The following is a 57,671-nucleotide window of genomic DNA, read 5'->3' on the forward strand; positions in this document are numbered from 1 at the left end:
GCGTCGATCGCGTGCAGGCCGAAGCGGGTGGCGAGCCAGCGGTCGAAGGCGGAGGGGGTGCCGCCGCGCTGGACGTGGCCGAGGACGGTCGTACGGGCCTCCTTGCCGGTGCGCTGCTCGATCTCCTGCGCGAGCCGGTCGCCGATGCCGGACAGCCGCACGTGGCCGAACGAGTCGACCTCGTCGTTCTTCACCACCATGTCGCCCTCCTTCGGCATCGCGCCCTCGGCGACCACCACGACCGGCGCCGTCCCGGTCCTGAACCGGCTCTCGACCCACCCGCACACCTGGTCGATGTCGAAGCGCTGCTCCGGGATGAGGATGACGTTGGCGCCGCCGGCCAGGCCCGAGTGCAGCGCGATCCAGCCGGCGTGCCGGCCCATCACCTCGATGACCAGGACCCGCATGTGGGACTCGGCGGTGGTGTGCAGGCGGTCGATCGCCTCGGTGGCGATGTTGACCGCGGTGTCGAAACCGAAGGTGTAGTCGGTGGACCCCAGGTCGTTGTCGATGGTCTTGGGAACGCCCACGCAGGGGATGCCGTGGCTGGCCGACAGGGTGGCCGCCACCCCGAGGGTGTCCTCACCGCCGATCGCGATCAGCGCCTCGACCTCGAACTTCGCCAGATTCTCCTTGATGCGGCGCACACCGCTCTCGGCCTTGAGCGGGTTGGTGCGCGAGGACCCGAGAATGGTGCCGCCGCGCGACAGGATGCCGCGCACCGCCGGGACGTCCAGCTCCCTGGTGTCGCCCTCCAGCGGACCGCGCCAGCCGTCCCGGAAACCGATGAAGTCGTGGCCGTACTCCTGGACGCCCTTGCGCACCGCTGCCCGCAGAACCGCGTTCAGCCCCGGACAGTCGCCTCCGCCGGTCAGCATTCCCACGCGCATGATGAAGCCCCTTCTGTCATACTTTGTCGCCCCCGCCCTCACGGTATCCGCGATCGAACTCACCTGAAATCGCTCGAAATGCGGAATCCGCACAACGTCGGGATGAAATACCGCCGATGATCACCCGTTCGAGCGTCCGCCACGCGCCGAACCCCCGTCATCGCTCCACGCGGTCCAGCAGTACGCGGTCCCGGCGGTCCCGGTGGTCGCGGCGATCCGGCTTCCGGGGCTGTCGGAGCCGCCCGGGCCCCCGCCCCGCCTTCCCGCCTCCGCCGTAAAGCGGGCGACGTCCGCCGTTCCACCGGACACAATGCGGCCATGCCCGACCACCGCCAACGGCGCGCCCCGGCCCCCGACTGGCGCCGCAAGCCCACCCTGACCGGCGAACTGGTGCTGCTGCGGCCGGTGACCGTCGCCGACGTGCCCGCGCTGATGCCGGCGTTGCGGGACGCCGAGGTCGACCGGCTGACCGGCAGCCACGGCGACCTCCGCCCGGACGAGTCGGCGATCCGGACGTGGTACGCCACCCGCGGCGAGCAGGACGGCCGGCTGGACCTCGCGGTGGTCGAGCGGGCCACCGGACACGTCGTCGGCGAGGCGGTGCTCAACGGGTGGGAACCGGCCAACGAGAGCTGCTCCTTCCGCATCCTCCTCGTCCCCGGCACCCACGGCCGCGGCCTCGGCACCGACGCCGTCCGGCTCATCGTCGGCCACGCCTTCGACACCCTCGGCCTGCACCGCGTCTCGCTGGAGGTCTACGCCTTCAACCCGCGCGCCCGCCGCGTCTACGAGAAGGCCGGCTTCGTCGCCGAGGGCGTCCTGCGCGACGCGCTGCTGTACGCCGGTGAACGCGTCGACGCCACCGTGATGTCCGTCCTCGCCCCGGAGTGGTCCCGCCACCGCGGCCACCCGGAAACCGCCTGACCCGCCCGGCCCCTACGCCGTCAACTCCTGGTACGCGCACGCCAGCCGCAGGAGCCGCGCGTCGTCGTGGCGGCGGGCGACCAGCTGGAGTCCGACCGGTTCGCCGGCCGGGGTGAAACCGGCCGGCAGGCTCACCGCCGGATGCCCGGTGAGGTTGAACGCCCAGGTCAACGCCACGCTGATCCGTTCACCCGGACCGTCGTGCCCATGCGGCGGAAACGGCGTCGTGGGCGTCGCGAGCACGTCGGCGCCCCCGCAGCCCACACCGTCGAACAGCCGCCGCAGATGTTCCCCGTTGCCGTCCGGCACGAGGCCGCCGTTCCCCTTGCGGGCCGCCGTCCACGCGGGCGCCGGGTCCTGCAACGTCACGTCCGCCGCGACCTGCCGCAGCAGCCCGCCGCCCGCGCAGCGCCGGAACGCCGCCAGCGCGACCGCCGCCACCGCCGCATCGGTGCCGGCGAACCCGAGCGTCGCCGACCACACCGCCCGGCACGGCGAGCGGCCCGGCGGCCGGGGAACGACCACGCCGGTGACCGCGCTGAACCACGCGACCGCGTCCCCGGCCCAACGCACCAGCGCACCCGGCGTGTTGAGACCCGCACGGTCCCTGGCCGGCAGCAGTCCGTTGGTGGGCTTGAAGCCGGTGACCCCGCACCACGCCGCCGGCACGCGAACCGAACCGGCGCCGTCACTGCCCGTCGCCAGCGGAACCAGCCCGGCCGCCACAGCCGCCGCCGACCCCGCCGACGACCCACCCGGCGACCACCCGCGACCCAGCGGATTCGCCGTCAACCCCCGCCCGTTGTGCCCGAACGTCTGCCAGCCGCCGGCCCGGTCCGGCACGGCCGTCGCCCCCACCGGCACACACCCGGCCGCGACCAGCCGCCGGCTCTGGAACGACGCGAGCCCCTCACTCGCCTTCACCCCGATCGGCACCCCCGCCAACGGCAGGCCCCCACCGCCGTTCCCGCCGCCCGCACCACCCCCGGCCGTCAACGCGTCGATCTCACCGGCCCGTCGCAACGCCTCGTGCGCCCACGTCTCGCGGAACGCGCACAACTCACCGTCCACCGCCGCGACCCGCTCCAGCGCCGCGCCGGCCACCTCCCGCGCGGAGACCTCCCGCGCCCGCACCGCAGCCGCGATCCGCGTCGCCGGCCAGGACGACACGTCACCCGTCTGCGCCACCCGCCCCCACCCCGCTCCGCCGCCTCACTCGCTGCGGCGGTAACTGCCACCGTCCCGCGTGCGGGTGAGCCGACCCGACGTGACCAGATACCGCCGCAACGCCGAATGGTCGTCATGCACCGTGTTCAACGCCGCGTTGACCTCCGGTTCGGTGTACGACCGCCCCCGCTCGAACAACGTCTCCGCCAGATGCGCCAGCAACTGTTCCCGCCGCGCCTCCTTCCGCGGAATCACGGTCAACCGCCCGTGCGAGAACAGGTCATCGACGGAACGCGTACTGCTGGATTCGGCCATCGCCCAAGCCTGGTGCGCTGCGGCCCTGCCCGGCAAAGCATTTTTGCTCGTGCAGCGAGATTGGCTGTTTGCTCGTGCAGCGCGATCGGCTGTCCGGCCCTCCGGGGGCGGGGCTGGATTCACGGGGCGGCGTGTCGGGCCGGGAGGGCGTTGCCATTCGCTGAAACCGTTGACTGGTCGTTGACTCCGACAACGGTCCTGCGCCACCTAATCGTTGACACCAGCAACAACCAGTCAACGAATTCACCACCCGGCACCGCCGCCCCCGCCCGACACGCCGAGACATCAGCCTCCCGCCTCCGACGCTGCCGGCAACCCCCCTTGTCAGTGCCGGGTGCTAGAACTCGCTCATGCGCCAGAACCTCGCCTTCACCGAATGCCTCGCCCTGGTCGACGAACGGTCCGCCGCCCTGCGCGCCGCGGTGGCCGGTGCCGCCGACCTCGACGTTCGGGTCCCCACATGCCCCGACTGGTCGCTGCGCGATCTCGTGGCGCACGTCGGTGAGGTGCATCGCTTCTGGGCCGCCGCGGTCGCCGCCGGCCCCAGTGCCGAGCCGCCCGCCGATGAGCTGGTCGGGGACGTCGCCCCGCGGGGCGAACTCCTCGCGTGGTCGGCCGAATCGACCGCCCTGCTGCTCACCGCGTTGCGGACCGTCGGCCCCGAACGCGGCTGCTGGTCGTGGTGGGGCAAGTCCGACGCACCGCTCACCGCCGGCGCGGTCGCCCGCCATCAGGTGCAGGAGGCGGCGGTGCACGCCTACGACGCCCAGGAGGCCGCCGGCCGCCCCCAGCCGCTGCCCGCCGCGGTCGCCCTGGACGGCGTGCCGGAATTTTTCACCGTCTCCTACGGCACCGCCGGCCCCTGGCCGCACGAACCCGCCCGCGTCGCCTTCCACACCACCGAGGGCCCGCACTGGTCCCTCGACCTCACCGCCGACCAGGCCGGCACCCCAACCACCACCGTGCACGCCCCGGCGAGCGACCTCCTGCTGACCCTCCACCGCCGCGCCCCCCTCGACCGCCTCCGCATCGAGGGCGACCGCACCCTGATCGAACGCCTGCTGGCCTGGCCGTCACTGGACTGAGCGTCCGCAGGCGGTCGCGAGCGACGTCCGCGAGTGCCGGGGCGCACGGCTGTCTGTCCCAAGCCGCCTCGACCCGACCGCCACGAACCACGTCGACGAGCCCAAGGCCCGACCCGTGCGGCGGTGATGGGCCGTGCGTCGCCGAGCGCGCGTGGATGGCCATGGGTCGTTCGCCCGACGCCGCTCAGCCGCGCACTTCCTGCTGTGCACTGCCTGTGGTGCGCGGCCCTACCTCGGCCCGCGTGGCCAAACCCACCCCGGCCTGCCCCGCCCGGCTCGGGCCAGCAGCCCCGCCGATGGAACTGGTCTGCCGGGCCCCGGTCCGTCCGGCGGTGATCCGTCGTGCGCTGCCGAGCCCGCGCGAACAGTCCGACGGCGCACAGCACAGCCGTGCACCGGTCTGTCGCGCGCAGCCTCGCACGGCCTGCCCGGCCCCGACCCGTCCGGCGGCGATCATCGTGCACTGCTGAGCCCGCACGGTCGTCATGCGTCGATTCGCCCGACGCCGCTCAGTCGCGCACCCCCCTGCTGCGCTCAGCCCCGTCCCGCCTTGAACCGCGCTGCCCAGCGCCGGTCCATCCGCACGGAACCCGCCTGCGCTGGCCCGCCCGCACGGAACCCGCCAGTTCCGACCCACTCCGCCGAACCCGCTTGCGGCAATTCACCCTGCGGCGAGCCCGCCGGGCCGATTCGTCCTGCCGCCACTCCGCCCCGTGCCGAACCCGCTCGCACCAGCCCACCCTGTGCCGAGCCCACCTGCCTGATTCACCCTGCGCCAATTCACCCTCCGCCGGAACCTGCCTCCGCCGGAACCTGCCTGCACCGGTCTGCCTGCGCGGTCCGCCTGCGCCGGAACCTGTCTGCGCCGGTCCGACCGGGAGCGGTCCAGCTGCCGCCGGTCCGCCCTGCGTCGGCCCGATGGCGTTGAGCCCGCCGCGTCAACTCCCGCTGCGCGCAGGCCAGGCCGGACCCGCGGGCGGTTCATCCCCGGTGGCGGTGTCACGAGGGTCCCGCGTCGGTCCGGCGAACGCGTGGGCGCCGATCCAGATGCCGGTGACGGAACTGACGTACCGGGCGCCGCACGCGTCGCCGGGAACGACGAGTTGGCAGCCGCCGGATTCGAGCGAGCGCCCGTCCAACGTCGCGGCCAGCAGGATGGGGGCGTTGCCGAACTCGGGGTCGGTCTCCGCCCAGGCCACCACCGCCTGATGACAGTCGCGACCGGTGACGGCGACGAGCAGGCGCGACCGCTCCTTGCGCCGTGCGGTTCGGACGCCGGGGCAGAACGTGGTGAGCACGTCCCGCAGCAGCGGCCCGGTGAACACGTGGTGCTGCGCGCCGCTGGTCAGGCAGGAGAACGTCACCTCGGCCCGGTGGCTCGGCCATCGCGCGAGTTCGCCCACCCGGAGGGTGACCGTGCGCATCGCCTCTCCGTGGACGCGGAACTCGGCCGCCGGCGGCACGGAGGGTGTAGGCCGTGGCGCGGAAAGGGACGGCGGCGTTGATTCGGAGGACGCCGGTCGCGGCGCAGCGACCGGCAGCGGCGATGCAGCGGCTGCCGGCTGTGACGCTGCGCCCGACCGAGGTGGGACGGCGACCGATGGTGATGCGGTGGCTGGCGGCCGGGGCGTTGCGGTTGCCCAGGACGAGGCGGTTGCTGCCGGGGGCGGCGTGGCGGTTGCCGAGGATGACCCGAAGGGTGAACTGGTGGGGCTGGAGCGGTTCATCGGCGTGACCTTCCCGCAGTACGCATCCGGCTGAGGGTTGTCCTTCAGGGAGATTCCCCCGGTGCTGCGGCCCAACCGGTCCTGCGGAGCCCGAGCGCCGGATTTTGTCGCGTCTGCGTAGGCGGTGGTCGACCACGTTCCGCAGATGCGGTTCCGGCGCCGGAACCGGTCACGGGCAGGGGCGGGTGATCTTCGCGTGGTGTTCGCGTGTGCAGGGCGGGGTGGACTGAGGCGTCACCCCGGGTGCCGGGTCCGTGGCGGATCGCCGTTCATCCGGTGCTCCGGGCGTGGGGAATCGGCACGTCCCCCGGCTCCGCTGCTGCACGGCGCATCCGCTCGGGCGGCCTGACCCGTGCCGACCTGGCCGTCGAGGATGCCAACCTCCACGCCCGCGCCCGCGCGCTCCACGTACGTCTCGCCTACGCCTCCCACGCTCGCCGTCCCGACGCCCTGGGCGGGCGGGAGCGCTCGGGGGTCAGCTCGTTTCGCCGGGCCATACCTCGGGGCCGCCGCCGTGCCAGACGAACAGGTCGCCCGTCAGGTCGATGGCGTCGGGATCGAGGCCGGTGCGGCGGCAGAACTCCAGCACGTCGGCCGGTCCGTGCGCGAGGCCGAGGATCTCGCGGCCGACGCGTACGCGCCGGCCGCCGCCCGGAGTGGGCGGTTCTATCACCACGCGGAGTTGTTCGGCGGCGTCCATGTCCCCAGCCTGCCGTCCCGTGCGCCCGCGCGCCATGGGAGCCGGGGTGCCGGTGTGGATTCCCGGGCCGCACGGGGCGGGGGAGAGGTGTTTGTGGTGGGGAAACCGTTGACTGGTTGTTGACTTCGACAACGATGTGGTTCGGTGGAGAACGTTGACTCCAGCAACGACCAGTCAACGATTTGCTGGGGGGAGGTTGCGCTTCGGGGCGGTTCAGCCCGGTGCCTGGTCTTGATCCTGTTCCTCGTGCCAGGCGGTCGCCGAGGAACGGCCCGCGGGGTTTTGTGCCTCGTGGGCCCAGTTCAGTGATCGGCCGCTTCCGGCTTTCCGCAGCCGCCTCGTCCAGGTCAGGGGCGGCTCGACCGACCACTCTGCCCCCGATCAGCGGGAGTTGCCTTCAGGGGCAAGGCGGGCGGCTTGGTGCGTCGGTCTCCGATGGATCTGGTCCCGTACCGACGCCATGGCTTGGCCGTAAGTTCGCCGTGGTCGTGCGGGTGGAGACCGCCGGTCCGGGCCACGTCTGCGGCCGGGTGAAGCGGAACTCCGGACCGTGCTGGCACAGCCGACTGCTCTGGGGCATGGGGCCGTGGCGGCTTCGGTAACCACGTCACGCGGTCGGCGCGGATGAACCACCCGACCGTCAGATTCTGCGGGATCCAGGCCGGCCGGCTGACGTTGTATCCGGCATCGGTCGCGGCCATGACGTCCAGGCTCCGGGCTGCTCCTCACCCTCTGCGTTGAACGGCGGTGACGCGGAGGGGTCGTCTGCGGGGCCGAGGTGGTTGAGCCTGATCGGCGGGTACCTGATCGACGCGGTTCAGGGCCGTGTCGGCACGCTGCGACGACCGGAGCCACGCGGTAGGCCGTGGCCGAGCCGGACCTTGCTCAGCCTCGTTCGCTCTCCGTGAGAGCCTTACGCCTCCGCGCCGCGACCCCGCCGCGACCAGGATGCGACTGCTGGGCGCCGCCCACGCTGCCTGCCCGGCCGCCTCGCCCGCGCCGAGTCCGTCGAGTACGGGCGGACAGGGCGGCCGGGAGGGTCATCTATCTCTATGTCGATTCAAAGGGTGGAACCGACGAAGAGCTCCTGGCCGACCGCCTCGGCATGGTGGCCCACTCGTGCCCTTCGCCGCCGATTCGCTCCGAGGACCTGCCGGGCTACGCGCACTCATCTGCGACCACGTGCGCGACCACCCCCATGTCATGCCGCTCACCTGGGGAAACGCCTCGACCGCGAGCACGCCCCGACGAGGAGACCGCCGTTCACCGCCGTAGGGCCCACGCCCGCGACTCCGGTGCCGACCGCGTCAGCGATCCGCCGGGTGGCCGCCGTCGCCGCACCCCTGGAGGCAGTGGAGGCGAAGGCCTCGCCGGTGCGGGGGAGTTGAGCCTGGCGGGGTCAGCCTTGCGCCGTCGTGGCGTCCTCGGTGCCGAACGATCGCAGTACGCAGGCCACCAGTCGCCGGGACGCCTGGCGGGCCGCGCCGGGGTCGGCGGGGGTCAGGGTGATCACGCCCGCGTTGGCCTTGAGGAGTACGAGCAGGTCGGCGTAGTGGAAGTCGGTGCTCAACCCGCCGGTGTGGTGGGCCCGTTCGGTCAGGGTGGTGAACGCGCGCTCGAAGGAGCCGCGTTCGGCCGGGAAGCGGTCGCCGTCGAGGAACGTGGACAGCAGGGCCGGCGCCAGGCCCCGGTCGTCCGCCTGGCGTTCGCAGAGCCCTTCCACGGTGGTGCGGAACGCGTGCCCCGCGTCGGGGTCCTCCAGTGCCGCCGTCACCGCCGCGACGCAGGCGGTCACCCGTCCGGCGATCACCTCGGTGAGCAGGTCCTCGGGCGTCGCGAAGTGCCGGAAGGCGGTGGCCAGTCCGACGCCCGCCCGGCGCGCGATCTCCGCCATCGGCACGGCGGTGCCCTCCGCCGCGAAGACGGCCCGGGCGATTCCCACGATCCGCCCGCGGTTCACCGCCGCGTCGGCGCGCAACCGCCGTGGCGGCTCGACGGGAGGCGGGCCGTCGGCGGCGGAAGGCGTCAGGTGGTGCATGCGTCGAGGCTAACAAGCGGACCGGCCTCCACCGCTTGACGCCGCCGATCACCTTTGCGCAGGCGGGAGTTGGTGCCCGGTGGTAGGGGAAGGAGGACCGCGCCCACCCTGCCGACGACGGTCGCCGCCCGGACGGCGCCTCGGAAGGTCGGCTCCGGCGCCGCAGACCGACGTCGCCGGGGCCGTGCCGGGGCCGTGCCGGAGCCATGGCGGACGGTGCCGACCTCATGCGCCGGAGCCGGGCCGGGGCTTCCGGGCCGATGCCCGGAACCTCGACGTCGACGGGTCGATGATCACCGGGGTCGCGTACAGCGTGCCTGCGTGCCTGCGTGCCTGCGTGCCTGCGTGCCTGCGTGCCGGCGGACCGATCACCCGCGCGAGCGTGAGGTCGGTCACCAGGAAGCACCCGCTCACCGCCGCCACCGGCCGTGCGGCTGCCGGGGCGCCCGGGGCGGGGAGGGGCGAAAGCGTCTCATTCTCCGAACGTGCCGGTAAGGCGTCCGTGTGACCCGTAGGGTGGGGTCGTGACCGTGAACGCTGAAACCGTTGCCGGGGGAAACACCTGGCGTGACCTGCCCGCGGCGCAGCAGCCCGAGTGGCCCGACTCGCAGGCTCTGCGTGACGTCGTCGCGGAGCTGGAGTCGTATCCGCCGCTGGTGTTCGCCGGGGAGTGCGACCAGTTGCGGGCCAGGATGGCCTCGGTGGCGCGCGGTGAGGCATTCCTGCTCCAGGGCGGCGACTGCGCGGAGGCGTTCGACGCGGTCTCCGCCGACCAGATCCGCAACAAGCTGAAGACCCTGCTCCAGATGGGCGCGGTCCTCACGTACGCGGCGTCGGTGCCGGTGGTCAAGGTCGGCCGGATCGCCGGCCAGTACTCCAAGCCGCGCTCGAAGCCCACCGAGACCCGCGACGGTGTGACGCTGCCCACCTACCGGGGCGACAGCGTCAACGGTTTCGAGTTCACCCCCGAGGCCCGCCGCCCGGACCCGGAGCGGCTCAAGCGGATGTACCACGCGTCGTCCGCCACGCTGAACCTGGTGCGTGCCTTCACCACCGGCGGGTACGCCGACCTGCGGCAGGTGCACGCCTGGAACCAGGATTTCGTGAAGTCCTCGCCGTCCGGTCAGCGCTATGAGGCGCTGGCCCGCGAGATCGACAGCGCGCTGAACTTCATGGAGGCCTGCGGAACCGACCCGGCCGAGTTCCGCACGGTGGAGTTCTTCTCCTCCCACGAGGCGCTCGTGCTGGACTACGAGTCGTCGCTGACCCGGGTCGACTCGCGCACCGGGCAGCTGTACGACGTCTCCGGCCACATGGTGTGGATCGGCGAGCGCACCCGCCAACTGGACGGCGCGCACGTGGAGTTCGCGTCGCGTATCCGCAACCCCATCGGGGTCAAGCTCGGCCCGACGACCACCGCGGAGGACGCGCTCACGCTGATCGAGCGGCTGGACCCGGACCGTGAGGCCGGCCGTCTGACGTTCATCACGCGCATGGGCGCGGACCGGGTCCGCGACCACCTGCCCGAGCTGGTGGAGAAGGTCACCGCCTCCGGGGCCCAGGTGGCGTGGGTCTGCGACCCGATGCACGGCAACACCTTCGAGGCGGCCTCCGGCCACAAGACGCGGCGCTTCGACGACGTGCTGGACGAGGTCAAGGGCTTCTTCGAGGTCCACAAGGCCATCGGCACGCATCCCGGCGGCATCCACGTCGAGCTGACCGGTGACGACGTCACCGAGTGCGTCGGCGGCGGTGACGAGATCTTCGTCGACGACCTGCACCAGCGTTACGAGACCGCCTGCGACCCGCGGCTCAACCGCAGCCAGTCGCTGGACCTGGCGTTCCTGGTGGCGGAGATGTACCGGGAGCAGTAGGCGCACCCGTCGCACGGCCCGGCCCGGCTGCCCGGCCCAGTACGGCACCGCACAGCTGCGGCACAGCGCGGGAAGGGGCGGGGATCACATCGATCCCCGCCCCTTCCCGCTTTCGGTATTCCCGTTGGCGTGGGTAAGGTAAGGCAAGCCTCATGAAGGTAAGCCTTGCCAACCTGATCGGCCACCCGCCGAGGGGAGAACCCGCGTGTACGTCTGTTCCTGCTTCGGTATCACCGAGGCGCAGGTGATGCGGCACGCGGACGACGGCCGGCGCACGCCGCGGGCCATCGCCGGCGCCTGCCGGGCCGGCACGGACTGCGGCGGCTGCGTCAAGCGCATCCAGGCCCTGCTCGGCCGCGCCGCCACCCCCGTGCCCGCCACGGCGCCCGTGCCCGCCACGGCCCCCGTGTCTGCTGCGGCTCCCGTGCCCGCCACGGCCCTCGCGTCCGCAGCCACCCCGGTGCCCGTCACCGCCCCGGCCGCCGTCCCCTGCCCGGTGCACGCGGCACCCGCGGAGCCGGACGTCGCCCGCGCCGCCTGACCCGTCGCGCAGCTGTCGCGAACCCGCCGCGAACCCGTCGCGGGACCACCCCGCCGGCAGAGCGCCACCACGGCGCCACCGCGGCGTCACCACCGGCGTCAGCGGTCGTACCGGCGTCGTGCCGCCGCCGTGGCGTCGCAGGTCAGTCCTCGGTGCCGGGCTGTTCGATGATCTGGGCGATGTACAGCGGCTCACCCAGGCGCGCGACCAGGTCGAGCTGCGTCTCCAGGTAGTCGATGTGGTGCTCCTCGTCGGCGAGGATGGCCTCGAAGATGTTGGCCGACGTGACGTCGTTCTTCGCCCGCATCACGTCGATCCCGCGCCGCAGCCGGTCGATCGCCTCGACCTCCACCTGCTTGTCGGCCTCGAACATCTCTGTCACCGTCTGGCCGACCCGCACGTGGAAGAGCCGCTGGTAGTTCGGCAGGCCCTCCAGGAACAGGATGCGGTCGGTGATCAGCTCCGCGTGCCGCATCTCGTCGAAGGACTCGGAGCGGGTGTATTTCGCCAGCTTCGTCCAGCCGAAGTTCTCCTGCATCTTCGCGTGCAGGAAGTACTGGTTGATCGCGGTGAGTTCCGCCGTCAGCTGCTCGTTGAGGAACTCGATGACCTCGGGGTCGCCCTGCATGCGCCGCGTCCTTCCGTGGGGGCCGGGGCGGACCCGCGGGACCGGCGGCGGGCTTGCGACACCGGGATCCCACGGACACGCCCTTCTCGCTGGGCGCGTCCTCGCACCCACGGTGAGGCCTATCCAGTAAGTACGCGTTCACGCCATGTGCCCCGCGTTGTTCCATCGGGCGGCGGGCCCGCGCGGAACCATCCGGACCGGTCTGTCACCATAGGGGCATGGGTGAGCCGGAACGCCGCGACGGTGGGTTGCCGCCCGGGCAGCGCACCCAGCGCGGCTGGCCGGTCCTGCACTACGGACCCGTACCCCGCTTCAAACCCGACCGGTGGGAGTTCCAGGTCTTCGGCGCCACGGCCGACGGCGCGAAGCACGCGTGGAACCACGAGGAGTTCTCCGCGCTGCCGCTCAGCACGGTCACCGCGGACCTGCACTGCGTGACGAAGTTCTCCATGCGGGACGTGGAGTGGACGGGCGTGTCGGCCGCGACGCTGCTCGACCTCGTACCGCCGGCCCGGGGCGTCACGCACGTCATGGTGTGGGCCGAGTACGGCTACAGCGCCAACCTCCGGCTCGCCGACTTCGCCCGCGCCGACTCGCTGCTGGCCACCCACCGCGGCGGCGAGCCCCTCACCGCCGAGCACGGCTTCCCGGTCCGGCTCGTCGTCCCGGGGCTGTACGCGTGGAAGGGGCCCAAGTGGATGCGCGGGGTGGAGTACATGCTCGCCGACCGCCGCGGCTTCTGGGAGGAACGCGGCTACCACAACCTCGGCGACCCCTGGCGCGAACAGCGCTACTCCTACCAGGAGGAACCGGGCGACGGCCCCGAACTGTGACGGCCGGTGGACGGTACGGCACGAGGGCCCGCGGCGAGGCGTTCGCACGGTACGCAGCCCCACGGCGCGTAATCGACGGTATGCGGCCCCGCGAGCGCGCGACCTTCTGGCGTGCACCGCGTGACGTCAACCGTCTGACGCGGACCGCGTGACGTCAACCGTCTGACGCGGACCGCGTGACGTCGACCGCCTGACGCGCGTCTCCTGCCCCGGAACGCCCGAACCGGTCCGCCCCGAGCGCCCTCAGGCCCGCAGCGCCGTCAGACCCGGGTGCCCCGAGACCCGAGCACCCGCAGGCCCGCAGTGCCTTCAGGCCCGCAGCACCCGCAGGCTCGCAGCACCCTCGGGCCCGCAGGCCCGCAGCACCCTCGGGCCCACAGCGACTTCAGACCCGTAGCGACTTCAGCCGGGCGATGTCCGCGGCGTGCTGCTGCTTCGGGCCCGGTGTCTCGATGATCAGCGGTACGCCCTCGGTCGCCGGGTGGGTGAACAGCGCGGCGAAGCCGCCGGTGCCGATGTGGCCGGCGCCCACGTTCTCGTGCCGGTCCTTGTGGGCGCCGACGACGTCCTTGGAGTCGTTGGCGTGGATGAGGCGCAGCCGGCCCTCGCCGCAGGTCTTGACGAGTTCGTCCAGGGTCGCCCCGGTGCCGCCGTCCGCCGCGAGGTCGTGGCCGGCCGCGAACGCGTGGCAGGTGTCGAGGCAGACGCCGAGGCGCGGGTGGTGGTCCAGCGCGTCGAAGTACGGGCCGAGGTCCGCCACCAGGGAGCAGAGCGACGAGCCCTGCCCGGCGGTCGGCTCCAGCAGCAGCCACGGGTCGTCGTCACGGGTCAGGCCGGCCAGCAGCGGCAGCAGCCGGTCGCGGACCTGCGCCAGCGCGACCGCGCGCTCGCGTCCGCCGGTCGCGGAACCGGTGTGCACCACCACCCCGGCCGCGCCGATCTCCCGCCCGCGCCGCAGCGAGTGGGCCAGCGACTCCACCGAGCGGTCGACGGTCCCGGGGGTGTGCGAGCCGAAGTTGATCAGGTAGGGCGCGTGCACGTACGCCGGGATGCCGGCGCCCTCCGCGCAGCCGGCGCGGAACGCCTCGTCGCGCGCCGGGTCGCCGGCCGGGGTCGCCCAGCCGCGCGGATTGGCGGTGAAGACCTGCACGGCCTCCGCGCCGATCTCCCGCGCGTAGGCCAGTCCGGTGGCGGCCAGCCCCCCGGCCACCGGGACGTGGCCGCCGACGGGATTGCGCGAGGCGGCGCGGTCCGCGCCGGCGGGGGAGGTCATGCCTGCCAGCATGCCACGGGCCGCGAGGGCCGCCGGCCGCCGGTGCGTTCGCGTGGGGCGGCCGGCCGCCGGTCCGTCTCCGTGGCGCCGGCCGCGTCGCCCGTAGCGCCGGCCGCCTCCGTAGCGCCGGCCGCCTCCTTAGCGCCGCCCGCCCACCCGCGACCCGGAGCGAAGAGCCGCGAGGCCGGAGCCGAGAGCCGTGACCCGGAGCGAAGAGCCGAGCCCCGGAGCCGAAAGCAGCGCCCCGGAGCCGCGAGGCCGGGACGAGCGCCGCGTCAACGGGCCCTCAGCGGCCCGTCAGCCGGCCGTCAGGGGGCCCTCAGCGGGCCCACAGGGTGATCGTGGTGTTCTTCGGCTGCATCGAACCCCCGCCGGGCGACTCGTTGAAGACCGTGCCGGTGAAGAACAGGTTGATGACGCTGACCTGGAAGCCGGCCTTCTTCAGCGCGCTCTTCGCGTCGTCGGTGCTCTCGCCGGTGACGTCGGGGACCTTGAACAGCTGCTGGCCCTTGGAGACCGACAACCGCACGGTGTCGCCCTTGGCCAGCTTGCCGCCGGCGCCGGGGGACTCCTGGGCGACCGAGTCCTTCGGCACGTTGTCGGAGTAGACCGGGGTGCCGGAGACGTCGGCCTTCAACCCGGCCGCCTGAAGGGCCTGTTCGGCGTCGGAGACGGTGGAGCCGACCACGTCGGGCACCGGTACGGCCGCGCCGCGGCTGACGGTGAGCGCGATCGCGTCGCCGGTCCGGCGCGGGGTGCCGGCCGCCGGGGTGGTGGAGACGACCGATCCGGCCGGCACGTTGGCGTCGAAGACCTTCGAGACCGTGCCGGGGGTCAGCCCGGCCGCGGTGACGCGCTGCCGGGCCTTCGCCAGCGGCAGGCCCGCCAGGCGCGGCACGTCGATCCGCTGCGGGCCGCGCGAGACGACGAGGTCGACCACGCCGTTGCCCCGGATGCGGCCGCCGGGGCCCGGGTCGGTGGAGATGACGGTGCCCTTGGCCGCGGTCTCGCTGTACGCCTGCGACACGTGCGCCCCCAGGCCGGCCGACCGCAGCCGCTGCTCGGCGCGGGCCTGGCTGATGGCCAGCACGGCGGGCACGTTGGTGAACTGGCCGGCGCTGACGTACCACACGACCGCGCCGCCGCCGAGCAGGACGACCAGCGCCACCAGCAGCGCGACCGGGCCGCGCCGTGAGCGGGCGGGCGCGGCACGGTGGCCGCCGGCCGCGGCGGCCGGGCCGTCGTCGGCGCCGTCGTCCGCGCGGATCAGGTCCGGCGGCAGTTGCATGCGGGTGGTGTGGTTCAGCCGCCGCCCGGCCTCGTCCGGCAGGGCGCCGGGCGTGCGCGGCAGCACGGTGGTGCCCTCGGCGTCGGCCGGGGCGCCCGCCGGGAACGCGGTGGCCGGAACGGCGTCCAGCTGCTCGTCCGACAGCGCCGCCCGTACGTCCTGGACGACCGCCAGCATCTCCACCGCGTCCGCCGGGCGCCGCCCCGGGTCGCGGGAGGCCGCCATCGCCACCAGGGTGTCCAGCGCCGGCGCCAGGCCCGGGACCAGCCCGGACGGCGGCGGCACGTCCTCGTGCAGGTGCTGGTAGAGAACGGCCGCCGGGGTGCCGCCGCTGTGCGGTTTGGCGCCGGTCAGCATCTCGTACAGCAGGATCGCGCACGCGTACACGTCCGACCGCTGGTCGGCGACGCCGTCCTGGATCTGCTCCGGCGCGAGGTAGGAGACGGTGCCCAGGACCGAACCGGTGCTGCTGGTGGTGTCGGTGCCCACCGCGCGTACCAGGCCGAAGTCGGCGACCTTCACCCGGCCGTCGTCCCCGATCAGGACGTTCTCCGGCTTCATGTCGCGGTGCACCAGACCGGCGCGGTGCGCGGCGCCCAGCGCGGCCAGCACCGGTTCGGCGATGTCGAGCGCGGCGCGCGGCTGGAGCGCGCCGCGCTCGCGCAGCACGTCGCGCAACGTGCAGCCGGCCACGTACTCCATGGCGAGGTAGACGTGCGTGCCGTCGTTGCCCTGGTCGAAGACGTTGACCACGTTGGGGTGGTCGAGGCGGGCGACGGACTTCGCCTCGCGGATGAACCGGTCGACGAACGCGCTGTCGGCGGCCAGCGCGGGGTGCATGACCTTGACGGCCAGCAGGCGGTCCAGCCGGGTGTCCACGGCCCGGTAGACCGTGGCCATCCCGCCGACCGCGATCCGTGACTCGATCAGATACCGGCCGTCGAGCGCCTGCCCGACCAGCGGATCCTTGATGGTCGTATCCACAGGGGGAGTGTACGAGCCGTCAAGGACACCGTCCCCGCCCCCGTCCCCGCCACGACACGCCCGGTGCGGTACCGGAACACAACCGTGACGGCGGCGGAACGCCCGGGGCCGCCGGGTGCGCCGCGGGGCGGAAGCCGCGGGACGGTGGGGGACTGCGCCGGACCGGGCCGCGGTGGACCCGTGCGGTACCGGTGGTGGACCGGAGTGCATCGAGCGCACCGGACCGGGCCGCGGTGGACCGGAGCGAGCCGGACCGGAGCACACCGGACCGGCCGGGCGTGGACCGTACCGCCGGTCACGTCGCCGCGGCCGCCTCAGGGGCCGAAGGCCGGCCGCTCCGGGTCGGGGAACGACGCCAGGCCCGCCGTCGGGGAGGACGCCTCGGCGAAGTGCCGGCGCGGGATGCGCCCGGCGCGGTACGCCAGCCGGCCGGCCTCCACCGCGTGCCGCATGGCGTGCGCCATCAGCTCCGGTTCGCGGGCCCGGGTCACCGCGGAGGCCAGCATCACCGCCGAGCACCCCAGCTCCATCGCCAGCGCCGCGTCGGAGGCCGTACCGGCGCCGGCGTCCAGGATCACCGGCACCCCGGCGCGTTCCACGATGAGCTGGAAGTTGTGCGGGTTGCGGATGCCCAGCCCCGAGCCGATCGGCGCGCCCAGCGGCATCACCGCCGCGCAGCCGGCGTCCTCCAGCCGCCGCGCCAGCACCGGGTCGTCGCTGGTGTACGGCAGCACGGTGAAGCCGTCGTCCACCAGGATCTCCGCCGCCTCCAGCAGCTCCACCGGATCGGGCAGCAGGGTCCGCTCGTCCGCGACCACCTCCAGTTTGATCCAGTCGGTGCCCAGCGCCTCGCGGGCCAGCCGTGCGGTCAGCACCGCGTCCCGGGCGGTGAAGCACCCGGCGGTGTTCGGCAGCGGCCGCACCCCGCAGGCCGCCAGCACCTGAAGCACCGAACCGGCCACCCCGGGCGCCAGCCGCCGCATCGCCACCGTCGTCAGTTCCGTGCCGGAGGCGACCAGCGCCCGGCGCAGCACCTCCTGGCTCGGCGCGCCGCCGGTGCCCATGATCAGCCGCGAACCGAACGCGGTCCCGGCGACGACCAGCGGATCGTCCCCGCCCGCGCCGGCCCCGGGGGCGGAGGCGTCGGCCACGGAACCGATGGCCGCGCCGCCGGAAGCCGTTCCGCCGATGGCCGCGCCGCCGATAGCCGTTCTGCCGACAGCCGTTGCGCCGGAAGCCGCGCCGCCGACAGCCGTTGCGCCGGAAACCGTTGCGCCGGAAACCGCGCCGCCGGAAACCGTCGCGTCCGCTCCGGAGCCCTCCGTCATCGCGTTCATCCGCCCTGCACCGCGCTCAGTACCTCGACCCGGTCGCCGTCCGCCAGGACCGCCCCCGGCCAGGTTCCGCGCGGCACGACCGTCCCGTTGACGGCGGCGGCCACCCCGCGCGGCCCGCCGGCCCGGGAACCGCTGGGGATCAGCGTGGCGACCAGCCGGTCGAGCGTCAGCCCCTCGGGGTACGCGCGGGAGATCCCGTTGACGATGACGTTCATACGACCACCGGATTCCCCGGGACGCCCTGATGGACGGCGTCCCCATGGACGACATCCCCGTCGCCCCCCTCGAACCGCCCCGGGGTGAACGCCCGTGCCTCCGGCGGGAGCCCCCCGCCCGTCAGCACCTGCGCCATCACGTCACCCGTGACGGGGGTCAGCAGGACCCCGTTGCGGTAGTGGCCGGTGGCCAGCGACAGGCCGGGCAGCGCGGTCGGGCCGAGCAGCGGCGCGTTGTCCGGCGAACCGGGGCGCAGGCCGACCGGGGTCTCGGTCAGGGTCAACTCCGTGATGGCGGGCAGCAGTTCACGGGCGTCGCGGAGCAACTCGTAGACGCCGCCCGCGGTGACGGAGGTGTCCCAGCCGCTCTCCTGCGTCGTCGCGCCCACCACCAGCTCGCCGTTCTCGCGCGGCACCAGGTAGAGGTGGCCGCCGCGCACCACCGCCCGTACCGTCCGGCCCAGCAGCGCCCCGGGACCGGCCGGCCCCCGGGCACCGCGCAGCCGCAGCACCTGGCCCTTCACCGGCCGCACCGGCGGGACCACCCGCGGCGGCAGCCCGCCGATCGTGCCGCTGCGACAACCCGCCGCCAGCACCACCTGGCCGGCCGACAGGCGGACGCCGCCCGCCAGTTCCACCCCGGTGGCCCGGCCGGCCGTCACCGTGACCCGGTCCACCCGGGCCCGGTGCACGCGCACCCCGGCCCGTTCCGCCGCGCACAGCAGCGCCGACACCAGCCGGCGCGGGTCGACCTGGTGGTCGCCGTCCACCCGCAGCCCGCCGCGCACCCCGGGCGCCAGCAGCGGTTCCAGTCGCCGGCACTCCCGGCCGGTCAGCCACTGCGCCGACAGCCCCAACCGCTGCTGGAAGGCGTGCAGATCGCGCAGCTCGGCCCGGTCGTCCGCGTCCAGCGCCACCGCCAGCGTCCCGCACCGGCGGTAGCCCGGATCGGTGCCGGACGCCTGCGTCAGCTCCGCCACGAACTGCGGATACCGCAGCGCCGACGCCAGGTTCAGCTCCAGCAGCCGCTGCTCGCCGTACCGGACCTCGGTCACCGGCGCGAGCATCCCGGCCGCCACCAGCGCGGCCCCGCCGCCCGGTTCCGGATCGGCCACCGCCACCGACAGCCCGCGCTGCGCCGCCCGCCAGGCGGTCACCAGTCCGATGAGCCCACCGCCGACGACCACCACGTCGGACACGTTCTCCGCCCGCATGACGCCTCTCCTCCCTTCGCCGGCATGACCCGGATCAGGTTCCTACGGTCGGCGGCCGTCCAGCCGCCCTCTCAGCCCGGTGCGCCGGGCTCCCGCGAGTGCAGTACGGGCGTCACCATACCCGGCCGTTCCCGCCCGGCGGCACGGCGTACGGGCCGTACGGCGCTACGGTGAGGCGGTGAGCGTGGATCAGAACATGCGGCGGGTCGTGGTGGCGGGCGCGGGGATGGCCGGGGTGCGCACCGCCGTCGCCCTGCGCGAACAGGGCTTCACCGGCTCGGTGACCCTGCTCGGCGAGGAACCCCACCGCCCCTACGACCGGCCGCCGTTGTCCAAGGCCCTGCTGCTCGGCACCGTCGACGACCCCGCGCTCGACGTCGACTTCGCCGGGCTCGCCATCGATCTGCGGCTGGGCGTGCGGGCCACCTCGCTGCGCCCGGACCGCCATGAGGTCCTGACCGCCGAGGGCTCGGTGCCCTACGACCGGCTGGTCATCGCCACCGGCGCGGAACCGCGCACCCTGCCCGGCATCTCCGGCCGCCGCGACGCGCACGTCCTGCGGACCGTCGACGACGCCGAGGCGCTGCGCCCGGTGCTGGCGGCCCGCCGCGACGTCGTGGTGGTCGGGGCCGGCTGGATCGGCGCGGAGTTCGCCACCGCGGCGGCCGAGGCGGGCTGCCCGGTCACCGTCGTCGAGGCCGCCGCGCGCCCGCTGGCCGGCGTGCTGCCCGGGTTCGTCGGCGACGTGATGGCCCGCTGGTACGCCGAGGCCGGCGTCACGCTGCTCACCGGCCGCCGGGTGGCCGGCGTCGCGCAGGCCGGCGTCACCCTCGACGACGGCTCCCACCTGCCGGCCGGTGCCGTGGTGATCGGCGTCGGCGCCCGCCCCGGCACCGGCTGGCTGGCCGGGTCCGGGGTCGACCTCGACGGCGACCTGGCGGTGCGGGCCGACGACCGGCTGCGCAGCTCGCTGCCCGACATCTACGCGGTCGGCGACTGCGCCTCGTTCCCCTCGCGCCGCTACGGCGGGAGGCTGCTGATCCACCACTGGGACAACGCCGTCCAGGGCCCGCTGACCGCCGCCGCCAACCTGCTGGGCGGCGACGAGCCCTACGACCCGGTGCCGTACTTCTGGTCCGAGCAGTTCGGCCGCTTCGTGCAGTACGCCGGCCACCACGGCGACGGCGACGAGCTGGTCCTGCGCGGCGACCCCGACAACACCGCCTGGTCGGTGTGCTGGCTGCGCGACGGCGCACTGGTCGCCCTGCTGGCGGTCGGCCGCCCCCGTGACCTGGCCCAGGGCCGCAAACTCATCGAACGCGGCACCCGCCTGGACCGCTCCGCGCTCGCCGACCCCGCGGTCCCGCTCAAGAGCGTGGTCCGGCCGGGGTAGCCGGCGCCGGCTGCGGTCGGCGGTGGGCCGGGTGGTGGCTGCGGTGCGTGGTGGCCCCGGGGAGGTGGCTGCGGTCGGCGGCGGTGGCCCGGATGGCGGACGCGGTGGGCGGCGGTGGCCCGGGCGGCGGCTGCGGTGGGCGGCGGTGGCCCGGGTGGCGGACGCGGTGGGCGGCGGTGGCCCGGTCGGCGGCTGCGGTGGGCGGCGGTGGCCCGGGTGGCGGACGCGGTGGGCGGTAGCCCGGGCCGAGTGGCGGGCGCCACCGCGGGTACCGGTTGTCGCCGGGGGATGGCAGGCTTGCTCCCGTGACCGAGATCGACACCAAGATTGACGCCCTCGTACCGTCCTGGATGACCCTGCCCGACGTGGCGGAGGAACTGGGCCTCGAAGTGACCCGCATCCGCCCGCTGATCAAGGAGGGCCAGTTCATCGCGGTCCGCCGCGGGGAGAACCGGGTGCTGATGGTTCCCGCCGACTTCCTCACGGACGGCAAGGTGCTCAAGGGACTCCCCGGCCTGCTGACGCTCCTGAAGGACGACGGCTTCACCGACGAGGAGGCCCTCCAGTGGCTGTTCACCCCTGACGAGACCCTGCCCGGCACGCCCGTGCAGGCGCTGCGCGAGAATCGCGGTACCGAGGTGAAGCGCAGGGCACAGGCGCTCGCCCTCTGACTCCGTGCGGCCCGCCCCTGACCGGTCCGGCACGGGCCGACCAGGGGAGTCCCGCATGACCCGTACCACCGACGGCCGGCCCACCGGGCCGGCCGTCTCCGCCGTGCCCGCGCCGGAACGCCCCGGCGGTGCCCCGGCGCCGGCCGGCCGCGCCGCCGCCCTGCGGGCCCGGCTGGCCGGCGCGCGGCTGTACCTGTGCACCGACGCCCGCAAGCGCCAGGGCGACCTGCCCGCGTTCCTCGACGCGGTGCTCGGCGGCGGCGTGGACGTCGTCCAGCTGCGGGACAAGACGCTGGAGGCCGCCGAGGAGCTGGACCACCTCGCGGTCCTGGCCGACGCCTGCCGCCGCCACGGCGCGCTGCTGGCCGTCAACGACCGCGCCGACGTCGCGCACGCCGCCGGCGCCGACATCCTGCACCTGGGCCAGGGTGACCTGCCGGTGCCGGCCGCCCGCGCCCTCGTCGGCGACGAGATGATCATCGGACGGTCGTGCCACGTCGAGTCCGAGGCCGCCGCGGCCGCCGCCGACCCGGGCGCCGACTACTTCTGCACCGGCCCGGTCTGGCCCACGCCGACCAAACCCGGCCGCCACGCCCCCGGCCTGCCGCTGGTCCGCTACGCCGCCGGGCTCGGCACCGGCCGCCCGTGGTTCGCCATCGGCGGCATCGATCCGGCCAACCTCGGCGAGGTTCTCGCGGCCGGCGCGCGCCGCGTCGTGGTGGTCCGCGCCCTCACCGAGGCCCCCGACCCGGCCGCCGCGGCCACCCGGCTGGCGGCAGCGGTCCGCGCGGTGCCGCTGTCCGGCGAGTAGCCGCGGTGGCCGGGGCGCTCCGGTAGCCCGGACGACGGTGGCGGGCGGACGGGGGCCGCGGCGGGAGGAGGCAGTGGCGCGCGGACGGGGCCGGGGCGGGAGGGTCCGCAGAAGCGGCGGAGGGTGTGGCAGAAGCGGCGGAACGTGCGGGAGGGGCGCCGGGGGAGACCGCGGAGGCGCGGCAAGGGGTGGCTGACCGGCCACGTTCCGCACGGTGTCCTGAGATACCGGTTATGGTCCGGCTCCCGCGGCGGATAACCTGAACGGTATGGCCCTTGGAACGTCGTCGACCAGGACCGATCGCGCGGTCACCATCCGTGAGCTGCTCGCCTCCGGTGAACAGTCCTACTCGTTCGAGTTCGCCGCGCCGAAGACGGCCAAGGGCGAACGCACCCTGTGGAACGCGATCCGCCGCATCGAGGCGGTCGGCCCGACGTTCGTCTCGGTGACCTACGGCGCCGGCGGCTCGTCCCGCGAGGGCACCGTACGGGCCACCGACCGCATCGTGTCCGACACCACCCTCACACCCTGCGCGCACCTCACCGCCGTCAACCACTCGATCGCCGAGCTGCGCAACATCATCGGCCAGTACGCCGACGCCGGCATCCGCAACATGCTCGCGGTGCGCGGCGACCCGCCCGGTGACCCGATGGGCGAGTGGGTGCCGCACGCGGAGGGCGTCCACTACGCCGCCGACCTGGTCCGGCTCATCAAGGAGTCCGGCGACTTCTGCGTCGGCGTGGCCGCGTTCACCGAGATGCACCCGCGCTCCAGCGACCCCGACACCGACACCCGGCACTTCGTCGACAAGTGCCGGGCCGGCGCGGACTTCGCCATCACCCAGATGTTCTTCGACGCGGCCGACTACCTGCGGCTGCGCGACCGCACGGCCGCGGCCGGCTGCGACACCCCGATCATCCCGGAGATCATGCCGGTCACCAACGTCCGCCAGATCGAGCGCTTCGCCCAGCTGGGCAACGCGCCGTTCCCCGCCGCACTGGCCGACCGTATCCTCGCTGTGAAGGACGATCCGGCCGCGGTCCGGGCCATCGGCGTCGACTTCGCGACCGAGATGTGCCGCGAACTGATGGCCGAGGAGATTCCCGGTCTGCACTTCATTACCCTGAACCACTCAACGGCGTCCCTGGAAATCTACGAGAACCTGGGTCTGCACCACAGGTCCTGACAGGGCTCCGCGATCGGCGATCCCCGCCGCCCACCGGCGGCGGGGTGAACGTGAGGAAGTGCGGACATGGGCTACACGGTGCTCTACATCGCATTCGGTGTCGTCGCGCTGTGGTTGCTTGCCGAAGTGCTGCTCCAGCACAAGGCACGGTTGCGCTGGCGCCTGCTGGCCTTCACCGGGTTCCTGGGGGTGGCCGCCGGAGTGGCGGCGTCCCAGGTGATCCTGATCGTGGTGGGCGCGCTGGCGTTCGGCACCGGCCAGACCTTCGTGACGCTCTCCCACCGGCGCGGCTTCAGCACCGGCTGGGCGCTCGGCGGCAAACCCGGTTCCAGTCGCCGCCGGCGCGGCACCGCGGCAGACGGTCCCGGCGCGGACCCCGACGCGGACCTTGGCGCCGGCCCGGTCGGACCGCCCGGGGCGGCCGACCCGTTCGCCGAACCCGCCGCCGGGCAGGACCTCGATGCCACCGCCACCTTCGAGGCTGTCGACGCCTCCGGCACCTCCGATGGCTTCGACGGTTTCGACACCTCCGGCTCCTCCGATGGTTTCGACGCCTTCGACGACGGCACCCGGCAGACGGCGGCGACCACTGCCGCGACCGCCGCCTACGACGCCGGGTACGAAGGCGCCTACGGCGGCGGCTACGAGGGCGGCCACCAGGACTCCTACGCCGACCATGCCCCTTACGGTGCCCAGGACTCCTACGGCGAGCGGTACGACGCGTCGGGCGGCACTACGTATGACGGTGCCGCGTACGACGGTGCCCCGGACGGCGCACCGGAGACCGACGCGCCGGTGTACTCGCCGACCCCGCTGCCGGACGACACCGGTGAGTACGGCGTGTACGCCGGCCGCTCCTCCCACGCCGGCGACCCGTACGGCAACGGCACCTCCGGCTACGGCGCCGACGGCCACGGCACTCCCGGTTACGGCGCCGACGCACCCGGCACCGGATGGCCCGCCGCCCCGGACGACGACGTCTTCGCCAACGGCGCCCCCGCCCACGACCCGTCCTACGCCGCCGGTTACGCCGCCCCCGACACCGCCGGGCAGCCGAGCCACGACCCGTCCTACGCTCCCTACCCGGCCGACCCGTACGCCCCGCAGCCCGACTACGGCACGGACCCGTACCGGGCCCAGCCGGACTACGCGGCCCAGCAGCAGCCCGGCGCCCCGCTGAACGGCTATCCCCAGTCCGGCTACGGGCAGACCGCCTACCAGCAGCCGCAGTACGGCACCGACGGCTACCCGCAGGACCCGTACCAGCAACAGCCCTACGGCTACGACGCCGCGCCGCAGGACGGCACCTGGACCGCCGATCCCTACGCCGCCCAGCAGCAGCACATCCCCCAGCAGGGCACCCCCGCCCCCGCCCCCGACGAGCAGCCGCCGGACGACCCCTACGGCCAACAGCCCCACCCGCAGTACGAGTCGTACCAGGGGTACGGGTACTGAGGCGGGCGGAGGCTGACGCGGGCGTTGTTGCCGGCCGGCGCTTCCGGCCGGTGACGTCGGCGGTGCGTGACGCCGTCACGGCCGGTCGCCGGTGAACCGGACCCGCCGGCGCCTGTGGTTGACGTCGGCGACCGGTCACCGGTGCGGGGGACGACTGAGCGCCCGCGGTTGACGCCCAGCGATCGAGCAGGCCCCAGCGGCCCGTCACCGCTGGGCAGCCCCAGCGGGCCCGTCACCGGTGAGCGGGCCCCAGCGGCTGGTCACCGGTGAAGAAGGCACCGCCTCGTCAGCGGCTGCCGCCGGGGCCGCCCGCCAGCAGATCGGCCACGATCGCGCCGGACATGCCCGCGTGCGGCAGGCCGCCGCCGGGGTGCGCCGAGCCGCCGACCCGGTAGAGCCCCTGCGGTCCGGGGCGGTTGGCGGTCCGCAGGTAGGCGCCGGCCGCCCCCGCGAGCGCCGGTCCTGCCACCGCACCGCCCGGGGCGCCGGTCTCCCGTTCGGTGTCGGCCGGGGTACGCACCACGCGCCACAGCTCCCGCTCCGGCAGGTCCGGTATCGCCGCCCGGGCCGCCGCCACGACCCGGTCGGCGAACGCCCGCGCGTACCCGGGCGCGTCCCAGTCCACCGCGCCGGGGCCGTGCGGGCAGACCGTGACGCCGAGCCGGACGGCCTCGTGGTCCGCGTCGGGGACCAGGGCCGGGTCGTCGGGCCGCAGCACGGTCACCGTGGGAGCGGGGCCGTCCGGCGTGCCGTCGTGCGGTGCGGCCAGGCCGTGGACGACGGTGCGGTGGGCCGTGTCCGGCGGGCGGGGCCCGCGCAGCGCCAGGCAGACGGTCAGCCGGCCGGTGTCGCCGTCGAGCGCGCGGCCCGGGGTGCCGCGCACCACCGCGTCGGCCGCCTGGTGCGTACCGTCGCTCAGCACGACGCCGTCCACCCGGCCGTCCCGCTCCGGTACTTCCTCGACACCGGTACCGAACCGGAACTCCACGCCGCGTGCCAGGCAGCGCGCGTACACCGCGTCGGCCAGCGCCCGCAGGCCGCCGCGTACGTACCAGGTGCCGAAGGTCTGCTCCATGTACGGCAGCACCGTCGCGCTCGCGGGCGCCGAGCGCGGGTCGAGGCCGTACTCCAGCACGGCGGTGTCCAGCAGCGCGGCCAGGCCCGGGTCGCGCAGCTCGTGGCGGCCGACGGACGCGATCGTGGGCGGCACCGCGCGGCGCAGCAGGCCGCGGCGCGGCGCCGGGTAGGGGTCCCGGCCCAGCGGCGCGGTGTCCGGCGCGAGCGTGTCCTCCAGCAGCGGGCGCCGGGTGACCTCCCAGACCTCGCGGGCCCGGTTCAGCACCGTGCTCCAGCGTTCGCCGGCGCCGCCGCCGAACGCCTTGTCCAGCGCCGCCACGACACCGCCGCGTGAGGCGTTCGGCAACGTCAACTCCCTGCCGTCCGCCAGCAGATGGCGGCCGGACGGATCGACCTGGACCAGGTCCACGCACTGCTCCAGCGGTTCCCTGCCCGTCTTGACGAACAGGTCCCGGTAGACGGCCGGCAGGAGCAGCAGCCCCGGTCCGGTGTCGAACGCGAAACCGTCCCGCGCCAGCTGCCCGACGCCGCCGCCGTAGGTCCGCGCGCGCTCGTACACGACCACCCGGTGGCCCGCGACGGCCAGCCGGGCGGCTGCCGCCAGCGAGCCCATGCCCGCGCCGATCACCGCGATCCGTGCCATGCCAGGGACTGTATCGGGCACCACCGACAATCCGGTCCGCCAGGTGAGTACTCCTACTCAGAGCGAGAGATGAGTAGCGCGACGGATGGGCGCGGCGCCGCCGGCCGGGCAGAGTGGTCCCCGTGAGCGGCCCTTCCGGCACCGCCGACACGGGGCGGCGGTGCCGGAAGGCGCGCGAGGCACGGGGGAACCGGGGGAACGGGGGTCCACGGGCGGCCGGTTCGGGGGAAATGGCGGTCCGCGGGACGGGAGACCGGGGGAGGCCGGACCACGCGTCCGGGGGCCGCGGGGAGCGTGACGGCGGGGGAAACGGACCGGTGCGAACCGGCCGGCCGCGCACGCTCCCCGCCGGTCCGCCCGCTCCCGGCCACGAGCGCGCCCGAGGCGTCAACCGGCCGCACCGCCGGCCCACTCGGCCGTACCGTCGCGTCAACCGCCTGCCACCGCACGTCACCCGCGAGCGCCTGTCGCGTCAACCGGCCGCACCGCCATCCCACCCGGCCGCACCCGCGCGTCAACCGCCCGCCACCGCACCCCACGTGCGAGCGTCCGTCGCGTCAACCGGCCGCACCGGCGCATCACTCCGTCGGCACCGCTTACGTCAACCGCCCGTCAGGCCACCACTCCTCCGGTGCGGCAACGCGCCAGGCGGGCGAGTGCGGCGTGGACCTCGGTGATGTCGCGGCCGGGCTGGAACGCCTGCCAGTCCAGCGCGGTCGACAGCATCATCCCGAGGAAGGCGGAGGCCGTGAGCGGCACATCGGTGGCCTCGTCCAGCTCGCCGCGTTCCACCGCCTCGGCCAGCACCGTCTCCAGCACCGCGACGGCCTCCTGACGGGCGGTCACCAAGGTTGCCTGCCAGGGCCGGTTGGTGCGCCACAGCTCGGCCACGACGAGCCGGGTGAACGCCGGACGGCGGGCGACGAAGTCCAGTGCGGCGCCGATCATCGCGTCGAGCGCCTCGGTCCTCGACCCGCCCGCCGCCAGCGCGTCGTGCGCGGACCGGCGCAGCGCCTCGGTCAGCGTGCCCACACCGTGCCGCAGCAACTCGGTGAACAGGTCGTTCTTGCCGCCGAAGTTGTAGTACACCGTGCCCTTGGCCACTCCGGCGCGTTCGGCGATCTCGTCGACCGTGGTGGCGGAGAAGCCCTGCTCCGCGATGAGCGTGACGGCCGCCTCGTACAACCTGCGCCGGGTGATCTCACGTCGTGCGCTGTTCATGCACAGATTCTCCCCTCCTTCCCCGCCTGCCCGTCAGGGGGCGGTGAAACGCGTGTTTTCGCAGGTCAGGGTCGATTGTCAGTGGTGTGCCCCACTATGGGAACAGCGGTTGGGCCACCCGGTCCGGCAGCGGTGTTCGACAGCAACGGTTCGACAGCACGCTCACGTTCCACGACAGGAGGGTCCCCATGGTCGCCAACGCCCGTACGCGCCGCACCGCCGGTACCGCCCCGGTGTCCGGTCCGCCGAGCGACATCCACCCCGTCACGCGCCGGGCGCCCGCCCCGCCCGCCGCGCTGGACCTGCTGGCCCAGGCGCACACCGGACTGGCGGAGGCCGCCGCGCTCGAAGCGCCCAACGAGCGCTACGCCACCGCCCATCTCGCCGCCCTGCGGGTCGCCGCCGCCGTGCTGGCGGTCCGGGCCCACCCCGAGGCCGACCATCGCCGCAAGCGGATACGCAGCGCCTGGGAGGTGCTGCCCGAGGCCGCGCCCGAACTCGCCGAGTGGAGCGCCCTGTTCGCCTCCGGCGCGGCCCGCCGTGCCCGGGCCGAGGCCGGGATAACCGGTGCCGCCACCGACCGGGACGCCGACGACCTGGTGCGGGCCGTGTCGATGTTCGCCCGCATCGTCGAACGGCTGCTGGCCCTCCAGGCCCCGCTGCCCTCGGCCGCGGCCGAACCGGCCTGACCCCGGGCCCGCACCCGCCGTCACCCCTGCCGTCGTCCCCGCCGCCGCGCGGATACGAGCGGATACGAAGGGGGCCCGGCGGCGGGTGCGGCGGGGGTGCGGCGGCGGGTACGACGGGGAGTTCGGCGGGGAGGCCGGCCGCCGGGGTGATCGCGCTGGTCCGGGCCGGGAACGGGCCGTCCCGCGGGGTGGACGGGTGAGGGGCCCGGGAGGTGCGGAGGCTCTAGGGTGGGGACGGCCGAGTCCGTTCCGCATCGCGAGCCCACAGCCGGTGGCGATGCCGCGTTGAGGAGACACCCCGCCGTGTCAGACCCGTTGCGACCCCGAGCGTCCCTGCGCACCGCTGTGGTCTGGGAGGTGTTGCGGGAGGCGCTGGACCGGCAGGCCAAGCACAGCGGCCGCAGCGGCGACGACGCGCTCGACGTGCTGGACACCGGTGGCGGCACCGGGAACTTCGCCGTGCCCGTCGCCCGGCTCGGCCACCGCGTCACCGTGGTCGACCCCAGCCCCGACGCGCTGTTCGCCCTGGAGCGCCGCGCCGCCGAGGCCGGGGTCACCGACCTGGTGCGCGCCGTACAGGGGGACGCCCACGGGCTGCTCGACGTGGTGGACCGGGAGGCGTACGACGTCGTGCTGTGCCACGGCGTGCTGGAGTACGTCGAGGACCCGGAGGGCGCGCTGCGCAACGTGGTGGGCGCGCTGCGCGAGTCCGGCACGCTGAGCCTGCTGGCGGCCGGGCGCAACGGCGCGGTGCTGGCACGGGCCATCGCCGGCCACTTCACCGAGGCGCAGCGCGGGCTGGCCGACCCGGACGGCCGCTGGGGCGAGGGCGACCCGCTGCCGCGCCGCTTCACCGGCGAGGACCTGACCCGGCTGGTGACCGCGGCCGGCCTGGACGTGGCCTCAGTGCACGGGGTGCGGGTCTTCGCCGACCTGGTCCCGGGCGTGCTGGTGGACACCGAGCCGGGGCAGCTGGAGGCGCTGCTCCAGCTGGAACTGGCGGCCGCCGCGCTGCCGGCGTTCCGCTCCATCGCGACCCAGTTGCACGTACTGGCCCGGCGCGGCTGACGGGTCCCTCCGGGGGCGTCCGGGGGTCCGTGGCCGCCGGTCGACCGGTGCTGTCCGGGGTGGCCGACCGGTCCCGATCGGGGTGGCCGACCGGTGCTGTCCGGGGTGGCCGGCCGGGCCCGTCCGGGGTGGCCGACCGGTGCTGTCCGGGGTGGCCCACGGGTTCCGTTCGGGGCGGCGGACCCGTTCCGTTCGGCGCGGGCGGGGTGTGGGGTGGGCGCGATCCGGCGTCTCGCCCGATTCGCGCCCTCAGAACGTATGATCTGGGTAAACCACGACAGCATGATGAACCGATGGCCGGGGAATGCACTTCATCGTCACTCCGTGCGTGTGCTCCCGGCCGGCGGGCGGATGGCGCAGTGGGTTGATTGGCGCAGTGGGGCGGGTTTCACGGGGGCGAATCCCTGCCTATCCTGAAAGGGTCGTAACGGTCGCCCCCCGGCGATCGACGAGTAGGAGGACTCCGTGCCGCTCTCGGAGCACGAGCAGCGCATGCTCGAGCAGATGGAGCGAGCGCTGTACGCCGAAGATCCCAAATTCGCGTCGGCGCTTGAGGGAAGCGGGCTGCGCACGTTCACTCGTCGGCGGGTCTACCAGGCGGTAGCGGGTTTCGCGGTGGGCATCGCGCTCCTGATGGGCGGGGTGATCGAGGAGATCATCTGGATCAGCGTGGCCGGGTTCCTGGTCATGCTGGGCAGTGCGGCGTTCGGGATCACGGCGTGGCGGCGTTCGCGTCCGATGGGCCCGCAGGCCATACAGCCCGGTCACGGCCCGGGCCCGTTCGGCCGGCACAACCAGCGCCGCAAGGGCCGCGTCATGGACCGCATCGAGGAACGCTGGCAACGGCGTCGCGACGAGCAGCAGGGCATGTGAGGACGACCGCGGTTCCGCGGAACGATCACACGACAGCACGACGGCGGACGATCACCTGATCCGTTCAGACGATCATCCGACGTGAAGGGAGCGGTCCCCACCCGGGACCGCTCCCTTCTTGTCGTCGTGCTCCCGCGGGTCTCGCCGCCGTGCTCCCGCCGGTGTCCCGCTGCCGCCGGCTGCCGCTGCCACCGTTCGCCTGTCGTCCCGGCTCCGGCCCGCCACCTGTTGGGCCGCCGCGGTCCTGTGCCGGTGCCGGCGGCGCGGCGCGGCGCAGGGGGCCGGTCCGCGGTCCGGCTGCTGCCGGGTGTGGGAGACGCTTCCGGTGCGGGACGCGTTTCCGGCGCTGGGGGAGCGCATCCGGTGCCGGGGGAGCGCCTCCGGTGTCGCGCGGCACCGTCCCGGCGTCCAACCGCTCCCGGGCGCCGACCCGCTCCCGGGCGCCGACCCGCTCCCGGGCGCCGACCCGCTCCCGGGCGCCGACCCGCTCCCGGGCGCCGACCCGCTCCCGGGCGCCGACCCGCTCCCGGGCGTCGACCCGACCCCGGGCCCGCCGGTCCTCTCCCGCCCCGGCATCGCGTGGCACCGCCCCGGGCGTCGACCCGACCCCGGGCCCCCGGTCCGCTCCCGCCCCGGCACCGTGTGGCACCGCCCCGGGCGCCGACCCGACCCCCGCACCGCCTCCGACGTCCGCCTTTCCCCCGGAGGCCGACGTCCGCCTCCGACGTCCGCCCTTCCCCCGGAGGCCGACTTCCGCCTCCGACGTCCGCCCTTCCCCCGGAGACCGGACTCCGCCCCCCGGCCCCGACACCGCCCGGGAGACACCTCCGCCGGGACACCTACCGCCCGACCCCGGTGCCCCCGCGGGGTCCCCCCGGTGCCTCCCCCGGGGGACCCCGCATGCCCTACGCCCCCGGGTCCGCCGGAGGGCCGGGGGCGAAGCGGGCGGTGAGGGGGGTGAGCGCGTTCGCCACGGCGACGCGGGCCGCCGACCAGCGGGTCTGCCAGCGCCACAGGACCCGGAGCGCCGACCGGGGGGCCAGCAGGGCGCGGAGTCGGGCGGGACCGTTCGCCCGCTCGGCCAGGGCGCGCAGGACCAGCCGCACGTCGTCGGCCACCGCGGGCGCGGGCAGCGGGTACCGGGCGTAGAGGGCCTGCTCGACGGCGTCGCGGACCCGCAGGACCGCTGCCGCTGGTTCCGCCGTCAGCCGGGCCCGTGCGACCAGCCGGTCCGCCGCCGATCGCGGGGTCTGCGACGCCTCCGGCGGCAGCCCGTAGTCCCAGGCGGAGTCCACCAGCTCCCGCCAGGCGTTCATCGTGCGCTCCCCGTCGGCCGCCGTGCCGTCGACGAACACCGCCCCGGCCACCCCGGCCCCCCCGACGGCACCGTCGACCGGTACGCCACCGGAGCCCACAGCACCGTCGGTCGGGCCTCCACCGGCCCCCACCGCACCCCCAGCCACCGCACCCCCAGCCACCGCACCCCCGCCGGAGGCCGCACCCCCGCCGGAGGCCGCACCCCCGCCGGAGGCCACGCCCCCGCCGGAGCCCACCGCACCGTCGGCCGGGCCTCCACCGGCCCCCACCGCACCCCCAGCCACCGCACCCCCGCCGGAGGCCACGCCCCCGCCGGAGGCCACGCCCCCGTCGAACGCCACCGCCCCGCCGGAGGCCGCACCCCCGGCGGACAGCCGCGTCGCGCGCAGTCGTACCCGCCACAGCATCGGCACGCAGGCCAGGGCCAGCAGGGCGAGGAGGGCGGCCGCGCCAGCCAGCAGGCCGGTGTCGGTGCCGCCGCCCGTGGTGGGGCCGCCGATGGGACCGTCGCCGCCGGCCGAGCAGCCGCCGGTGCGCCGGTCCGCCGAACCGCAGTGCGGTGCGGCGGACGCGGTGTCGGCCGGGGCCGCCGGGGCGGACGCCGAGGGGGCGGGCTGGTCGGTGCCGCCGGGGGCGGCCGGGCCGCGCGCGTAGTCCGGGGCGCTGCCGCGGCTCGGCGTCGGCTCGAACCGGGTCCAGCCGACGCCCTGGAAGTACAGCTCGGGCCAGGCGTGCGCGTCCTTCAGGCCGACCGTCCAGGAGCCGTCGGGCTGCTGGGTGCCCGGGACGAAGCCGACGTCCACCCGGGCCGGGATGCCCAGGGTGCGGGCCATCGCCGCCATGGTGAAGGCGAAGTGCACGCAGAACCCCCGCTTGTCGCGCAGGAACTGGGTGATCGCCTCGGTGCCGCTGCCCTCGGCGACCTGCGTGTCGTAGGTGAAGCCACCCGTGGTGGTGAACCAGTTCTGGAGCTTGACGGCCTGGTCGTAGGCGTCGGGGGCCCCGCGGGTGACCTGCTCGGCCGTCGCCTTGACGACCGGCGGCAGCGAGGCGGGCACCCGGGTGTACTCCTTCTCCAGCGCCGCGGGCGGCGCGGGGGCGTCGGCCAGCTGCCGGGCGGTGGGATCGACCTGGAGGCTCTGCACCTGGTAGGTGGTGCCGGACGTGGTCTGGCCGCTGTCGCCGACCACCGTGCGGCCCTCGGGTTCGTACCGCCACGAGCCGTTGACCTGGACGCGGGTGGCCGGGTACGGCATCGGCAGGTAGTTCTGCGCGTAGCCGTGGGCGGCGGCGACGGAGGTGGAGAACGGCTTGGAGCGCACCGCGGCGGTCAGGCCGGCCGGGGCGGGCAGCGCGGTCGGCAGGTCGGTGACCTTGCGTTGCGAGGCCCGCCAGGCGGTGCCGTCGAACTGGTCGAGGGTCACTATGCGCAGGTAGACCCCGCCGGCGCCGGCGTTCGTGCGGTACGACAGCACCTCGCGGTCGTCCGGCTGGTTGAGGCTGTTCTGCAACGACACCAGCGGGTTGACGGCGGTGATCGTGTCACCGCGCCCCAGGCCGCCCCCGCCGGCCGGCCCCAGCAGCCCGGCGCCCATCGCGGGCAGCGCGACCGGGGCCAGCAGCGCGATGCCCAGCACCAGCACCGCGATCCGCCGCCCGGTCCTGGCCGCCGCCAGCGGTGGCCCGTCGCCGCCGCCGTCCTGGGCGACCGGCGCGCCCGAGAACGCGGTCCGGCGCGGCGTGCCGCTGAAGACCCGCCCCCAGCGCGACAGCCGGTCGCGGCCCTCCGCCAGGAGCAGCACCAGGTAGCCCAGCGCCGCCAGCACGAACCACAGCCAGCGGTCGCCGCCGGTGGCCAGCCCGGAGGCGATCGAGAACAGCGCCAGCAGCGGCAGCCCGGCCACCGCGGCGCTGGTGTACGTCACCGCCACCACGTCGACCACCAGCGCCACCAGCAGCACCCCGCCGACCAGCAGCAGCCGGATGCCGGCCGTCACCGGCGCCGGGATCGCGTACTGCCCGACGTCGTTGGCGCCCTGCGAGGCCAGCTGGACCAGCCGGGCGACCGCCTGCGGTCCCGGCAGGAAGAGCAGCACCGCCTGCTCCGGTGCGAAGAACAGCGTCAGCAGCAGCAGCGTGCCCACGCACTGCGCCAGCACGGTCAGCGGCCGCGGCAGCGGAGCCCGGCGCACCGCGGCGCCCAGCGCGGCCTGCGCCACCACCAGCAGCACCGCCTCGCCGAACCAGCCCATCGGCGCGGCCAGCGGCAGCAGCGACAGGGACGTCAGCAAGGTCGCCAGCGTGGCGCACAACGCCATCCGGGCCCGACCGCTCATCACACGAATCCCTTCTGGTCCGCCGCCTGCCGGTGGGCCCGGTCGGCCTGCCGCCACAGGTCGGCGAGTTCGTCGCCCGGCCGGACCAGCAGCACGGTCCACCCGGCGCCGCGCAGCACGTCGATCCCGGCCCGGGCGCCGTCGGCGCCGTCGTCCCGCCCGTCCAGCACGAACGCCACCGCGCCGGCCGTGCGGTGCCGCATCCGGGCCAGCACTTCGGCGTCCTCGGCCGCCACCTCCCCGACGAACGCCACCAGCAGCCCGCCGGGGTGGTCGCGCAGCGCCTCGCGGGCCCGGGTGAAGCCGGTGTTGCCGGAGTGGTCCACCACCGCCAGCGCCTCCAGCAGCGTGCCGGTCGCCTCGGGCCGGTCCGCGCCGGACCAGCCGTCCGGGCCGCTGTCCCGGCCCGGCGCGCCGGCGCCGTCGTCGGTCAGCAGCCGGGCCGCGAGCCCGCGTTCCATCAGGTGCACGGCGACCGACGCCGCGCCGGAGACCGCCCATTCGAACGCCGAGTCCGGCCCGGCACCGGGGTAGGCGCCGCGCCGGGTGTCCAGCAGCACCGTGCAGTACGACCGCTGCGGCTGCTCCTCGCGGCGCACCATCAGCTGCCCGTAGCGCGCGGTGGACCGCCAGTGCACCCGGCGCAGGTCGTCACCGTGCCGGTAGCCGCGCGGGATGACGTCGTCCTCGCCGGACAGCGCCAGCGACCGGTCGCGGCTCTCCCCGCGCCCCGCCGCCCGGCCCGCCAGGCCCACCGGCGGCAGCGGGTCGACCCGCGGCACCACGGTGAGCGTGTCGGCGTCGCCGAACGAGCGGGTCAGCTCGCACATGCCGAACGGGTCGGTCAACCGCAGTTGCAGCGGCCCGAGTTCGTAGCGCCCCCGCAGGTCGGAACGCACCCGGTAGGACACCTCGCGGGTGCCGCCGGCCTCCACCCGGTCCAGGACGAACCGCGGCCGCGGGCCCAGGACGTACGGGACCTGGTCCTGGAGCATCAGCAGGCCGGTCGGCAGCCGGGAGACGTTCTCCAGCCGCAGCGACACCCGTGCCTGCGACATCGCCTCCACCCGCGACGGCGCCAGCGACCGGCCGCCCGTCACCTGGTGGCGGACGCGGAACAGCACCAGCACGCACACCAGCGGCAGCACCGCCATCAGCAGTCCGACCCGCAGCAGGTCGGACTGGCCCAGCAGGTAGGCGCACACGCACGCCGCGGCCCCCGCCGCCAGGAACGACCGGCCCCGGGTGGTCAGTCCGCCGAACGCCTGCCGCAGACCGCCGCCGGCCGGCGGCCCCGCGCCGTCGGGCGGTCCGGCCCCGCGGCCCCGGGCCGCGGACCCTCCCGCGCCGGCCGGGTCGCCCGGCCGCGTCACCGGACCGCCTGGTCCCACGGGCTGTGCGCCTGCGGCACCGGGGTGCGGGCCACGATGTCGGCGACCGTCTCCTCGGCGGTGCGGCGGTTGGTGTACGCCTGCGCGCTGGGCAGCAGCCGGTGCGACAGCACGGCCGACGCCAGCTCCTGAAGGTCGTCGGGGCGGGCGAAGTCCCGGCCGTCCAGCGCGGCCGCCGCCCGGGCCGCCCGCACCAGGTGCAGCGTGGCGCGCGGCGAGGCGCCCAGCCGCAGCTCGGGGTGGTCGCGGGTGGCGTTGACCAGCTCCACCGCGTACCGCAGCACCGGCGGCGCCACGTGCACGGTGCGCACCGCCTCGATCAGCTTGACGATCTCGTGGGCGTGCGCCACCGGCCGCAGGTCGTCCAGCGGGCTGACGCCGCCGTGCGCCTGGAGCATCCGCAGTTCGGCGTCCGGGCTGGGGTAGCCGATCGCGACCCGGGCCATGAACCGGTCGCGCTGCGCCTCCGGCAGCGGGTAGGTGCCCTCCATCTCCACCGGGTTCTGGGTGGCGATGACCATGAAGGGGCCGGGCAGCGGGTAGGTGTTGCCGTCGACGGTGACCTGGCGCTCCTCCATCGACTCCAGCAGCGCCGACTGGGTCTTGGGCGAGGCGCGGTTGATCTCGTCGCCGACCACGATCTGCGCGAAGACCGCGCCGGGCTTGAACTCGAACTCGTTGCGCTGCTGGTCGAAGACGCTGACCCCGGTGATGTCGGAGGGCAGCAGGTCGGGCGTGAACTGGATGCGCCGCACCGTGCAGTCGATGGAGCGGGCCAGCGCCTTCGACAGCATCGTCTTGCCGACGCCCGGCACGTCCTCGATCAGCAGGTGGCCCTCGGCCAGCAGAACGGTCAGCGCCAGCCGTACGACCTCGGGCTTGCCCTCGATCACCCGCTCCACCGAGTCGCGCACCCGCGCCACGATCGCGGTCAGATCGCCGAGCCCCGCTCGCGATTCGTAGGTCGTCACCCCGGCCCTCCTAGGCCATGAAAGCCTCCGGTGCCGGGCACCGGAGGCTCTTGTCCATGGTCCGGCGGCCCTGCGGGCGGCCGGACCTCCCCGATAGGCGCGGCCGGTCGCCCGGCGCGCTCGTTGCATTCTGGCCTTTACCGGGCCTCCGCGTCACGGTTCCCGGTGGGAAGTCCGGTTGGTCCCGCCCGGCGCGGCGGTGATCTCCCGCAGCCGGCCGGTGCGCACGTCGAAGACGAAGCCGCGGACGTCGCCGGTGTGCGGCAGGAACGGCGAGGTGCGGACCCGGTTGATCGACTGCCGCACGTCCTGCTCCGCGTCGGTGAACGACTCCACCGCCCAGGTCGGCCGTTGTCCCACCTCGCGTTCCAGGTCGGTGCGGAAGTCCTCGGTGAGCGACTGAAGACCGCAGCCGGTGTGGTGGATCAGCACCACCGACTCGGTGCCCAGCGCCCGCTGGCTGATGGTGAGGGAGCGGATGGTGTCGTCGGTGACCACACCGCCGGCGTTGCGGATGGTGTGGCAGTCGCCCAGGTGCAGGCCGAGCGCGGCGTGCAGGTCGATGCGGGCGTCCATGCAGGCGACGACGGCGACCTTCAGCACCGGCCGCGCGTCCATGCCGGGATCGGTGAACGCGCTCGCGTAGCGCTCGTTGGCCGCGACCAGACGATCGGTTATCGATCCGGCGTTGGGTCGGGAGGGAACTGACTCGGGACTCGGCATGTCCTTGACGGTAGACGGCCGACCGCTTTCCGTCGCGTTCCGGCCGGGGGCGAATCCGTCAATTCGGTGCCGCGGTGAGGTAGCCCACACGGGGCGCGCGCTCAGCCGTACGGGTGAACTTCGCGCCGTGCGGCGGCGATCGGCCGCCCCGCGCCGCGCGCCCCGGAGCGCGGTCGGCCGCCCGCGCTCCGCCGCCGCCGTGCCCCGCACTCCGCGGCCGTCCCCCGAACCACCCCCCTGGCCTGCGGTTTCTCGCCGAACACCGCCCGGATGGCGGTCCGGTCGGCGGTTGACGGTGGGAGGCGGTGGAGTAAAGTGGCGCGAAGTGGGAGGGCGCAGGCGGCGGGACGAGCGAGCGGGAGGTGCGGATGTTCCTCGGGACCTACGCGCCCCGGCTGGACGACAAGAGCCGCCTGGTGCTGCCGGCGAAGTTCCGCGACCAGCTCGCCGACGGCGTGGTCGTCACCCGGGGCCACGAACGCTGCCTGTGCGTCTGGCCGCTGACGGAGTTCCGGTCGGTGACCGAGCAGCTGCGCCGCGCGCCGGTGACCTCCAAGAACGCCCGGGACTACATGCGGGTGCTGTTCGCCGGCGCCAGCGACGAGGTCCCGGACAAGCAGGGCCGCATCACCGTTCCGCAGGCGCTGCGCGACTACGCGGGCCTGGTCCGCGACTGCGCGGTCATCGGCGCCAACAGCCGGGTGGAGATCTGGGACGCGGCCGCCTGGGAGAGTTACCTGGCCGGGCAGGAGGACAGCTTCTCGGCGCTGTCCCAGGAGGTGCTGCCCGGAATACTGTGACCCCGGCGCCCCGGTCCGCCCGGACCGCCGCCCGCCCGCGCACACCCGTACGTGCCACCGGGCCTCCTCCCGCTCCACGGTCTGCTGGTGCTACTTCCCCGGCGCCAGCCGGCCACTTCCCTGCGAGCGGGCGGGGACCCGGCGCCACGTCCGGCCCGGGCCCGCCGCGCGGACCGCGCGGCGCCCGCGACGCCCCGCACCCCGGGACACCGCGGCCGGGCCGACGACCCGCACCCCAGGCCCGGCGCGACCCCGCGCCGGGCGGCCCAGTCCGACCAGAGGGCGACATGAGCACCACCAGCCACACACCGTCCCCGCGGCCCGCGCCGCACACCGGCCACGCCGGAAAGGGGCGGTGACCGTGCCCGCGCTGCACGTGCCGGTGATGCTCCGGCGCTGTCTCGACCTGCTCGCCCCCGCCCTGGCCGCCCCCGGCGCGGTCGTGGTGGACGCCACCCTCGGCCTCGGCGGCCACAGCGAGGCGCTGCTCACCACCTTCCCGGCCGCCCGGCTGGTCGGCGTCGACCGCGACCCGGCCGCGCTGCGGCTGGCCGGCGAGCGGCTGGCGCCGTTCGGGGACCGGGCCACCTTGGTGCACGCCGTCTACGACGAACTGCCCGACGTCCTCGACGGGCTGGGCATCCCCAGGGCCGACGGCATCCTGTTCGACCTCGGGGTCTCCTCCATGCAGCTCGACGAGGCCGACCGCGGCTTCGCCTACGCCCGGGACGCGCCGCTGGACATGCGGATGAACCAGGGCACCGGCATCTCCGCCGCCGAGGTCCTCAACACCTACCCGCCCGGTGAGCTGGTGCGCATCCTGCGCTCCTACGGCGAGGAGAAGTTCGCCCGCAAGATCGTCGACTCGGTGGTCCGCGAACGCGAGAAGGAACCGTTCACCAACAGCGCCCGGCTGGTGGAGCTGATCCGCGCCGCGCTGCCGCAGGCCGCCAAGCGCACCGGCGGCAACCCCTCCAAGCGCACCTTCCAGGCGCTGCGCATCGAGGTCAACCGCGAACTGGCCGTGCTGGAGCGGGCCATCCCCGCCGCGGTCGCCGCGCTGCCGGTCGGCGGCCGCATCGCCGTGCTGTCGTACCAGTCGCTGGAGGACCGGGTGGTCAAGCAGGTGCTCGCGGCCGGCGCCGCCACCACCGCGCCGCCCGGCCTGCCGGTGGTCCCGGAGCGCTACCAGCCCCGGCTGAAGCTGCTGACCCGCGGCGCCGAACTGCCCGGGGAGCAGGAGATCGCCGAGAACCGCCGGGCGGCGCCGGCCCGGCTGCGCGGTGCCGAACGGCTGCGCGAGGACGTCACCGCGGGGAACCGGCGGTGACCCCGGCGGCGCGGCCCCGGCCCACCTTGACCCGGATGCTGTCCGGCGGCCGGGACCGCCGCGCCGCCCGGGCACCGTTCGTGCTGCTGGTGGTCGCCCTGCTGGCCACCGGCCTGATCTCGCTGCTGCTGCTGAACGCCTCCGTCAACCAGGGCGCGTTCCAGCTGTCGAAGTACAAGAAGCAGACCCAGCAGTACACCGACGAGGAACAGGCGCTCCAGCAGGACGTGGACCGCGACTCCGCCCCCGGTGAGCTGGCCTCGAAGGCCCACCGGCTCGGCATGGTCCCCGGCGGCAACCCGGCGTTCCTGCGGCCGAACGGCACCGTGCGCGGCGTGCCCGGCGAGGCCCCCGCCCCGCCGCCGCCCCCGCCGGCCGCCGCCCCGGCGCCCTCGCTGGCGCCGGGCTCCACCGCGCTGCCCACCATCGACCCGTCCACGCAGGCGCGGACCAGCGGCGCGGGCGCCTCCCCGACCACCGGAAGGTGAGCGCGTGACCGAGCAGAAACGGCCGCGGCCCGGCCAGTTGCCCCGTCCCACCCGCCCGGTCCGCCCGGCCGTGGGCCCCCGCGGCCCGCCGCGGGCCGGCGGCGGCCGCGGCCCGGTCCGGCCGCCCCACGGGCCGCCGGCCGGCGCGGCGCTGCGCTTGGGGCGCCCCAAGCCGCGGCTGCGGCTGCTGAGCGTGCTGCTGACGCTGGTGATGGCGGCGTTCGTCATCCGGCTCGTCCAGGTCCAGATCGTCGACGCCACCACGCTGGACGCCAAGGCCGACGTCAACCGCTACCAGCCGGTGCAGATCGCCGCCCAGCGCGGCGACATCACCGACCGCGACGGCGTGCCGCTGGCCACCACCGTCGACGCCTACGACATCACCGCCGACCCGTACCTGTTCACCCCCGGCCAGGCCAAGGTCTCCGGCGCACCGCAGAAGGCGGCCAAGCTGCTGGCGCCGCTGCTGGGCGGCGACGCGAAGACCATCGCCGCCCAGCTGGCCACCCCCAGGTCCCGCTACGTGCTGCTGGCGCGCGGCCGCAGCCCGCAGGTGTGGAACCAGGTCAAGGCCCTGCAGAACAAACTGGCCGGCCAGGCGTCCGAACACGGCCTGCCCGGCCTGCTCAACGGGGTGCTGGCCGAACCGACCAGCAAGCGGGTCTACCCCAACGGCACCCTCGCGGCCGGCGTGCTGGGCTTCGTCAACGCCGCCCAGCGCGGCGCCGGCGGCCTGGAGGCGGAGTTCGACAAGGAGCTGACCGGCCGCCCCGGCACGATGACCTACGCCCAGTCCGGCGGCCAGATGATCCCGCAGGCCGGCATCCAGGAGCAGGCGGCGGTGCCGGGCACCGACGTCGAACTGACCTTGGACCGCGACATCCAGTGGGCCGCGCAGAACGCCATCACCGACCAGGTGAAGAAGTCCAAGGCCGACCGCGGCTACGTCGTCGTGCAGGACGTGCGCAGCGGCCAGGTGCTGGCGATGGCCGACGCGCCCGGTTTTGACCCCAACGACCTGGCGGACGCCAACCCCGCCGCGCTGGGCAACCCGGCGTTGCAGGACGCCTACGAGCCGGGCAGCGTCAGCAAGCTGATGTCGATGTCGGCCGTCATCAACCAGGGCGTCGCCACCCCGCTGACCCACGTCGTGGTCCCGCCGACCCTCCAGCGCGGCGACCGGGTCTTCCACGACGACACCGACCACGGCACCGAGGACCTCACGCTGGCCGGGGTGCTGGCGGAGTCCAGCAACATGGGCACGATCATGGCCACCGGCCAGCTCGGCAGCACCCAGGCGCAGGCGGACCGGGTGCTGTACTCGTACCTGAAGAAGTTCGGCATCGGCGACCCGACCGGCCTGGACTTCCCCGGCGAGACCCCGGGCATCCTGGCCGCACCGCAGGACTGGTCGACCTCGCAGCAGTACACCATCCCGTTCGGCCAGGGCCTGTCGGTCAACGCCATGCAGGCCACCTCGATCTACTCCACCATCGCCAACGGCGGTGTGCGGGTGACGCCGAGCCTGGTGCGGGGCACCACCGGCCCGGACGGCCGCTTCACCCCGGCGTCCGCCCCGCGGCGCACCCGGGTGGTGACCGCCGCGACCGCCAAGTCCGTCACCCAGATGCTCGAATCGGTCGTCGGCAGCGAGATGGGCACCGGCACCATGGCCCAGATCCCCGGCTACCAGGTGGCCGGAAAGACCGGTACGGCCAACCGGGTGGACCCGGCCACCGGCCGCTACCACGGCTACACCTCGTCGTTCATGGGCTTCGCGCCCGCCGACGACCCCCGGGTCACCGTCTCCTGCGTGATCCAGAACCCGACCGTCGGGTCCTACTTCGGCGGCTCCATCTGTGGCCCGGTCTTCAAACAGGTGATGGAGTTCGCACTGAAGACCCTTCAGGTCCCGCCCTCCGGAGCGCAGGCGCCCCAAGTGCCGGTCACCTTCGATCCGGGGACTCCGGCCCGGTCCGGGAAGCCCGCGAGGTAGGAGGCCACCGTGACAACGATCACACCATCCGACGATTCGGGAACCAAACACCACAGTGCCCGCCCGGGGCCTTTTCGCCCCGAGCCCGGCCCGCCCGGTAACCTCACCGCCGTGCCACTCGCTGATCAGCCCTCAACGTCTCAGGGTTCGGCCGCCCCGGGCCTGCCACGGCCGGACCAGGTCCGCCCCACCCCCCTCGCGGAACTGGCCGCGGCGCTCGGGGTCGCGGCCCCGGCCGGCGGATCACCCGCCACCGGGATCACCCACGACTCCCGCGCGGTGCGCCCGGGTGACGTCTACGCCGCCCTGCCCGGTGCCCGCTTCCACGGCGCCGACTTCGCCGCCCAGGCCGCCGAACGCGGCGCCGTCGCCGTGCTGACCGACCCGGCCGGCCTCGACCGGGCCGCCGCCACCGGCCTGCCGGTGCTGCTGGCCGGTGAACCGCGGGCCCGGATGGGGGAGCTGGCGGCCGGCATCTACGGCACCCCCGGCGACGACCTGCTCCAGATCGGCATCACCGGCACCTCCGGCAAGACCACCACCGCCTACCTGGTCGAAGGCGGGCTGCGCGCGGCGTACGGCGAGGCCACCGGGCTGATCGGCACCGTGGAGTCGCGCATCGGCCACGACCGGGTCAAGAGCGAACGCACCACCCCGGAGGCCACCGACCTGCAGGCGCTGTTCGCCACCATGCGCGAACGCGGCACCCGCGCGGTCGTCATGGAGGTCTCCAGCCACGCCCTGGTGCTCGGCCGGGTCGACGGCGCGGTCTTCGACATCGCCGTCTTCACCAACCTCAGCCCGGAGCACATGGACTTCCACCGGGACATGGAGGACTACTTCCAGGCCAAGGCGCAGCTGTTCACCCCGGAGCGCAACCGGGTCGGCGTCGTCAACCTCGACGACGAGTACGGCCGCCGCCTGGTCAAGGAGGCGGGCGTGCCGGTGACCACCTACAGCGCCGAGGGCCACCCGGACGCCGACTGGCGCGCCGAGGACGTCGAGGTCGGCCCGCTGGGCAGCACCTTCACCGCGATCGGCCCCAGCGGCGAACGCGTCCCGGCCGCCGCCCCGCTGCCCGGCCCGTTCAACGTCGCCAACACGCTGGCCGCCATCACCGCGCTGGTCACCGCCGGCCTCGACCCGCGCACCGCCGCCGACGGCGTCGCCGCGGTCCCCGGCGTCCCCGGCCGCCTGGAGCGGATCGACGCCGGACAGGACTACCTGGCGCTGGTCGACTACGCCCACAAGACCGACGCCGTCGAGTCCGTCCTGCGGGCGCTGCGCAAGGTCACCGAGGGCCGCATCCACATCGTGCTGGGCTGCGGCGGCGACCGGGACCGCGGCAAGCGCGCCGCGATGGGCGCCGCCTGCGCCCGGCTGGCCGACAGCGCCTTCCTCACCTCCGACAACCCCCGCTCGGAGGACCCGCTGGCGATCCTGTCCGCCATGCTGGCCGGCGCCGCCGAGGTCCCCGCCCACGAACGCGGACACGTCACCGTCGAGCCGGACCGGGCCATCGCCATCGCCTCCGCGGCCGCCGCCGCCCGCCCCGGCGACACCGTCGTGGTGGCCGGCAAGGGCCACGAGCAGGGCCAGGACATCGCCGGCGTGATCCGCCCCTTCGACGACCGCGAGGTGCTGCGCGCCGCCATCGAGCGCTCCCGCACCCGTACCGCCGACCGTCCGTCAGAGCGAACGAAGGACACCGACCAGCAGTGATCGCACTCACCCTCGCCGAGGTCGCTCAGGCGGTCGGCGGGAGCACGCACGACATACCCGACCCGACGGTCCCGGTCACCGGCCCGGTGGTGATCGACTCCCGTGAGGCCGGACCGGGCAGCCTGTTCGCCGCCTTCCGCGGCGACCGGGTCGACGGCCACGACTACGCCGCCAAGGCGGTCGCCGAAGGCGCGGTGGCGGTGCTCGCCACCCGCCCGCTCGGGCTGCCCGCCATCGTGGTCGACGACGTCCAGCGCGCGCTGGGGGCCCTGGCCACCCACGTCATCGACCGGCTCGGCGTCGACGTGGTCGCCCTCACCGGCTCCTCCGGCAAGACCAGCACCAAGGACCTCATCGCCCAGCTGCTGCGGCGGCACGCGCCCACCGTGTGGCCGCACGGCAACCTCAACAACGAGATCGGCCTGCCGCTGACCGCGCTGCGCGCCGAGCAGGACACCCGGCACCTGGTGCTGGAGATGGGCGCCCGCGGCGTCGGCCACATCCGCTACCTGACCACCTTGACCCCGCCGCGCGTCGGCCTGGTGCTCAACGTCGGCACCGCGCACATCGGCGAGTTCGGCGGCCGCGACAAGATCGCGCTGGCCAAGGGCGAACTGGTCGAGGCGCTGCCCGCCGACGGCGTCGCGGTGCTCAACGCCGACGACCCGCTGGTGCGCGCGATGGCCTCGCGCACCACGGCGCGCGTCGTGCTGTTCGGCGAGGCCGCCGACGCCGACGTACGCGCCGAGGACGTCCGGCTCGACTCCCGCGGACGGCCCGGCTTCACCCTGCGAACCCCCTCCGGGTGCGCCCCGGTGACCTTGCGCCTGTACGGTGAGCACCACGTGTCGAACGCGCTGGCCGCGGCCGCCGTCGCCGGTGAACTGGGCATGCCCGTCGAGGAGATCGCCTCCGCGCTCTCGTCGGCCGGCACCCTTTCCCACTGGCGGATGGAGGTCGTCGAGCGGCCGGACGGTGTGACGGTCGTCAACGACGCCTACAACGCGAATCCCGACTCCATGCGGGCCGCGCTGCGCGCACTGGTCGCCATGGCCGGCCCCGGTGGCCGTACCTGGGCCGTGCTGGGCGAGATGGCCGAACTCGGCGGGGAGTCCCTCGCCGAACACGACGCGGTGGGACGGCTCGCCGTCCGGCTCAACGTCAGCAAGCTCGTGACCGTGGGCGGCCAGGCGGCCGCCTGGCTGGACATGGGCGCCAAGAACGAGGGTTCGTGGGGTGAGGAGTCGGTGCATGTGTCCGACGCGGAGACGGCGATCGACCTGTTGCGTGGCCAACTGCGCCCGGGAGACGTCGTGTTGGTGAAGGCATCGCGATCGGTCGGCCTGGAGCGCGTGGCCCAGGCGCTGCTGGACGGCGTGGACGGCGACCAGGGCGAGGCCACTGCCTGATGAAGCAGATCCTCATCTCCGGTGTGTTCGGCCTGTTCCTGTCGCTCATCGGTACCCCCATCCTGATCAAGCTGCTGGCCCGCAAGGGCTACGGCCAGTTCATCCGGGACGACGGCCCGCGCGGCCACCACAGCAAGCGCGGTACGCCGACGATGGGCGGTATCGCCTTCATCCTGGCCACCTTGATCGCGTACGGCGCCACCAAGCTGATCGTCGGCGAGCGCCCGACGGTCTCCGGCCTGCTGGTGCTCTTCCTGTTCACCGGCATGGGCCTGGTCGGCTTCCTCGACGACTACATCAAGATCGTCAAGCAGCGCAGCCTGGGCCTGCGGGCCAAGGCCAAGATGGCCGGCCAGCTCATCGTCGGCATCGCGTTCGCCATCCTGGCGCTGAACTTCCCCGACCAGCGCGGCGCCACCCCGGCGTCCACCAAGCTGTCGTTCACCCAGGACTTCGGCTGGTCGATCGGCCCGGTCATCTTCGTGATCTGGGCGCTGTTCATGATCCTGGCGATGTCCAACGGCGTGAACCTCACCGACGGCCTCGACGGGCTGGCCACCGGCGCCTCCGTCATGGTCTTCGCCGCCTACACCGTCATCGGGGTCTGGCAGTACGGCCAGTCGTGCGCCAACGCGCTCACCGCCGGGCCCGGTTGCTACGAGGTGCGCGACCCGCTCGACCTGGCGGTGGTGGCCGCCGCGCTGATGGGCGCCTGCTTCGGCTTCCTGTGGTGGAACACCTCGCCGGCCAAGATCTTCATGGGCGACACCGGATCGCTCGCGCTGGGCGGCGCGCTGGCCGGGCTGGCGATCTGCTCGCGCACCGAGATGCTGATGGCCATCCTCGGCGGCCTGTTCGTGCTGATCACCCTCTCGGTCGTCATCCAGGTCGGCTCGTTCCGGCTGACCGGCAAACGCGTCTTCCGGATGGCACCGCTCCAGCACCACTTCGAACTCAAGGGCTGGAGCGAGGTCCTGGTGGTCGTCCGGTTCTGGATCATCCAGGGCATGTGCATGGCCGTCGGCCTCGGCCTGTTCTACGCGGGCTTCGTCGCCGCCAAGTGACGCCCGCCCGCTGACGTCCGCCGGGCAGCCGGCGGGCGACGAACCACAGGGGTAGCGCATGAGTACCGCCGAGGACCTCGCCGGGCAGCACGTCACCGTCGCCGGCCTGGGCGTCAGCGGCGTCCCGGCCGCCCGGGCGCTGCACGCGCTCGGCGCCCGCGTCACCGTCGTCAACGGCGGCGACGGCGAGCGCGAGCGCGGTGAGGCCGCCGCGCTGAGCAACCTCGGGGTCACCGTGCGGCTGGGGGACGGCGAGACGCTGCCGCCGGGCACCGACCTCGTCGTCACCACCCCCGGCTGGAAGCCCGCCGCACCGCTGTTCACCGCCGCCGCGGCGGCCCGCGTCCCGGTGTGGGGGGACGTGGAGCTCGCCTGGCGGCTGCGCGGCCCCGGCGCCGCCGACTGGCTCGCCGTCACCGGCACCAACGGCAAGACCACCACCGTGCGCATGCTCGCCGCGATCCTGACCGCGGCGGGCCTGCGCACCGCCGCGGTCGGCAACATCGGCGTCTCGCTGGTGGAGACGGTGCTGTCCGGCGAGCCGTACGACGTGCTCGCCGTCGAGCTGTCCAGCTACCAGCTGCACTGGGCGCCCAGCGTGCGCCCGCACTCCGCCGCCGTGCTCAACCTGGCCCCCGACCACCTCGACTGGCACGGCTCGATGGCCGGCTACGCCGCCGACAAGGGCCGCGTCTACACCGGCAACCGGGTCGCCTGCGTCTACAACACCGCCGACCCGGCCACCGAGGACCTGGTGCGGGCGGCCGACGTCGAGGAGGGCTGCCGCGCGATCGGCTTCACCCTCGGCCCGCCGGCCCCCTCCCAACTCGGCCTCGTCGACGGCCTGCTGATCGACCGGGCCTTCGTCGCCGACCGCCGCGGCAGCGCACAGGAGCTGGCCGGGACCACCGACGTCGACCCGCCCGCCCCGCACAACATCGCCAACGCGCTGGCCGCCGCCGCACTGGCCCGCGCCTACGGGGTGCCGCCCGGGGCGGTCCGCGACGGGCTGCGCGCCTTCCGCCCCGACGCCCACCGCATCACGCACATCGCCACCGTCGACGGCATCGGGTACGTCGACGACTCCAAGGCCACCAACCCGCACGCCACCGCCGCCTCGCTCGCCGCCTACGACCACGTGGTGTGGATCGCCGGCGGGCTCGCCAAGGGCGCCGACTTCGACGACCTGGTGGCCGGGGCGGCCGGCCGGCTGCGGGCGGTCGTGCTGATCGGCGCGGACCGGGCGCTGATCGCCGACGCGCTTCGGCGACACGCCCCCGAGGTCCCGGTCGTCGACCTGGAACGGACCGACACTGGGGCGATGGCGGCAGCGGTCGGCGCCGCGACGGAACTCGCCCTGCCGGGCGACACCGTCCTGCTCGCCCCGGCCTGTGCCTCGATGGACATGTTCACGAACTACGGCATGCGCGGCGACGTCTTCGCGGCGGCGGTACGCGCCCTGCCGTCCCAAGCGTCACCGTCACAGACGCGATAGCACCGGGTCCGCCGCCGCGGCCCGGACCGGCGCCCGGCACACGGAGGGAACATGACGCCGCAGCAGCGGTCAGCGGTCAGGACACGGCAGCGCCGCCCCGGCGTCCCGCCGCCCGCCCGGGGCTCCCGGGGCGCCCCGGGCGGCGGCGGGCCGCTGCGCGGGCTGCGGTCCGGCTACGACCGCCTCAGACGCGCCTGGGACCGCCCGCTGACCGCCTACTACGTCATCGTCGGCGGCAGTTCACTGATCCTGGTGCTCGGCCTGGTGATGGTCTTCTCCGCCTCCCAGGTCGAGGCGCTCCAGATGGGGCTGCCCGGCACGTTCTTCTTCCGCAAGCAGCTGCTGGCCGCCGTCATAGGCACCGTGCTGCTGGTGGTCGCCACCCGGCTGCCGGTCGCCGGCCACCGCCGGTTCGCCCGGCCGCTGCTGCTGGCCACCGTCTTCCTGCTGATGCTCGTCCAGGTCCCCGGCATCGGCATGCGGGTGCACGGCAACCAGAACTGGATCTCCGTCGGCGGCCCGTTCCAGATCCAGCCCAGCGAGTTCGCCAAGCTGGCGCTGATGCTGTGGGGTTCGGACCTGCTGGCCCGCAAGTACGACAAGAAGCTGCTGCTGCAGTGGAAGCAGCTGCTGGTGCCGCTGGTGCCCGTCATGCTGCTCATCCTCGGCCTGGTGCTGATCGGCGGCGACATGGGCACCGCGATCGTGCTGGCCGCCATGCTCTTCGGCCTGCTGTGGCTGGCCGGCGCCCCCACCCGGCTGTTCGTCGGCGTGCTCGGGGTGGCCGGCGCGGTCGGCCTGCTGCTGATCAAGACCAGCGCCCACCGCGTCTCGCGGTTCGCCTGCATCCTGGCCACCGAACCCGGCAAGGGCGACCAGTGCTGGCAGGCCGTCCACGGCCTGTACGCGCTCGCCTCCGGCGGGGTGTTCGGCTCCGGGCTGGGCGCCAGTGTGGAAAAGTGGGGCCAACTGCCGGAGCCGCACACCGACTTCATCTTCGCCGTCACCGGCGAGGAACTCGGCCTGGCCGGGACGCTGTCGGTGCTGGGCCTGTTCGCGGCTCTAGGCTATGCGGGTATCCGCGTGGCCGGACGCACGGAAGACCCCTTCGTGAGATTCGCCGCGGGAAGCGTGACCACCTGGATCATGGCGCAGGCCGTGGTCAACATCGGTTCGGTGCTCGGCCTGCTGCCGATCGCCGGAGTCCCGCTCCCGCTGTTCTCCTACGGGGGCTCGGCCCTGCTGCCCGCCATGTTCGCCATCGGGCTGCTGATCTCCTTCGCCAGGAGTGAACCCGCCGCCCGGGCGGCGCTGGCCGCGCGGGGGGCCGGTCCTGTGACAAGGGCAATGAATCGGAGCATGCGACGGCTGCCCCTCGGGCGGCCGTCCAGGAAGCGGTGAATTTCGGTGCATGTCGTTCTCGCCGGCGGTGGGACCGCCGGTCATATCGAGCCCGCGCTCGCCCTCGCGGACGCCCTGCGCAGGCAGGACCCGACCGTGGGGATCACGGCGCTCGGTACCGAACGCGGCCTGGAGACCCGGCTGGTGCCCGAACGCGGCTACGAACTCGCCCTCATCCCGGCCGTGCCGCTGCCGCGCCGGCCCACCACCGAACTCATCACCGTCCCCGGCCGGCTGCGCGGCACCATCAAGGCCGCCGAGCAGATCCTGGAGCGCACCAAGGCCTCCTGCGTGGTCGGCTTCGGCGGCTACGTGGCGCTGCCGGGCTACCTGGCCGCCAAGCGGCTCGGGGTGCCCATCGTGGTCCACGAGGCCAACGCCCGCCCCGGCCTGGCCAACAAGATCGGCTCGCGCTACGCCCACGGCGTCGCGGTCAGCACCCCCGACAGCAAGCTGCGCGACGCCCGCTACATCGGCATCCCGCTGCGCCGCACCATCGCCACCCTGGACCGCGCCGCCGCCCGCCCGCAGGCCCGCGCCGCGTTCGGCCTGGACCAGAACCTGCCGACGCTGCTGGTCTCCGGCGGCTCGCAGGGCGCCCGGCGGCTGAACGAGGTCGTCGCCGCCATCGCGCCGCGCCTCCAGCAGTCCGGCGTGCAGATCCTGCACGCGGTCGGCCCGAAGAACGAGATCCCGCAGATCGGCCACATGCCCGGCATGCCGCCGTACGTCCCGGTGCCCTACGTGGACCGGATGGACCTGGCCTACGCCGCCGCCGACATGATGCTGTGCCGGGCCGGCGCGATGACGGTCGCCGAACTGTCCGCGGTCGGGCTGCCGGCCGCCTACGTACCGCTGCCCATCGGCAACGGCGAACAGCGGCTCAACGCCCAGCCGCTGGTCAAGGCGGGCGGCGGCCTGCTGGTCGACGACGCCGAGCTGACCGGGGAGTGGATCCTGCGCAACGTCATGCCGGTGCTGACCGATCCGCACCGGCTGTACGAGATGTCGCACGCCGCCGCCGAGTTCGGCCGCCGGGACGCCGACGACCTGCTCGTCGGCATGGTGCACGAGGCGGTCGCTGCCGGCCGGGCAGGATAGCGGCGGGGGACCGGAGCGAAACAGGAGGCGGGCCAGGTGGCCGGACCGACGATCCCTCAGCGCAGTGACCGGATGCCGCCGGCCCAGCGGCGCCCGGTGCCGCCCGCGCGGCCCCGCCGCCGGCTCACCCGGCGCGGCGCGCTCGCCCTGCTGGCGGCCGTCGCGCTGCTGGCCGGCGGCGTGCTGTACGTGCTGTACGGCTCACCGTGGCTGCGGGTGCGGCACGTGCGCGTCACCGGCACCCGGGTGCTGACCCCGGCGGCGGTGCGCGCCGCCGCCGGGGTGCCGGCCGGTGAGGCGCTGGCGTCGGTGGACCCCGGCGCGGTGGCGGCCCGGCTGCGCGCGACGCTGCCGCGGATCGCGTCGGTGCGCGTCCAGCGGTCGTGGCCGGACGCGATCGCGCTGGAGGTGACCGAACGCGAACCGAAAGCGCTGCTGAAAAAGGGCGGAAAGTTCGTCGAAGTGGACGCGGACGGTGTGCGTTATGCCACTGATCCGACGGCGCCGCGCGGAGTTCCGCTGGTGGAATTGACCGGCGCCGCCCGCTCCGGCTCTTCCGATGCGGCCTATTTCAGCACCGCGGTCCTGTTGCACTCGGCGGTGCAAGTGGCCGCCGATCTTCCCGAATCGGTACATAGCCAGACAAAATTCATCGAGGTCGGCTCGTTCGACGGAATCACCCTGGAACTCACCCGGGGCCGCAGCGTGCTGTGGGGCAGTCCGCAGGACGGCCGCCGCAAGGCGGTCGCGCTCACCGCGCTGCTCACCGCGGACGCCGGGGCCGCGCACTACGACGTCAGCGCCCCCAGCGCCCCCGCGTCATCAGGGAGTTGACTCGGAGTTCCGTATCGGTGACCCTGGTTGGCTCAGGTGGGGCATGATCACATAGGGTCGAAAGAAAAGCAGTAGGTTCGGCGTGTTCGTTGAACGAGTACGGCTTGTCGACTTAGTGTCCTGTCCAGGCGGACACAAGGAACGCTTTTAACCCTAACCCTAATCCTCAGGGTGAGGGTTGGGGTCGGCATCCGAACCGTCCCATCGGCATCCGCCGGTCCACCGCTTCCGTGGCGGACGGACCGGCACGTTAATCGAGGCGAGAGGCCTTCGACGTGGCAGCACCGCAGAACTACCTCGCAGTCATCAAGGTCGTCGGTATCGGCGGCGGCGGTGTCAACGCCATCAACAGGATGATCGAGGTCGGTCTCAAGGGCGTCGAGTTCATCGCGATCAACACCGACGCGCAGGCCCTGCTCATGTCCGACGCCGACGTCAAGCTCGATGTCGGCCGCGAGTTGACCCGGGGCCTCGGCGCCGGCGCCAACCCCGACGTCGGCCGCAAGGCGGCCGAGGACCACCGCGAGGAGATCGAGGAGGTCCTCAAGGGGGCCGACATGGTCTTCGTCACGGCCGGCGAGGGCGGCGGCACCGGCACCGGCGGCGCGCCCGTGGTGGCCAACATCGCCCGCTCGCTGGGCGCGCTGACCATCGGGGTGGTCACCCGTCCGTTCACCTTCGAGGGCCGCCGCCGCGCCAACCAGGCCGAGGACGGCATCGCCGGCCTGCGCGACGAGGTCGACACCCTCATCGTCATCCCCAACGACCGGCTGCTGTCCATCTCCGACCGCCAGGTCAGCGTGCTGGACGCCTTCAAGTCGGCCGACCAGGTGCTGCTGTCCGGCGTCCAGGGCATCACCGACCTGATCACCACCCCGGGCCTGATCAACCTCGACTTCGCCGACGTCAAGTCCGTGATGTCGGAGGCCGGTTCGGCGCTGATGGGCATCGGTTCGGCCCGCGGCGACGACCGCGCGGTCGCGGCGGCCGAGATGGCCATCTCCTCCCCGCTGCTGGAGGCGTCCATCGACGGCGCCCGCGGCGTGCTGCTGTCCATCTCCGGCGGCTCCGACCTCGGCCTGTTCGAGATCAACGAGTCCGCCCAGCTGGTCAGCGAGGCCGCCCACCCCGAGGCCAACATCATCTTCGGCGCCGTCATCGACGACGCGCTCGGCGACGAGGTGCGGGTCACCGTCATCGCGGCCGGCTTCGACGGCGGCCAGCCGCCGACCAAGAGCCGCGACAAGGTCATCAGCACCTACACCTCCTCCCCCCGCGAGGAGAACACCGGTTCGGCCGCGCCGCGGCTGGCCCCGCAGCCCACCGACAGCTCCCGGCCGTCCTTCGGCGGCCTGGGCAACCTCACCCCGCGCGAGCCGGTCGAGGCCCGCGACGCCGACGGCGAGACCCCGGCCACCCCGCCGATCTCGCCCCAGGTGCCGCCGGCCCGTCCCTACCAGGACAGCCAGGCCGAGGAACTCGACGTTCCCGACTTCCTCAAGTGACACCGGCGCCGGACCGAGCGAGACCGCGTTGATAGGCCAGTCATACGAAACGGGCGGCGCCCGCTTCGCCTTCACCGACCGGTGGGGCGGGGTGAGCGCCGCTCCGTACGCCCAGCTCAACCTCGGCGGCGCGGTCGGCGACGACCCCGCCGCCGTCCTGGGCAACCGGAACCTCGCCGCCCGCACGCTGGGGGTGGACCCGGCGGACGTGGTGTGGATGAACCAGGTGCACGGCAAGGACGTCGCGGTGGTCGACACCCCCGGCGGGCTCGCCGGGGCGACCCCGGTCGACGCGGTCGTCACCACCCGCCCCGGACTCGCCCTGGCCGTGCTCACCGCCGACTGCGTGCCGGTGCTGCTGGCCGACCCGGTCGCCGGCGTCGCCGGCGCCGCGCACGCCGGACGCCCCGGCCTGCTGGCCGGCGTCGTCCCCGCCGTCGTCGAGGCGATGACCGCGCTCGGCGCCGAACCGGAACGCCTCGTCGTACACACCGGCCCCGCCGTCTGCGGCCGTTGCTACGAGGTGCCGCAGGACCTGCGTCAACTCGGCGCCGACACCGTCCCCGAAACGTGGGCCACCACCCGCTGGGGCACCCCGGCGCTCGACATCGTGGCCGGCGTCCAGGCCCAGCTCGGCCGGCTCGGCGTCACCGGGCGCACCGCCTCCGCGGTCTGCACGCTGGAGTCCGCCGACCACTTCTCCTACCGCCGCGACCGGACCACCGGCCGCCTGGCGTCCTACGTCTGGCTGGAGTCCCGATGACCGGCGAACCGACGACCGACCCCGTCTCCCCGGACGAGCGCAAGGCCCAACTCGCCGCCAATCTCGCCCGGGTCGAGCACCGCATCGCCGCCGCCTGCGACGCGGCCGGCCGTGACCGCTCGCAGGTCACCCTCATCGTGGTGACCAAGACCTACCCCGCCGACGATGTGACATTCCTCGCGCAACTGGGTGTCCGCCAGGTCGCGGAGAACCGCGACCAGGAGGCCGCCGCCAAGGCCGCCGCCTGCGCCGGAGCCGGGCTGAGCTGGCACTTCGTCGGCCAGTTGCAGACCAACAAGGCGCGTTCGGTGGTCGGTTACGCCGATCACGTCCACTCCGTCGACCGGCTGCGGCTGGTGACCGCGCTGTCCGACGCCGCCGTGCGGGCCGGCCGGGAGGTCGGCTGCCTGGTGCAGGTCGCGCTCGACGCGGCGTCAGGGACGGTCGGCGGTCGCGGCGGTGCCGCCCCGCAGGACGTCGAGGCGGTCGCCGACGCGATCGCCGCCGCGCCCGGCCTGCGGATCGAGGGCCTGATGGCGGTCGCACCGCTGGCGGGGGAGTACGCCGGTCAACCTCGTGCCGCGTTCGACAGGCTTTCGGATATCGCGTCCGTCCTGCGCGGATCGCATCCGGCTGCGAACATGGTTTCCGCCGGGATGAGTTCGGACCTCGAGGAAGCCGTTGCGGCGGGTGCGACACATGTACGCGTCGGTACTGCGGTACTCGGAGTCCGTCCCCCCCTCCGGTAACGTCACGAAGAAGTCGGACCACAGCAGAAAATATGGTCACGCTTCGCCCAACACGGAGCAGGCCCAGTGGATCTCCCTCACCTGGTGACGGTTTCGATCCACCACAGAGCGGAGGACGGAGAGCATGGCCGGCGCGATGCGCAAGATGGCGGTCTACCTCGGCCTCGTGGAGGACGATGGGTACGACGGCCCGGGGTTCGACCCCGACGACGAGTTCGAACCCGAGCCCGAACCCGAGCGGGTGAGACGGCAGCACCAGCCGCCGGCCGAGGAGCCACCCCGCGTCGCGCACCCCCCGGCCCCCCGGGAACCGCGGATCGCCCCAGTGGCATCCATCACACCTGAACGCCGCACTCTGGAGAAGAACGCACCGGTGATCATGCCCAAGGTCGTGTCGGAGCGAGAGCCCTACCGGATCACGACGCTGCACCCGCGGACGTACAACGAAGCCCGTACGATCGGGGAACACTTCCGGGAGAGCACCCCGGTGATCATGAATCTGACGGAGATGGATGACACGGACGCCAAACGTCTGGTGGACTTCGCAGCAGGTCTCGTCTTCGGTCTGCACGGCAGCATCGAGCGGGTGACGCAGAAGGTGTTCCTGCTGTCTCCTGCTAACGTCGATGTCACGGCGGAGGACAAAGCCCGTATCGCCGAGGGCGGATTCTTCAACCAGAGCTGAGACGACAAGTACGTGGAACCGGACCGTGAGGGCCGCAGGACAGCAGGGGAAGGGGTGGCGCGATGAACGTGTTCTGGCAGATCGTTCAGATCGTGTTGCTGGTCTTCCTGATCGTGCTGATCTTCCGGTTGGTGATGAACTACGTCTTCCAGTTCGCCCGGTCGTGGCGCCCCGGCAAGGCCATGGTGGTGGTGCTGGAAGCCACCTACACTGTCACCGACCCGCCACTCAAGCTTTTGCGGCGGTTCATCCCGCCGCTGCGTCTCGGGGGCGTAGCGCTCGACCTGTCCTTCTTCGTATTGATGATCATCGTCTACATCCTGATCTCCGTCGTGGCCAGGCTGTGAACGAGTACGGTCTAGCCGAATGCCGACGATCACGTTGAGGTGAAGAGATGCCGTTGACCCCCGAGGACGTTCGTAACAAGCAGTTCACGACCGTCCGCCTCCGAGAAGGCTATGACGAGGATGAGGTCGACGCCTTCCTCGATGAGGTTGAAGCCGAGCTGACCCGTCTGCTGCGCGAGAACGAGGACCTGCGCGCCAAGCTGGCGGCGGCCACCCGCGCCGCCGCGCAGAACCAGCAGCAGAACATGCGCAAGCAGGAGCAGCAGGAGAGGCCCGGGGCTCCGGTACCCGCCGCCATATCCGGTCCGCAGCCGGTGCCGCCGGGACAGCAGCAGCAAATGGGCGGTCCGCCCCAGCTGCCCGGTGCACCCCAGCTGCCGGCCGGCCCGAGCGGGCAGCAGCAGCACGGACCGCAGGGCGGTCCGATGGGTCCCGGCGGCCCCATGGGCCAGGGACCGATGGGCCAGGGACCGATGCAGGGTTCCGGTCCGATGGGCCAGGGCGGCCCCGGCCCGATGCAGGGCCCCGGCGGTCCCATGGGCCAGGGCGGCCCCGGTCCGATGGGCCAGGGTCCCATGGGCCAGGGCCCGATGGGGCAGGGTCCGATGGGCCAGCCGCAGATGCAGCAGCAGATGCCGCCGCAGATGATGCAGCAGCCGCAGCACCCCATGCAGCAGCAGGGCGGCCCGCACGGCGACAGCGCCGCGCGTGTCCTCTCCCTCGCCCAGCAGACCGCCGACCAGGCGATCGCGGAGGCCCGTTCCGAGGCCAACAAGATCGTCGGCGAGGCGCGCAGCCGTGCCGAGGGCCTGGAGCGCGACGCCCGCGCCAAGGCCGACGCGCTGGAGCGGGACGCGCAGGAGAAGCACCGTGTCGCGATGGGCTCGCTGGAGTCCGCCCGCGCCACGCTGGAGCGCAAGGTCGAGGACCTGCGCGGCTTCGAGCGCGAGTACCGCACCCGCCTGAAGTCCTACCTGGAGAGCCAGCTGCGCCAGTTGGAGAACCAGGCGGACGACTCGCTGGCCCCGCCGCGCACCCCGGCAGCCGCCTCGCTCCCGTCGTCGTCCACCATGGGCGGCGGTATGGGCGCCGGCACGATGGGCAGCGGCATGGCCGCGGCCGGTGCCGGTGCGCTCGGGCACGGCGGCCACAACGGGCACAACGGCGGCCAGACCTACGGCGGCCAGCAGATGGGCGGTCAGGGCGGACACACCTACGGCGGTCAGCCGCAGATGTCGCCGGCCATGACGCAGCCGATGGCGCCGGTCCGTCCGCAGGGCCCGCAGCCCTTGCAGCAGGCGCCGACGCCGATGCGCGGCTTCCTGATCGACGAGGACGACAACTGAGCGCAGCCGCAGGGCTGAACATGTGACAGCGGACATGCAAGAACGGGCCGGGGCCAGGAGATCTTCTCCTGGCCCCGGCCCGTTGTCGGTGCGGTCAGTTCTTCCGCAGCCGGAAGGCCAGGCCCAGCGGCTCGTCGGTGAAGACCGGGCCGTAGCCGTCGTCCCCCTCGCCGGCGGCGAAGTCGGTGGCGAGCACCTCGTCGGCGACCAGCGTGCCGTGCTCGGCGAGCGCCTCCGCCAGTTCGTCACCGGACGCGGTCCAGCGCACCGCGATGCGGTCGGCCACGTCCAGGCCGGAGTTCTTGCGGGCCTCCTGCATCAGCCGGATGACGTCCCGCGCCAGGCCGGCCCGGCGCAGTTCCGGCGTGATCGCCAGGTCCAGGGCGACCGTGGCACCGGCGTCGGAGGCCACCGACCAGCCTTCGCGCGGCGTCTCGGTGACCACCACCTCCTCCGGGGACAGCGCCACCGTCTCGCCGCCGACCTGCACCGACGCGGTGCCCTCGCGCAGCGCCACCGACAGCGCGGCGGCGTCCGCGGCGGCGATCGCCTGGGCCACCGGCTGGGTGCCCTTGCCGAACCGCTTGCCCAGCGCGCGGAAGTTGGCCTTCACCGTGGTGTCCACCAGCGAGCCGCCGACCTGCGACAGCGCGGCGAGCGAGCTGACGTTCAGCTCCTCGGCGATCTGCGCGCGCAGGTCCGCGTCGAGCGCGTCGAACCCGGCGGCTGCGACCAGCGCCCGCGACAGCGGCTGGCGGGTCTTGACGCCGGACTCCGCCCGGGTCGCCCGGCCCAGCTCCACCAGCCGGCGCACCAGCGCCATCCGCTCCGACAGCTGCGGGTCGGCCGGCGCGGCGTCGGCCACCGGCCAGCTCGCCAGGTGCACCGACTCCGGCGCGTCCGGCGTGGTGGTGACGACCAGGTCCTGCCACACGCGTTCGGTGATGAACGGCACCAGCGGCGCCATCAGCCGGGTCACCGTCTCCACGACCTCGTGCAGGGTGCGCAGCGCCGCCGCGTCGCCCTGCCAGAACCGCCGCCGCGACCGGCGCACGTACCAGTTGGACAGGTCGTCGACGAAGGTCGACAGCAGCTTGCCGGTGCGCTGGGTGTCGAAGCCCTCCATCGCCCCGGTCACGTCGCGCACCAGCAGGTTCAGCTCGCCCAGCAGCCAGCGGTCCAGCAGCGGCCGGTCGGCCGGCGCCGGGTCGGTGTCACCCGGCGCCCAGCCGGCGGTGCGGGCGTACAGGGCCTGGAAGGCGACGGTGTTCCAGTAGGTCAGCAGGGTCTTGCGGACCACTTCCTGGATGGTGTTGTGCCCCACCCGGCGCGCGGCCCACGGGGAACCGCCGGCCGCCATGAACCAGCGCACCGCGTCGGCGCCGTGCCGGTCCATCAGCGGGATCGGGTCCAGGGTGTTGCCCAGGTGCTTGGACATCTTGCGGCCGTCCTCGGCCAGGATGTGCCCCAGGCAGACCACGTTCTCGTACGAGGAACGGTCGAAGACCAGGGTGCCGACGGCCATCAGCGAGTAGAACCAGCCGCGGGTCTGGTCGATGGCCTCGGAGATGAACTGCGCCGGGTAGCGCCGCTCGAACAGCTCCTTGTTCCGGAACGGGTAGCCGTACTGCGCGAACGGCATGGCGCCCGAGTCGTACCAGGCGTCGATGACCTCCGGCACCCGGGTCGCGGTGCCGCGGCAGTCCGGGCAGTCGAAGGTGACGTCGTCGATGAACGGCCGGTGCGGGTCGAGCTGCGCCTGGTCCACGCCGGTCAGC

At 74.1% G+C, this 57,671-nt stretch carries 49 protein-coding genes, 1 pseudogene and 1 riboswitch (2 of these 51 cut by a window edge); of the genes and pseudogenes, 31 read left to right on the forward strand and 19 right to left on the reverse strand.

What is annotated here, in order from left to right; translation table 11 throughout:
- Window positions 1–890, reverse strand: partial view of a 6-phosphofructokinase gene (locus tag POF43_RS12640; protein WP_271325561.1) — the 5' portion only. 139 nt of this gene lie to the left of the window's left edge; 890 of the gene's 1,029 nt are visible here — the first part of the coding sequence; its start codon is at window positions 888–890; the stop codon falls past the left edge of the window.
- Between the two features lie 318 nt (window positions 891–1,208).
- Here POF43_RS12640 and POF43_RS12645 point away from each other — a divergent pair, with 318 nt between their 5' ends.
- Window positions 1,209–1,814, forward strand: coding sequence for a GNAT family N-acetyltransferase (locus tag POF43_RS12645; protein ID WP_271325560.1), 606 nt, complete (start codon window positions 1,209–1,211; stop codon window positions 1,812–1,814).
- Window positions 1,815–1,826: 12 nt separating this feature from the next.
- Here POF43_RS12645 and POF43_RS12650 read toward each other — a convergent pair whose 3' ends face one another.
- Both POF43_RS12650 and POF43_RS12655 read right to left on the reverse strand, forming a co-directional pair.
- Window positions 1,827–3,002, reverse strand: coding sequence for an amidase family protein (locus POF43_RS12650; RefSeq protein WP_282704557.1), 1,176 nt, complete (start codon window positions 3,000–3,002; stop codon window positions 1,827–1,829).
- Window positions 3,003–3,026: 24 nt separating this feature from the next.
- Window positions 3,027–3,296 carry a DUF2087 domain-containing protein gene (locus tag POF43_RS12655; protein WP_271316406.1) on the reverse strand — a complete coding sequence of 90 codons (270 nt, stop codon included), beginning with the start codon at window positions 3,294–3,296 and terminating at the stop codon, window positions 3,027–3,029.
- A gap of 350 nt (window positions 3,297–3,646) precedes the next feature.
- Between POF43_RS12655 and POF43_RS12660 the strand changes: the two genes are divergently transcribed.
- Window positions 3,647–4,381 carry a maleylpyruvate isomerase family mycothiol-dependent enzyme gene (locus tag POF43_RS12660; protein WP_271322894.1) on the forward strand — a complete coding sequence of 245 codons (735 nt, stop codon included), beginning with the start codon at window positions 3,647–3,649 and terminating at the stop codon, window positions 4,379–4,381.
- Window positions 4,382–5,319: 938 nt separating this feature from the next.
- On the opposite strand, the gene POF43_RS12665 is transcribed toward POF43_RS12660, so the two are convergent.
- Complete coding sequence (locus tag POF43_RS12665; protein ID WP_271322895.1) at window positions 5,320–5,844, reverse strand: molybdopterin-dependent oxidoreductase; 525 nt, start codon at window positions 5,842–5,844, stop codon at window positions 5,320–5,322.
- Between the two features lie 148 nt (window positions 5,845–5,992).
- Here POF43_RS12665 and POF43_RS12670 point away from each other — a divergent pair, with 148 nt between their 5' ends.
- Window positions 5,993–6,142 (forward strand): hypothetical protein, encoded by a 150-nt coding sequence (locus POF43_RS12670; RefSeq protein WP_271322896.1) that lies wholly within the window; start codon window positions 5,993–5,995, stop codon window positions 6,140–6,142.
- 441 nt (window positions 6,143–6,583) lie between these two features.
- Here POF43_RS12670 and POF43_RS12675 read toward each other — a convergent pair whose 3' ends face one another.
- Together POF43_RS12675 and POF43_RS12680 are read right to left on the reverse strand one after the other, a co-directional pair.
- A complete protein-coding gene (locus POF43_RS12675; protein ID WP_271322897.1) occupies window positions 6,584–6,808 on the reverse strand; it encodes a hypothetical protein in 225 nt (74 codons plus the stop codon).
- A 1,399-nt stretch (window positions 6,809–8,207) separates the two neighbouring features.
- A complete protein-coding gene (locus POF43_RS12680; RefSeq protein ID WP_271322898.1) occupies window positions 8,208–8,846 on the reverse strand; it encodes a TetR/AcrR family transcriptional regulator in 639 nt (212 codons plus the stop codon).
- A gap of 524 nt (window positions 8,847–9,370) precedes the next feature.
- On the opposite strand from POF43_RS12680, the gene POF43_RS12685 reads away from it, so the two are divergent.
- Together POF43_RS12685 and POF43_RS12690 are read left to right on the forward strand one after the other, a co-directional pair.
- Window positions 9,371–10,720, forward strand: coding sequence for a class II 3-deoxy-7-phosphoheptulonate synthase (locus POF43_RS12685; protein WP_271316412.1), 1,350 nt, complete (start codon window positions 9,371–9,373; stop codon window positions 10,718–10,720).
- Window positions 10,721–10,925: 205 nt separating this feature from the next.
- On the forward strand, window positions 10,926–11,261 hold the full coding sequence (locus POF43_RS12690) for a (2Fe-2S)-binding protein (protein ID WP_271322899.1): 336 nt from the start codon (window positions 10,926–10,928) through the stop codon (window positions 11,259–11,261).
- Window positions 11,262–11,403: 142 nt separating this feature from the next.
- Here POF43_RS12690 and bfr read toward each other — a convergent pair whose 3' ends face one another.
- Window positions 11,404–11,889: a bacterioferritin gene (bfr, locus tag POF43_RS12695; protein ID WP_271318197.1), complete on the reverse strand. Its 486-nt coding sequence runs from the start codon at window positions 11,887–11,889 to the stop codon at window positions 11,404–11,406.
- A gap of 218 nt (window positions 11,890–12,107) precedes the next feature.
- Here bfr and POF43_RS12700 point away from each other — a divergent pair, with 218 nt between their 5' ends.
- Window positions 12,108–12,722 carry a sulfite oxidase-like oxidoreductase gene (locus tag POF43_RS12700; protein ID WP_271318198.1) on the forward strand — a complete coding sequence of 205 codons (615 nt, stop codon included), beginning with the start codon at window positions 12,108–12,110 and terminating at the stop codon, window positions 12,720–12,722.
- Window positions 12,723–13,107: 385 nt separating this feature from the next.
- Here the strand turns inward: POF43_RS12700 and POF43_RS12705 are convergent, their stop codons facing one another.
- The 5 genes from POF43_RS12705 to thiO all read right to left on the reverse strand — a co-directional run bounded on the left by POF43_RS12705 (window position 13,108) and on the right by thiO (window position 19,033).
- Entirely contained in the window at window positions 13,108–13,995 is an 888-nt protein-coding gene (locus tag POF43_RS12705; RefSeq protein WP_271322900.1) for a deoxyribonuclease IV, read from the reverse strand.
- Window positions 13,996–14,314: 319 nt separating this feature from the next.
- Entirely contained in the window at window positions 14,315–16,267 is a 1,953-nt protein-coding gene (gene pknB / locus POF43_RS12710; RefSeq protein ID WP_271322901.1) for a Stk1 family PASTA domain-containing Ser/Thr kinase, read from the reverse strand.
- 314 nt (window positions 16,268–16,581) lie between these two features.
- Window positions 16,582–17,331, reverse strand: coding sequence for a thiazole synthase (locus tag POF43_RS12715; protein WP_372515983.1), 750 nt, complete (start codon window positions 17,329–17,331; stop codon window positions 16,582–16,584).
- 269 nt (window positions 17,332–17,600) lie between these two features.
- Window positions 17,601–17,819 carry a sulfur carrier protein ThiS gene (thiS, locus tag POF43_RS12720; protein WP_271315379.1) on the reverse strand — a complete coding sequence of 73 codons (219 nt, stop codon included), beginning with the start codon at window positions 17,817–17,819 and terminating at the stop codon, window positions 17,601–17,603.
- Window positions 17,816–19,033, reverse strand: coding sequence for a glycine oxidase ThiO (gene thiO, locus POF43_RS12725; RefSeq protein WP_271322903.1), 1,218 nt, complete (start codon window positions 19,031–19,033; stop codon window positions 17,816–17,818). Before thiO ends, thiS begins: the two co-directional genes overlap by 4 nt.
- A riboswitch (TPP riboswitch) is annotated at window positions 19,027–19,139 on the reverse strand. It overlaps the preceding gene by 7 nt.
- A 90-nt stretch (window positions 19,140–19,229) precedes the next feature.
- On the opposite strand from thiO, the gene POF43_RS12730 reads away from it, so the two are divergent.
- The 5 genes and pseudogenes from POF43_RS12730 to POF43_RS35310 form a co-directional block, all read left to right on the forward strand.
- A complete protein-coding gene (locus tag POF43_RS12730; RefSeq protein ID WP_271322904.1) occupies window positions 19,230–20,426 on the forward strand; it encodes an NAD(P)/FAD-dependent oxidoreductase in 1,197 nt (398 codons plus the stop codon).
- A 305-nt stretch (window positions 20,427–20,731) separates the two neighbouring features.
- Window positions 20,732–21,097: an Rv2175c family DNA-binding protein gene (locus POF43_RS12735; RefSeq protein WP_271325989.1), complete on the forward strand. Its 366-nt coding sequence runs from the start codon at window positions 20,732–20,734 to the stop codon at window positions 21,095–21,097.
- A 55-nt stretch (window positions 21,098–21,152) separates the two neighbouring features.
- The gene (gene thiE / locus POF43_RS12740; protein WP_271325990.1) at window positions 21,153–21,908 is read left to right on the forward strand and encodes a thiamine phosphate synthase; all 756 of its coding nucleotides are present in this window, start codon (window positions 21,153–21,155) and stop codon (window positions 21,906–21,908) included.
- 268 nt (window positions 21,909–22,176) lie between these two features.
- Entirely contained in the window at window positions 22,177–23,094 is a 918-nt protein-coding gene (metF, locus tag POF43_RS12745) for a methylenetetrahydrofolate reductase [NAD(P)H] (protein WP_271315375.1), read from the forward strand.
- A gap of 66 nt (window positions 23,095–23,160) precedes the next feature.
- Window positions 23,161–23,451, forward strand: a pseudogene (locus POF43_RS35310) (hypothetical protein); the annotation flags it as partial.
- A 1,384-nt stretch (window positions 23,452–24,835) separates the two neighbouring features.
- Here POF43_RS35310 and POF43_RS12755 read toward each other — a convergent pair.
- Together POF43_RS12755 and POF43_RS12760 are read right to left on the reverse strand one after the other, a co-directional pair.
- Window positions 24,836–26,269 carry a phytoene desaturase family protein gene (locus tag POF43_RS12755; RefSeq protein WP_271325815.1) on the reverse strand — a complete coding sequence of 478 codons (1,434 nt, stop codon included), beginning with the start codon at window positions 26,267–26,269 and terminating at the stop codon, window positions 24,836–24,838.
- A gap of 612 nt (window positions 26,270–26,881) precedes the next feature.
- Entirely contained in the window at window positions 26,882–27,490 is a 609-nt protein-coding gene (locus POF43_RS12760; RefSeq protein ID WP_271325907.1) for a TetR/AcrR family transcriptional regulator, read from the reverse strand.
- A 188-nt stretch (window positions 27,491–27,678) separates the two neighbouring features.
- On the opposite strand from POF43_RS12760, the gene POF43_RS12765 reads away from it, so the two are divergent.
- The 3 genes from POF43_RS12765 (at window position 27,679) to POF43_RS12775 (ending at window position 30,120) form a co-directional block, all read left to right on the forward strand.
- Complete coding sequence (locus POF43_RS12765; RefSeq protein WP_271325906.1) at window positions 27,679–28,179, forward strand: SAV_6107 family HEPN domain-containing protein; 501 nt, start codon at window positions 27,679–27,681, stop codon at window positions 28,177–28,179.
- A 303-nt stretch (window positions 28,180–28,482) separates the two neighbouring features.
- Complete coding sequence (locus tag POF43_RS12770; RefSeq protein WP_271325722.1) at window positions 28,483–29,247, forward strand: methyltransferase; 765 nt, start codon at window positions 28,483–28,485, stop codon at window positions 29,245–29,247.
- Between the two features lie 465 nt (window positions 29,248–29,712).
- Window positions 29,713–30,120: an SCO2097 family morphological protein gene (locus POF43_RS12775; RefSeq protein ID WP_271318758.1), complete on the forward strand. Its 408-nt coding sequence runs from the start codon at window positions 29,713–29,715 to the stop codon at window positions 30,118–30,120.
- 905 nt (window positions 30,121–31,025) lie between these two features.
- On the opposite strand, the gene POF43_RS12780 is transcribed toward POF43_RS12775, so the two are convergent.
- The 4 genes from POF43_RS12780 to POF43_RS12795 form a co-directional block, all read right to left on the reverse strand.
- A complete protein-coding gene (locus POF43_RS12780) occupies window positions 31,026–33,773 on the reverse strand; it encodes a transglutaminase TgpA family protein (RefSeq protein ID WP_282704559.1) in 2,748 nt (915 codons plus the stop codon).
- On the reverse strand, window positions 33,773–35,146 hold the full coding sequence (locus POF43_RS12785; RefSeq protein ID WP_372515978.1) for a DUF58 domain-containing protein: 1,374 nt from the start codon (window positions 35,144–35,146) through the stop codon (window positions 33,773–33,775). The genes POF43_RS12780 and POF43_RS12785 overlap by 1 nt, the downstream gene beginning before the upstream one ends.
- Complete coding sequence (locus POF43_RS12790; protein WP_271316388.1) at window positions 35,143–36,135, reverse strand: AAA family ATPase; 993 nt, start codon at window positions 36,133–36,135, stop codon at window positions 35,143–35,145. Before POF43_RS12790 ends, POF43_RS12785 begins: the two co-directional genes overlap by 4 nt.
- Before the next feature lie 153 nt (window positions 36,136–36,288).
- Window positions 36,289–36,858: a beta-class carbonic anhydrase gene (locus POF43_RS12795; protein ID WP_271324534.1), complete on the reverse strand. Its 570-nt coding sequence runs from the start codon at window positions 36,856–36,858 to the stop codon at window positions 36,289–36,291.
- Between the two features lie 368 nt (window positions 36,859–37,226).
- Here POF43_RS12795 and mraZ point away from each other — a divergent pair, with 368 nt between their 5' ends.
- From mraZ to POF43_RS12880, 17 genes are all read left to right on the forward strand, one after another.
- Window positions 37,227–37,658 carry a division/cell wall cluster transcriptional repressor MraZ gene (gene mraZ, locus POF43_RS12800; protein WP_271316386.1) on the forward strand — a complete coding sequence of 144 codons (432 nt, stop codon included), beginning with the start codon at window positions 37,227–37,229 and terminating at the stop codon, window positions 37,656–37,658.
- A gap of 385 nt (window positions 37,659–38,043) precedes the next feature.
- Entirely contained in the window at window positions 38,044–38,988 is a 945-nt protein-coding gene (gene rsmH / locus POF43_RS12805) for a 16S rRNA (cytosine(1402)-N(4))-methyltransferase RsmH (RefSeq protein WP_372515984.1), read from the forward strand.
- Window positions 38,985–39,476 (forward strand): cell division protein FtsL, encoded by a 492-nt coding sequence (gene ftsL / locus POF43_RS12810; protein WP_308217271.1) that lies wholly within the window; start codon window positions 38,985–38,987, stop codon window positions 39,474–39,476. Before rsmH ends, ftsL begins: the two co-directional genes overlap by 4 nt.
- 4 nt (window positions 39,477–39,480) lie before the next feature.
- A complete protein-coding gene (locus POF43_RS12815) occupies window positions 39,481–41,472 on the forward strand; it encodes a peptidoglycan D,D-transpeptidase FtsI family protein (protein WP_282704560.1) in 1,992 nt (663 codons plus the stop codon).
- A gap of 9 nt (window positions 41,473–41,481) precedes the next feature.
- Window positions 41,482–43,194 carry a UDP-N-acetylmuramoyl-L-alanyl-D-glutamate--2,6-diaminopimelate ligase gene (locus POF43_RS12820; protein ID WP_271322162.1) on the forward strand — a complete coding sequence of 571 codons (1,713 nt, stop codon included), beginning with the start codon at window positions 41,482–41,484 and terminating at the stop codon, window positions 43,192–43,194.
- Complete coding sequence (locus tag POF43_RS12825) at window positions 43,191–44,603, forward strand: UDP-N-acetylmuramoyl-tripeptide--D-alanyl-D-alanine ligase (protein WP_271312576.1); 1,413 nt, start codon at window positions 43,191–43,193, stop codon at window positions 44,601–44,603. Before POF43_RS12820 ends, POF43_RS12825 begins: the two co-directional genes overlap by 4 nt.
- Window positions 44,603–45,667 (forward strand): phospho-N-acetylmuramoyl-pentapeptide-transferase, encoded by a 1,065-nt coding sequence (mraY, locus tag POF43_RS12830; protein ID WP_271312575.1) that lies wholly within the window; start codon window positions 44,603–44,605, stop codon window positions 45,665–45,667. The genes POF43_RS12825 and mraY overlap by 1 nt, the downstream gene beginning before the upstream one ends.
- A 58-nt stretch (window positions 45,668–45,725) precedes the next feature.
- On the forward strand, window positions 45,726–47,162 hold the full coding sequence (murD, locus tag POF43_RS12835; RefSeq protein WP_271322161.1) for a UDP-N-acetylmuramoyl-L-alanine--D-glutamate ligase: 1,437 nt from the start codon (window positions 45,726–45,728) through the stop codon (window positions 47,160–47,162).
- A gap of 51 nt (window positions 47,163–47,213) precedes the next feature.
- Window positions 47,214–48,563: a putative lipid II flippase FtsW gene (gene ftsW, locus POF43_RS12840; protein ID WP_271312573.1), complete on the forward strand. Its 1,350-nt coding sequence runs from the start codon at window positions 47,214–47,216 to the stop codon at window positions 48,561–48,563.
- Window positions 48,564–48,569: 6 nt separating this feature from the next.
- On the forward strand, window positions 48,570–49,664 hold the full coding sequence (gene murG / locus POF43_RS12845; RefSeq protein ID WP_271312572.1) for an undecaprenyldiphospho-muramoylpentapeptide beta-N-acetylglucosaminyltransferase: 1,095 nt from the start codon (window positions 48,570–48,572) through the stop codon (window positions 49,662–49,664).
- Window positions 49,665–49,700: 36 nt separating this feature from the next.
- Window positions 49,701–50,498: a cell division protein FtsQ/DivIB gene (locus tag POF43_RS12850; protein WP_271312571.1), complete on the forward strand. Its 798-nt coding sequence runs from the start codon at window positions 49,701–49,703 to the stop codon at window positions 50,496–50,498.
- 275 nt (window positions 50,499–50,773) lie between these two features.
- Complete coding sequence (gene ftsZ, locus POF43_RS12855; protein WP_271312570.1) at window positions 50,774–52,003, forward strand: cell division protein FtsZ; 1,230 nt, start codon at window positions 50,774–50,776, stop codon at window positions 52,001–52,003.
- 28 nt (window positions 52,004–52,031) lie between these two features.
- Complete coding sequence (gene pgeF / locus POF43_RS12860; RefSeq protein ID WP_271312569.1) at window positions 52,032–52,766, forward strand: peptidoglycan editing factor PgeF; 735 nt, start codon at window positions 52,032–52,034, stop codon at window positions 52,764–52,766.
- A complete protein-coding gene (locus POF43_RS12865; RefSeq protein ID WP_271322160.1) occupies window positions 52,763–53,515 on the forward strand; it encodes a YggS family pyridoxal phosphate-dependent enzyme in 753 nt (250 codons plus the stop codon). The genes pgeF and POF43_RS12865 overlap by 4 nt, the downstream gene beginning before the upstream one ends.
- 124 nt (window positions 53,516–53,639) lie before the next feature.
- Window positions 53,640–54,200 carry a cell division protein SepF gene (locus POF43_RS12870; protein ID WP_271312567.1) on the forward strand — a complete coding sequence of 187 codons (561 nt, stop codon included), beginning with the start codon at window positions 53,640–53,642 and terminating at the stop codon, window positions 54,198–54,200.
- A gap of 62 nt (window positions 54,201–54,262) precedes the next feature.
- Window positions 54,263–54,547, forward strand: a complete 285-nt coding sequence (locus POF43_RS12875) for a YggT family protein (protein WP_271312566.1) — start codon at window positions 54,263–54,265, stop codon at window positions 54,545–54,547.
- A gap of 47 nt (window positions 54,548–54,594) precedes the next feature.
- The gene (locus POF43_RS12880) at window positions 54,595–55,893 is read left to right on the forward strand and encodes a DivIVA domain-containing protein (protein ID WP_271322159.1); all 1,299 of its coding nucleotides are present in this window, start codon (window positions 54,595–54,597) and stop codon (window positions 55,891–55,893) included.
- 94 nt (window positions 55,894–55,987) lie between these two features.
- Here the strand turns inward: POF43_RS12880 and ileS are convergent, their stop codons facing one another.
- Window positions 55,988–57,671 carry the 3' portion of an isoleucine--tRNA ligase gene (gene ileS / locus POF43_RS12885; protein WP_271322158.1) on the reverse strand. Its footprint extends 1,445 nt past the window's final position, so 1,684 of the gene's 3,129 nt are visible here — the last part of the coding sequence; its start codon lies off the right edge, out of view; the stop codon is at window positions 55,988–55,990.

The organism is Streptantibioticus silvisoli, from assembly GCF_027947535.2.
GTDB lineage: Bacteria > Actinomycetota > Actinomycetes > Streptomycetales > Streptomycetaceae > Streptantibioticus_C > Streptantibioticus_C silvisoli.

Coding starts and splice junctions, on each gene's coding strand:
- POF43_RS12645 (WP_271325560.1), top strand. CDS start 1,209: ATGCCCGACCACCGCCAACGGCGCGCCCCGGCCCCCGACTGGCGCCGC.
- POF43_RS12655 (WP_271316406.1), bottom strand. CDS start 3,296: ATGGCCGAATCCAGCAGTACGCGTTCCGTCGATGACCTGTTCTCGCAC.
- POF43_RS12660 (WP_271322894.1), top strand. CDS start 3,647: ATGCGCCAGAACCTCGCCTTCACCGAATGCCTCGCCCTGGTCGACGAA.
- POF43_RS12675 (WP_271322897.1), bottom strand. CDS start 6,808: ATGGACGCCGCCGAACAACTCCGCGTGGTGATAGAACCGCCCACTCCG.
- POF43_RS12680 (WP_271322898.1), bottom strand. CDS start 8,846: ATGCACCACCTGACGCCTTCCGCCGCCGACGGCCCGCCTCCCGTCGAG.
- bfr (WP_271318197.1), bottom strand. CDS start 11,889: ATGCAGGGCGACCCCGAGGTCATCGAGTTCCTCAACGAGCAGCTGACG.
- POF43_RS12700 (WP_271318198.1), top strand. CDS start 12,108: ATGGGTGAGCCGGAACGCCGCGACGGTGGGTTGCCGCCCGGGCAGCGC.
- POF43_RS12705 (WP_271322900.1), bottom strand. CDS start 13,995: ATGACCTCCCCCGCCGGCGCGGACCGCGCCGCCTCGCGCAATCCCGTC.
- POF43_RS12715 (WP_372515983.1), bottom strand. CDS start 17,331: ATGGGCACCGGCGGCGCGCCGAGCCAGGAGGTGCTGCGCCGGGCGCTG.
- thiS (WP_271315379.1), bottom strand. CDS start 17,819: ATGAACGTCATCGTCAACGGGATCTCCCGCGCGTACCCCGAGGGGCTG.
- thiO (WP_271322903.1), bottom strand. CDS start 19,033: ATGCGGGCGGAGAACGTGTCCGACGTGGTGGTCGTCGGCGGTGGGCTC.
- POF43_RS12730 (WP_271322904.1), top strand. CDS start 19,230: ATGCGGCGGGTCGTGGTGGCGGGCGCGGGGATGGCCGGGGTGCGCACC.
- thiE (WP_271325990.1), top strand. CDS start 21,153: ATGACCCGTACCACCGACGGCCGGCCCACCGGGCCGGCCGTCTCCGCC.
- metF (WP_271315375.1), top strand. CDS start 22,177: ATGGCCCTTGGAACGTCGTCGACCAGGACCGATCGCGCGGTCACCATC.
- POF43_RS12755 (WP_271325815.1), bottom strand. CDS start 26,269: ATGGCACGGATCGCGGTGATCGGCGCGGGCATGGGCTCGCTGGCGGCA.
- POF43_RS12760 (WP_271325907.1), bottom strand. CDS start 27,490: ATGAACAGCGCACGACGTGAGATCACCCGGCGCAGGTTGTACGAGGCG.
- POF43_RS12765 (WP_271325906.1), top strand. CDS start 27,679: ATGGTCGCCAACGCCCGTACGCGCCGCACCGCCGGTACCGCCCCGGTG.
- POF43_RS12780 (WP_282704559.1), bottom strand. CDS start 33,773: ATGAGCGGTCGGGCCCGGATGGCGTTGTGCGCCACGCTGGCGACCTTG.
- POF43_RS12795 (WP_271324534.1), bottom strand. CDS start 36,858: ATGCCGAGTCCCGAGTCAGTTCCCTCCCGACCCAACGCCGGATCGATA.
- mraZ (WP_271316386.1), top strand. CDS start 37,227: ATGTTCCTCGGGACCTACGCGCCCCGGCTGGACGACAAGAGCCGCCTG.
- rsmH (WP_372515984.1), top strand. CDS start 38,044: ATGCTCCGGCGCTGTCTCGACCTGCTCGCCCCCGCCCTGGCCGCCCCC.
- mraY (WP_271312575.1), top strand. CDS start 44,603: ATGAAGCAGATCCTCATCTCCGGTGTGTTCGGCCTGTTCCTGTCGCTC.
- murD (WP_271322161.1), top strand. CDS start 45,726: ATGAGTACCGCCGAGGACCTCGCCGGGCAGCACGTCACCGTCGCCGGC.
- ftsW (WP_271312573.1), top strand. CDS start 47,214: ATGACGCCGCAGCAGCGGTCAGCGGTCAGGACACGGCAGCGCCGCCCC.
- POF43_RS12865 (WP_271322160.1), top strand. CDS start 52,763: ATGACCGGCGAACCGACGACCGACCCCGTCTCCCCGGACGAGCGCAAG.
- POF43_RS12870 (WP_271312567.1), top strand. CDS start 53,640: ATGGCCGGCGCGATGCGCAAGATGGCGGTCTACCTCGGCCTCGTGGAG.
- POF43_RS12875 (WP_271312566.1), top strand. CDS start 54,263: ATGAACGTGTTCTGGCAGATCGTTCAGATCGTGTTGCTGGTCTTCCTG.
- POF43_RS12880 (WP_271322159.1), top strand. CDS start 54,595: ATGCCGTTGACCCCCGAGGACGTTCGTAACAAGCAGTTCACGACCGTC.